The 56,637-nt window shown below is 73.2% G+C and carries 50 protein-coding genes and 1 tRNA gene (1 of these 51 only partly in view); 22 read left to right on the plus strand and 29 right to left on the minus strand.

Translation table 11 applies throughout. The features are described 5' to 3' along the window. Positions 1 to 433 precede the first annotated feature (433 nt). The 6 genes from rho to NOCJ54_RS0111470 all read right to left on the minus strand — a co-directional run bounded on the left by rho (position 434) and on the right by NOCJ54_RS0111470 (position 9,680). A complete protein-coding gene (gene rho / locus NOCJ54_RS0111445) occupies positions 434 to 2,191 on the minus strand; it encodes a transcription termination factor Rho (protein ID WP_084255095.1) in 1,758 nt (585 codons plus the stop codon). A gap of 315 nt (positions 2,192 to 2,506) precedes the next feature. Then, positions 2,507 to 3,418 carry a homoserine kinase gene (gene thrB, locus NOCJ54_RS0111450; protein ID WP_028655616.1) on the minus strand — a complete coding sequence of 304 codons (912 nt, stop codon included), beginning with the start codon at positions 3,416 to 3,418 and terminating at the stop codon, positions 2,507 to 2,509. 4 nt (positions 3,419 to 3,422) lie between these two features. Further along, on the minus strand, positions 3,423 to 4,508 hold the full coding sequence (gene thrC / locus NOCJ54_RS0111455; RefSeq protein ID WP_051485753.1) for a threonine synthase: 1,086 nt from the start codon (positions 4,506 to 4,508) through the stop codon (positions 3,423 to 3,425). Then, complete coding sequence (locus NOCJ54_RS0111460) at positions 4,505 to 5,815, minus strand: homoserine dehydrogenase (protein ID WP_028655618.1); 1,311 nt, start codon at positions 5,813 to 5,815, stop codon at positions 4,505 to 4,507. Before NOCJ54_RS0111460 ends, thrC begins: the two co-directional genes overlap by 4 nt. 89 nt (positions 5,816 to 5,904) lie before the next feature. Next, complete coding sequence (locus NOCJ54_RS25300) at positions 5,905 to 7,998, minus strand: Ig-like domain repeat protein (RefSeq protein ID WP_157514874.1); 2,094 nt, start codon at positions 7,996 to 7,998, stop codon at positions 5,905 to 5,907. Further along, a complete protein-coding gene (locus NOCJ54_RS0111470; RefSeq protein ID WP_028655619.1) occupies positions 7,995 to 9,680 on the minus strand; it encodes an Hsp70 family protein in 1,686 nt (561 codons plus the stop codon). Before NOCJ54_RS0111470 ends, NOCJ54_RS25300 begins: the two co-directional genes overlap by 4 nt. 47 nt (positions 9,681 to 9,727) lie before the next feature. Between NOCJ54_RS0111470 and NOCJ54_RS0111475 the strand changes: the two genes are divergently transcribed. Further along, a complete protein-coding gene (locus tag NOCJ54_RS0111475) occupies positions 9,728 to 10,198 on the plus strand; it encodes a nucleotide exchange factor GrpE (RefSeq protein ID WP_051485755.1) in 471 nt (156 codons plus the stop codon). Positions 10,199 to 10,217: 19 nt separating this feature from the next. Here the strand turns inward: NOCJ54_RS0111475 and NOCJ54_RS25305 are convergent, their stop codons facing one another. Together NOCJ54_RS25305 and NOCJ54_RS0111485 are read right to left on the minus strand one after the other, a co-directional pair. Beyond that, positions 10,218 to 11,570, minus strand: coding sequence for an MFS transporter (locus NOCJ54_RS25305; protein ID WP_051485756.1), 1,353 nt, complete (start codon positions 11,568 to 11,570; stop codon positions 10,218 to 10,220). After that, on the minus strand, positions 11,567 to 12,517 hold the full coding sequence (locus NOCJ54_RS0111485) for a zinc-binding dehydrogenase (RefSeq protein WP_028655621.1): 951 nt from the start codon (positions 12,515 to 12,517) through the stop codon (positions 11,567 to 11,569). The genes NOCJ54_RS25305 and NOCJ54_RS0111485 overlap by 4 nt, the downstream gene beginning before the upstream one ends. 36 nt (positions 12,518 to 12,553) lie before the next feature. On the opposite strand from NOCJ54_RS0111485, the gene soxR reads away from it, so the two are divergent. Continuing rightward, entirely contained in the window at positions 12,554 to 13,018 is a 465-nt protein-coding gene (gene soxR, locus NOCJ54_RS0111490; protein ID WP_036517636.1) for a redox-sensitive transcriptional activator SoxR, read from the plus strand. A 17-nt stretch (positions 13,019 to 13,035) separates the two neighbouring features. On the opposite strand, the gene lysA is transcribed toward soxR, so the two are convergent. Both lysA and argS read right to left on the minus strand, forming a co-directional pair. Continuing rightward, complete coding sequence (gene lysA, locus NOCJ54_RS0111495; protein ID WP_028655623.1) at positions 13,036 to 14,424, minus strand: diaminopimelate decarboxylase; 1,389 nt, start codon at positions 14,422 to 14,424, stop codon at positions 13,036 to 13,038. Next, a complete protein-coding gene (gene argS, locus NOCJ54_RS0111500; RefSeq protein ID WP_028655624.1) occupies positions 14,421 to 16,106 on the minus strand; it encodes an arginine--tRNA ligase in 1,686 nt (561 codons plus the stop codon). Before argS ends, lysA begins: the two co-directional genes overlap by 4 nt. 91 nt (positions 16,107 to 16,197) lie before the next feature. On the opposite strand from argS, the gene NOCJ54_RS0111505 reads away from it, so the two are divergent. Beyond that, positions 16,198 to 16,270: transfer RNA gene (locus NOCJ54_RS0111505), tRNA-Arg, on the plus strand. Positions 16,271 to 16,538: 268 nt separating this feature from the next. Here the strand turns inward: NOCJ54_RS0111505 and NOCJ54_RS30700 are convergent. The 4 genes from NOCJ54_RS30700 to NOCJ54_RS0111530 all read right to left on the minus strand — a co-directional run bounded on the left by NOCJ54_RS30700 (position 16,539) and on the right by NOCJ54_RS0111530 (position 20,705). Next, the gene (locus NOCJ54_RS30700) at positions 16,539 to 17,165 is read right to left on the minus strand and encodes an endonuclease/exonuclease/phosphatase family protein (protein WP_442937330.1); all 627 of its coding nucleotides are present in this window, start codon (positions 17,163 to 17,165) and stop codon (positions 16,539 to 16,541) included. A gap of 897 nt (positions 17,166 to 18,062) precedes the next feature. Then, positions 18,063 to 18,536, minus strand: coding sequence for a hypothetical protein (locus NOCJ54_RS0111520; RefSeq protein WP_028655626.1), 474 nt, complete (start codon positions 18,534 to 18,536; stop codon positions 18,063 to 18,065). 43 nt (positions 18,537 to 18,579) lie between these two features. Continuing rightward, complete coding sequence (locus NOCJ54_RS0111525; protein ID WP_157514875.1) at positions 18,580 to 19,188, minus strand: hypothetical protein; 609 nt, start codon at positions 19,186 to 19,188, stop codon at positions 18,580 to 18,582. Positions 19,189 to 19,235: 47 nt separating this feature from the next. Further along, positions 19,236 to 20,705, minus strand: coding sequence for a hypothetical protein (locus NOCJ54_RS0111530; protein ID WP_198020190.1), 1,470 nt, complete (start codon positions 20,703 to 20,705; stop codon positions 19,236 to 19,238). 181 nt (positions 20,706 to 20,886) lie between these two features. On the opposite strand from NOCJ54_RS0111530, the gene NOCJ54_RS0111535 reads away from it, so the two are divergent. Together NOCJ54_RS0111535 and rnhA are read left to right on the plus strand one after the other, a co-directional pair. Further along, a complete protein-coding gene (locus tag NOCJ54_RS0111535; RefSeq protein WP_198020191.1) occupies positions 20,887 to 24,204 on the plus strand; it encodes a BTAD domain-containing putative transcriptional regulator in 3,318 nt (1,105 codons plus the stop codon). Positions 24,205 to 24,340: 136 nt separating this feature from the next. Next, on the plus strand, positions 24,341 to 24,808 hold the full coding sequence (gene rnhA, locus NOCJ54_RS0111540) for a ribonuclease HI (protein WP_036517638.1): 468 nt from the start codon (positions 24,341 to 24,343) through the stop codon (positions 24,806 to 24,808). Here the strand turns inward: rnhA and NOCJ54_RS0111545 are convergent, their stop codons facing one another. Together NOCJ54_RS0111545 and NOCJ54_RS0111550 are read right to left on the minus strand one after the other, a co-directional pair. Next, on the minus strand, positions 24,809 to 25,708 hold the full coding sequence (locus NOCJ54_RS0111545) for an LCP family protein (protein ID WP_036517663.1): 900 nt from the start codon (positions 25,706 to 25,708) through the stop codon (positions 24,809 to 24,811). Further along, positions 25,708 to 26,325 (minus strand): hypothetical protein, encoded by a 618-nt coding sequence (locus tag NOCJ54_RS0111550; protein WP_145724215.1) that lies wholly within the window; start codon positions 26,323 to 26,325, stop codon positions 25,708 to 25,710. The genes NOCJ54_RS0111545 and NOCJ54_RS0111550 overlap by 1 nt, the downstream gene beginning before the upstream one ends. Positions 26,326 to 26,507: 182 nt before the next feature. Between NOCJ54_RS0111550 and NOCJ54_RS0111555 the strand changes: the two genes are divergently transcribed. Both NOCJ54_RS0111555 and NOCJ54_RS29885 read left to right on the plus strand, forming a co-directional pair. Beyond that, complete coding sequence (locus tag NOCJ54_RS0111555; RefSeq protein WP_028655633.1) at positions 26,508 to 30,251, plus strand: multifunctional oxoglutarate decarboxylase/oxoglutarate dehydrogenase thiamine pyrophosphate-binding subunit/dihydrolipoyllysine-residue succinyltransferase subunit; 3,744 nt, start codon at positions 26,508 to 26,510, stop codon at positions 30,249 to 30,251. A 19-nt stretch (positions 30,252 to 30,270) separates the two neighbouring features. Then, a complete protein-coding gene (locus NOCJ54_RS29885; RefSeq protein WP_179650634.1) occupies positions 30,271 to 30,447 on the plus strand; it encodes a DUF6104 family protein in 177 nt (58 codons plus the stop codon). Positions 30,448 to 30,542: 95 nt separating this feature from the next. Here NOCJ54_RS29885 and NOCJ54_RS0111565 read toward each other — a convergent pair whose 3' ends face one another. Beyond that, positions 30,543 to 32,681 (minus strand): MMPL family transporter, encoded by a 2,139-nt coding sequence (locus NOCJ54_RS0111565; protein ID WP_051485757.1) that lies wholly within the window; start codon positions 32,679 to 32,681, stop codon positions 30,543 to 30,545. An 88-nt stretch (positions 32,682 to 32,769) separates the two neighbouring features. Here NOCJ54_RS0111565 and NOCJ54_RS0111570 point away from each other — a divergent pair, with 88 nt between their 5' ends. The 3 genes from NOCJ54_RS0111570 to NOCJ54_RS28235 are packed head-to-tail and all read left to right on the plus strand — an operon-like array spanning position 32,770 to position 34,710. Continuing rightward, complete coding sequence (locus NOCJ54_RS0111570) at positions 32,770 to 33,414, plus strand: TetR/AcrR family transcriptional regulator (protein WP_028655635.1); 645 nt, start codon at positions 32,770 to 32,772, stop codon at positions 33,412 to 33,414. Positions 33,415 to 33,424: 10 nt separating this feature from the next. Beyond that, positions 33,425 to 34,108, plus strand: a complete 684-nt coding sequence (locus NOCJ54_RS0111575) for a hypothetical protein (RefSeq protein WP_028655636.1) — start codon at positions 33,425 to 33,427, stop codon at positions 34,106 to 34,108. Then, positions 34,105 to 34,710, plus strand: coding sequence for an acetoacetate decarboxylase family protein (locus tag NOCJ54_RS28235; RefSeq protein ID WP_051485758.1), 606 nt, complete (start codon positions 34,105 to 34,107; stop codon positions 34,708 to 34,710). The genes NOCJ54_RS0111575 and NOCJ54_RS28235 overlap by 4 nt, the downstream gene beginning before the upstream one ends. A gap of 6 nt (positions 34,711 to 34,716) precedes the next feature. On the opposite strand, the gene NOCJ54_RS0111585 is transcribed toward NOCJ54_RS28235, so the two are convergent. The 3 genes from NOCJ54_RS0111585 to NOCJ54_RS0111595 all read right to left on the minus strand — a co-directional run bounded on the left by NOCJ54_RS0111585 (position 34,717) and on the right by NOCJ54_RS0111595 (position 36,759). Beyond that, positions 34,717 to 34,977 (minus strand): HPr family phosphocarrier protein, encoded by a 261-nt coding sequence (locus NOCJ54_RS0111585; protein ID WP_028655637.1) that lies wholly within the window; start codon positions 34,975 to 34,977, stop codon positions 34,717 to 34,719. A gap of 64 nt (positions 34,978 to 35,041) precedes the next feature. After that, positions 35,042 to 35,995 (minus strand): 1-phosphofructokinase family hexose kinase, encoded by a 954-nt coding sequence (locus NOCJ54_RS0111590; protein WP_028655638.1) that lies wholly within the window; start codon positions 35,993 to 35,995, stop codon positions 35,042 to 35,044. Further along, positions 35,992 to 36,759: a DeoR/GlpR family DNA-binding transcription regulator gene (locus tag NOCJ54_RS0111595; RefSeq protein ID WP_028655639.1), complete on the minus strand. Its 768-nt coding sequence runs from the start codon at positions 36,757 to 36,759 to the stop codon at positions 35,992 to 35,994. The genes NOCJ54_RS0111590 and NOCJ54_RS0111595 overlap by 4 nt, the downstream gene beginning before the upstream one ends. 84 nt (positions 36,760 to 36,843) lie before the next feature. Here NOCJ54_RS0111595 and ptsP point away from each other — a divergent pair, with 84 nt between their 5' ends. Beyond that, the gene (ptsP, locus tag NOCJ54_RS0111600; RefSeq protein ID WP_036517668.1) at positions 36,844 to 38,514 is read left to right on the plus strand and encodes a phosphoenolpyruvate--protein phosphotransferase; all 1,671 of its coding nucleotides are present in this window, start codon (positions 36,844 to 36,846) and stop codon (positions 38,512 to 38,514) included. 277 nt (positions 38,515 to 38,791) lie between these two features. Here ptsP and NOCJ54_RS25315 read toward each other — a convergent pair whose 3' ends face one another. The 3 genes from NOCJ54_RS25315 to NOCJ54_RS0111615 all read right to left on the minus strand — a co-directional run bounded on the left by NOCJ54_RS25315 (position 38,792) and on the right by NOCJ54_RS0111615 (position 41,426). After that, positions 38,792 to 39,025 (minus strand): hypothetical protein, encoded by a 234-nt coding sequence (locus tag NOCJ54_RS25315; RefSeq protein ID WP_036517642.1) that lies wholly within the window; start codon positions 39,023 to 39,025, stop codon positions 38,792 to 38,794. A gap of 24 nt (positions 39,026 to 39,049) precedes the next feature. Next, positions 39,050 to 40,186 (minus strand): fatty acid desaturase family protein, encoded by a 1,137-nt coding sequence (locus tag NOCJ54_RS25320; protein ID WP_051485759.1) that lies wholly within the window; start codon positions 40,184 to 40,186, stop codon positions 39,050 to 39,052. A 79-nt stretch (positions 40,187 to 40,265) separates the two neighbouring features. Next, positions 40,266 to 41,426 carry a ferredoxin reductase gene (locus tag NOCJ54_RS0111615; protein WP_036517643.1) on the minus strand — a complete coding sequence of 387 codons (1,161 nt, stop codon included), beginning with the start codon at positions 41,424 to 41,426 and terminating at the stop codon, positions 40,266 to 40,268. 138 nt (positions 41,427 to 41,564) lie between these two features. On the opposite strand from NOCJ54_RS0111615, the gene NOCJ54_RS0111620 reads away from it, so the two are divergent. Beyond that, the gene (locus NOCJ54_RS0111620) at positions 41,565 to 42,188 is read left to right on the plus strand and encodes a TetR family transcriptional regulator (protein WP_051485760.1); all 624 of its coding nucleotides are present in this window, start codon (positions 41,565 to 41,567) and stop codon (positions 42,186 to 42,188) included. Between the two features lie 62 nt (positions 42,189 to 42,250). Beyond that, entirely contained in the window at positions 42,251 to 43,309 is a 1,059-nt protein-coding gene (locus NOCJ54_RS0111625) for an alpha/beta hydrolase (RefSeq protein ID WP_028655643.1), read from the plus strand. Between the two features lie 90 nt (positions 43,310 to 43,399). Here NOCJ54_RS0111625 and NOCJ54_RS25325 read toward each other — a convergent pair whose 3' ends face one another. The 4 genes from NOCJ54_RS25325 to sodX form a co-directional block, all read right to left on the minus strand. Next, positions 43,400 to 44,911 (minus strand): MDR family MFS transporter, encoded by a 1,512-nt coding sequence (locus NOCJ54_RS25325; RefSeq protein ID WP_084255083.1) that lies wholly within the window; start codon positions 44,909 to 44,911, stop codon positions 43,400 to 43,402. A gap of 350 nt (positions 44,912 to 45,261) precedes the next feature. Beyond that, positions 45,262 to 46,236, minus strand: a complete 975-nt coding sequence (locus tag NOCJ54_RS0111635; RefSeq protein WP_028655644.1) for a zinc-binding dehydrogenase — start codon at positions 46,234 to 46,236, stop codon at positions 45,262 to 45,264. 79 nt (positions 46,237 to 46,315) lie between these two features. Then, on the minus strand, positions 46,316 to 47,431 hold the full coding sequence (locus NOCJ54_RS0111640; protein ID WP_084255097.1) for an NAD(P)-dependent malic enzyme: 1,116 nt from the start codon (positions 47,429 to 47,431) through the stop codon (positions 46,316 to 46,318). A 131-nt stretch (positions 47,432 to 47,562) separates the two neighbouring features. Further along, entirely contained in the window at positions 47,563 to 47,910 is a 348-nt protein-coding gene (sodX, locus tag NOCJ54_RS25330; protein ID WP_036517673.1) for a nickel-type superoxide dismutase maturation protease, read from the minus strand. Between the two features lie 78 nt (positions 47,911 to 47,988). On the opposite strand from sodX, the gene sodN reads away from it, so the two are divergent. The 4 genes from sodN (at position 47,989) to NOCJ54_RS0111665 (ending at position 50,869) form a co-directional block, all read left to right on the plus strand. Continuing rightward, positions 47,989 to 48,399: a superoxide dismutase, Ni gene (gene sodN, locus NOCJ54_RS0111650; protein ID WP_028655646.1), complete on the plus strand. Its 411-nt coding sequence runs from the start codon at positions 47,989 to 47,991 to the stop codon at positions 48,397 to 48,399. Between the two features lie 328 nt (positions 48,400 to 48,727). Continuing rightward, positions 48,728 to 49,519: a hypothetical protein gene (locus NOCJ54_RS28240; protein WP_051485761.1), complete on the plus strand. Its 792-nt coding sequence runs from the start codon at positions 48,728 to 48,730 to the stop codon at positions 49,517 to 49,519. Between the two features lie 121 nt (positions 49,520 to 49,640). After that, on the plus strand, positions 49,641 to 50,063 hold the full coding sequence (locus NOCJ54_RS0111660; protein WP_028655647.1) for a hypothetical protein: 423 nt from the start codon (positions 49,641 to 49,643) through the stop codon (positions 50,061 to 50,063). Further along, positions 50,060 to 50,869 (plus strand): RNA polymerase sigma factor SigF, encoded by an 810-nt coding sequence (locus tag NOCJ54_RS0111665; protein WP_028655648.1) that lies wholly within the window; start codon positions 50,060 to 50,062, stop codon positions 50,867 to 50,869. The genes NOCJ54_RS0111660 and NOCJ54_RS0111665 overlap by 4 nt, the downstream gene beginning before the upstream one ends. Before the next feature lie 36 nt (positions 50,870 to 50,905). Here the strand turns inward: NOCJ54_RS0111665 and NOCJ54_RS28245 are convergent, their stop codons facing one another. Next, a complete protein-coding gene (locus tag NOCJ54_RS28245) occupies positions 50,906 to 51,271 on the minus strand; it encodes a hypothetical protein (protein ID WP_051485762.1) in 366 nt (121 codons plus the stop codon). Between the two features lie 332 nt (positions 51,272 to 51,603). On the opposite strand from NOCJ54_RS28245, the gene NOCJ54_RS0111675 reads away from it, so the two are divergent. Continuing rightward, complete coding sequence (locus NOCJ54_RS0111675; RefSeq protein WP_028655649.1) at positions 51,604 to 51,858, plus strand: WhiB family transcriptional regulator; 255 nt, start codon at positions 51,604 to 51,606, stop codon at positions 51,856 to 51,858. Between the two features lie 24 nt (positions 51,859 to 51,882). Here the strand turns inward: NOCJ54_RS0111675 and NOCJ54_RS0111680 are convergent, their stop codons facing one another. Next, positions 51,883 to 53,361 (minus strand): sensor histidine kinase, encoded by a 1,479-nt coding sequence (locus tag NOCJ54_RS0111680; RefSeq protein WP_028655650.1) that lies wholly within the window; start codon positions 53,359 to 53,361, stop codon positions 51,883 to 51,885. A 129-nt stretch (positions 53,362 to 53,490) separates the two neighbouring features. Between NOCJ54_RS0111680 and NOCJ54_RS0111685 the strand changes: the two genes are divergently transcribed. From NOCJ54_RS0111685 to NOCJ54_RS30705, 4 genes are all read left to right on the plus strand, one after another. Then, a complete protein-coding gene (locus NOCJ54_RS0111685) occupies positions 53,491 to 54,330 on the plus strand; it encodes a DUF2785 domain-containing protein (RefSeq protein ID WP_232221756.1) in 840 nt (279 codons plus the stop codon). A gap of 81 nt (positions 54,331 to 54,411) precedes the next feature. Continuing rightward, entirely contained in the window at positions 54,412 to 56,130 is a 1,719-nt protein-coding gene (locus tag NOCJ54_RS0111690) for an acetolactate synthase (protein WP_028655652.1), read from the plus strand. Positions 56,131 to 56,132: 2 nt separating this feature from the next. Continuing rightward, positions 56,133 to 56,513 (plus strand): thioesterase family protein, encoded by a 381-nt coding sequence (locus NOCJ54_RS0111695; protein WP_232221757.1) that lies wholly within the window; start codon positions 56,133 to 56,135, stop codon positions 56,511 to 56,513. Positions 56,514 to 56,606: 93 nt separating this feature from the next. Then, positions 56,607 to 56,637: the beginning of a 50S ribosomal protein bL37 gene (locus NOCJ54_RS30705; RefSeq protein WP_370249596.1), read on the plus strand. 44 nt of this gene lie beyond the right edge of the window; only the first 31 of its 75 coding nucleotides appear in the window; its start codon is at positions 56,607 to 56,609; its stop codon lies off the right edge, out of view.

Consider the following 56,637-nt stretch of genomic DNA (forward strand, 5'->3'; position numbering starts at 1 on the left):
CGAGCCTCCCGCCGGTGGTTGAGGTGCGAGGCGCCCCAGCGCCGAGCCTCGAAACCAGCGGCCCCGGTGCACCCGACGAGCCGGGCACAGCCCGCCACCAAGGCCCGGAGGTTTCGAGGCTCGGCCGCGGGCGGCCTCGCACCTCAACCACCGGAGTCCGGCGAAGCGACCTCAAGGCTTGCCGCCAGGCGGGGGCGGGACCCACGCAAGGCAACCGCGCGCGCGGCAGCGTGGCGCTCGCGCCGAAGGCGCGTCGAGGGCAAGTGCGGGCCGAGCGCAGCGAGCGCCTGCGCGCCGCCCTCGACAGGCGACGCGCTCGTTGCCGGTCGAGCAGGTGACCCCCGCCGAGCTGGTGAGCAGCACCGACGTCTTGGGCAACGCCCTGGTGGCTGCCCACCAGCGCGGGGCGCCCAACCGGTGTCGGGCGACGCGCTCAGCGCGAGAGACGCAGCAGCAGCTCGTCGTTGGACTTGCTGTTGCGGACCATGCCGAGGAGCTGCTCGAGCGCCTCGGCGCCGTCCTTGCCGGCGAGCTCGGCACGGAGCTTGGCCCGCACGGCCTGCTCCTCCTTCGTGAGCAGCAGGTCCTCGCGGCGGGTACCGGAGGCGTGCACGTCGACGGCCGGGGCCAGGCCCCGGTCGGCGAGCTCGCGGGAGAGGTGCAGGCGCAGGTTGTCGGTGCCGGTGAGCTCGTCGAGCACCGCGTCGTCGACGACCGAGCCGTTGGTCAGCGCGGTGGCCAGGATCGTCAGCGAGCCGCCGTTGTCGATCTTGCGGGCGGCGCCGAAGAGCCGCTTCGGCGGGTAGAGCGCGGCCGCGTCGACCCCACCGGGCAGGATCCGGCCGCTGGCCGGTGCGGTGAGGTTGAACGCGCGGCCGAGGCGGGTCAGGCCGTCGATGAGCACGACCACGTCGTGGCCGAGCTCCACGAGCCGCTTCGCCCGCTCGACGGCGAGCTCGGCGAGCGTGGTGTGGTCGCTGGCCGGGCGGTCGAAGGTGCTGGCGACGACCTCGCCGCGGACGGCGCGCTGGAAGTCGGTGACCTCCTCGGGCCGCTCGTCGATGAGCACGACCATGAGGTGGCACTCGGGGTTGTTGGTCGTGATCGCGTTGGCGACGGCCTGCACGGTCGCGGTCTTGCCGGCGTCGCTCGGGGCGAGCACCAGGCCGCGCTGGCCCTTGCCGACCGGGGTCACCAGGTCGATGACCCGGCCGGTGACGGCGTCCGGGCCGGTCTCGAGGCGCAGCCGCTCGGTCGGCGAGACCGGGGTGAGCTTCTCGAACTCGACGCGGTTCTTCGCCTGCTCCGGGTCGACGCCGTTGACGGTGTCGATGCGGACCATCGGGTTGAACTTCTCGCGGCGCTCGCCCTCGCGCGGCTGTCGCACCTGCCCGACCACGGCGTCGCCGCGGCGCAGGCCGTACTTCCGGACCATCGACAAGGAGAGGTAGACGTCGTCGGCGCCGGCGAGGTAGCCGCTGGTGCGCACGAAGGCGTAGTTGTCGAGCACGTCGAGGATGCCCGCCGCCGGGACGAGGACGTCGTCCTCGCGGACCTCGGTGTCGGGCTCGCGGCCGCGCGAGGCACGGTCGCGGTCGCGGCCACGGCGGCGACGGTTGCGCCGGCTGCCGCCCTCGCCGTCGTCGTCGTGGTCGTCGTCCGCCCGGTTGTCGCGGTTGTCACGGTTGTCGCGGTTGCCGTCGTCCTGCTTCGGCTGGGCCTTCTGCTGGCCGCCCTGGCCGCCCTGCTTGCCCTGACCCTGCTTCTGGTCGCCCTGCTTCTGGTCGCCGGACTTCTGCTGGTCGCCCTGCTTCTGGCCACCCTTGCCCTGGTCCGCCTTGCCCTGGTCGGCCTGCTTCTGGTCGGCCTGCTTCTGGTCGGCCTGCTTCTGGTCGGGCTGGCCGTCCTTCTGGCCGTCCCTCTGGCGGTCGTCGCGGTTGCGCTGGCGCTGGCGGCCCTGGCGCTCGCCCTTGTCCTCGGACCCGCCGGGCTGGCCGTCCTTCTGGCCGTCCCTCTGGCCGCCAGACTGCTCGGACTTCTGCTCGGACTTCTGCTCGGCGGGCGCCTCGGGGAGGCTGCCCTGGCCGGCCTGCGCGGCCTTGATGGCGTCGACGAGGGCAGCCTTCTTCATGCTCCCGGCGCCCTTGATGCCCATGCCACCGGCCATCGCCTTGAGGTCGGCGAGCAGCATGGAGTTGAGTCCACCGGCGCGCTTCCTCGGCGCCTTGGCCGGGGCGTCGTCGCCCCCGGGGGCCTCGCCGGCAGCGGCGGTGGAGTCGAGAGTCTCGGTCACGTGAGCCCTTCCCACGGATACACGCACGTCCCGGCGGTCAACGGCACGGAACGGCAACTGGTTGGATCCGGCACGGACGACCGAGCGGGAGGAACCCGCGGGACCGGCACCGCGCCGGAGAACTGGCACGTCCCGAGGGACGCGCGGGCGCCGGGAACTGCGGCGCGCCGCCAATGTACCACCGACGGGACCGGCCGCAGGCGAGCCCGGCGTTCAGTCCGCGCGCGTGGCGCCCGCACTGCTGACGGCGAGGGCCCGCGCCCTCCAGCCGGCCGGACACCGGCGCAGCAGCGCGTCGGACTCGGGGGTGCCGGGGCCGTCGGTGAACGCCAGCACGGTCGGACCGGCGCCGGACACGATGGTGGGCACGCCGTCGGCGCGCAGGGCCGCGACGAGGTCGAGTGAGTCGGGCATCGCCGGGCGGCGGTACTCCTGGTGCAGCCGGTCCTCGGTCGCCCGCAGCAGCTGCTCGGGCCGGCCCGAGAGCGCTGCGACCAGGAGCGCGGCGCGGCCGGCGTTGGCCGCCGCGTCGTCGTGGGGTACGACGTCGGGCAGCAGCCCGCGCGCTTGCTCTGTCTCGACCGGGGTCGGCGGGACGAAGACGACCACGCCGACCCGCGGGTCGACGCTGCCGGGGACCGCCCAGAACGAGTCGTCGGGGTCCTGGCCGGAGATCACGAACCCGCCGAGGAGCGCCGGTGCGACGTTGTCGGGGTGTCCCTCCATCTGCGCCGCGAGGTCGAGCAGGCCGTCGTCGTCGAGCAGCAGGCGGCCGCCCGCGACCAGCTCGCGGGCGATCCACACGCCGCCGACGATCGCCGCCGAGGACGACCCGAGGCCGCGGGCGTGCGGGATGGCGTTGGTGCAGGAGAGCCGCAGGCCGGTGGGCTGCTGGCCGAGCCGCTCGAAGGTCGCCCGCATCGCGCGGACCACGAGGTGCCGCTCGTCGAGCGGGACCTGGCCGTCGCCGTACCCGGACACCTCGACGACCAGGCCCTGGGGCAGGACCTCCGCCTCGAGGGTGTCGCGCAGCTCGAGCGCCATGCCGAGGGTGTCGAAGCCGGGCCCGAGGTTGGCCGAGGTCGCCGGCACGGTGACCCGGACCGGGCCCTCCACGAAGGCCACTGGATCAGAGACCTGCGGCCGCGGCGGCCGCGTCCACGTCCGCGTCGACGACCAGCTCGGGCAGCTCGAGGCCGTCCAGCGCGGTCGCGATGTCCTTGAGACCGTGCCCGGTGACGGTGATCGCCACGGTAGAGCCGGCGTAGGACTCCCCCGCCTCCAGCTCGGCGAGCAGGCCGGCGATCCCGGCGGCGGAGGCCGGCTCGACGAAGACGCCGTCCCGGGAGGCGAGCTGCTTCTGCGCGGCGAGGATCTGCGCGTCGGACACCGCTGCGAACCGGCCGCCGGACTCGTCACGCGCGGCCTCGGCGAGCTTCCACGAGGCGGGGTTGCCGATCCGGATCGCGGTGGCACGGGTCTCCGGGTCGGGGAACGGCTCGCCGGTCACCAGCGGGGCGGCGCCCTCGGCCTGGAAGCCGCGCATGACCGGCTTCTTCGTGGCCCGGCCGAGTGCGGCGTACTGCGTGTAGCCCAGCCAGTAGGCCGAGATGTTGCCCGCGTTGCCGACCGGCAGCAGGTGGAAGTCGGGGGCGTCGCCGAGGAAGTCGACGATCTCGAAGGCGGCGGTCTTCTGGCCCTCGAGGCGGTGCGGGTTGACCGAGTTGACCAGGGCGACGGGGTACTTCCACGCCATCTCGCGCGCGATGCGCAGGCAGTCGTCGAAGTTGCCGCGGACCTGGATGACCTGCGAGCCGTGCAGCACGGCCTGGGCCATCTTGCCCGCGGCGATCTTGCCCTCGGGCACCAGCACGACCGGGGTGACGCCGGCCTTGGCGGCGTAGGCCGCCATCGACGCGGACGTGTTGCCGGTCGAGGCGCACACGACGGCGCGGGCGCCCTCGTGGACGGCGACGGACAGCGCGGTCGTCATGCCGCGGTCCTTGAACGATCCGGTCGGGTTGTTGCCCTCGACCTTGAGCCACACCTCGGCGCCGGTCAGGCCGGAGAGCCAGCCGCTGTGCACCAGCGGGGTGCCGCCCTCGCGGAGGGTCACCGCGGGGGTGTCCTGCGGGATGTCGAGGAGGGAGCGGTACTCCTCGATCACCCCGCGCCACTGTCCGTTGGCGACGGTCGGGCTGGTGGTACCGGTCATTCCTCGGCTCCCTCGACGCGCATCACCGAGGTGACCTCACGCACGATCTCCATGTCCCGCAGCCGCTCGACGGTCGCGGACAGTGCCGCATCCGTCGCCTCGTGCGAGACCACGACGAGCTGGGCGTCGTTGCCCCGGCCCTCCTGGCGGACGGTCTGGATCGAGACGCCGTGCTCGGCGAACGCCTGCGCGACCGCGGCGAGCACGCCCGCGCGGTCGTCGACGTCGATCGCGACGTGGTAGCGGGTGCGGGTCTCCCCCATCGGCAGCACGGTGCGGTCGGCGTAGGCCGACTCACCGACGCCGCGGGTGCCCTGGCGGTGGTTGCGGGCGACGGTGACCAGGTCGCCGAGGACGGCGCTCGCGGTCGGCGAACCGCCCGCGCCGGGGCCGTAGAACATGAGCTGGCCGGCAGCCTCGGACTCGACGAAGACCGCGTTGTAGGCCTCGCGCACGCTGGCCAGCGGGTGCGACCGGGGGATCATCGCCGGGTGCACGCGCACGCTGACCCCGGCCTCCTCGCCGGCCTCGTCGGAGGGGACCAGCTCGGCGATGGCGAGCAGCTTGACGACGCTGCCCATCTCGCGGGCGGAGCGCACGTCACCCGCGGTGACGTCGGTGATGCCCTCGCGGTGCACGTCGGCTGCGGTGACCCGCGAGTGGAACGCGAGGCTGGCGAGGATCGCGGCCTTGGCGGCGGCGTCGAAGCCCTCGACGTCGGCGGTCGGGTCGGCCTCGGCGTACCCGAGCGCCTGGGCCTCCTCGAGGGCGTCGGCGAAGCCGCTGCCCTGGGTGTCCATCTTGTCGAGGATGAAGTTGGTGGTGCCGTTGACGATGCCGAGCACCCGGGTCACCTTGTCGCCGGCGAGCGACTCGCGCAGCGGGCGCAGGATCGGGATGGCGCCGGCGACGGCGGCCTCGTAGTAGAGGTCGCGGCCGGCCTTCTCGGCGGCCTCGAAGAGGGTCGGGCCGTCCTCGGCGAGCAGCGCCTTGTTGGCGGTGACGACGGAGGCGCCGTTCTCCAGCGCGGACAGGATGAGGGTCCGGGCCGGCTCGATGCCGCCGATCACCTCGATGACGACGTCGACGTCCTCGCGGGCGACCAGCGCCGCGGCGTCGGTGGTGAGCAGCTCGGCGGGCACGTCGACCTCGCGCGGGGCGTCGAGGCGGCGCACGGCAACGCCGGCGAGCTCGACCCGCGCACCCACCCGGGCAGCCAGGTCGTCGGCCTGCTCGCCGAGGAGACGCACCACCTGCGACCCGACGGAGCCACAGCCGAGGACGGCGACCTTGAGGGGACTGTTCACGGGCCAACCCTATCGGCGCCCGGCCCCGGCCGAGCACCCGATGGCAGAACGCGGACAGCCCGCCCGCTCCCCCGCGCTCACGGCCGCCCTCACGTCGGTCGGGAGTACACCTCGGGCGAGACGCCGTCGTCGCCGCGTGCAGAGACGGCGTACACGGGGACCTCGCCGGGCGGGGCGCCACCGTCCTCGATCCCCGTCGCCCGGGTGCGCCCGACGACCTGCCAGCGTCCGTCGGGGGCACGGCGGGAGACCTTGAACTCCACGCCGGCAGGACCACGCCAGCGCACGTGCACCGAGCCGTCGGCGCCGCGCGCGGCGACCACGTCGCTCACCATGTCGACCGGTGCCGGGGTGCTGGCCGCCGCCGGCGGTGCGACCGGGGTGGGCGACGGGGCCGGGCGGCCCGTCCGGGACTCGGCGGAGGTCCGGCCGGGCTGGACGGCGACCACGACGTAGTCCGGCACGTCGCGGCTGGCGGGGGCGCCGCCGTCCTCGATCCGGGTGGCGGCGGTGCGGCCGACGACGCTGGTGCGTCCCCCGGGCTCCACCCGGCTGACCTTGTACGACGCCCCGGCGGTCGGCGACGGCTGCCACTCGACCACGACCGCTCCGGAGGCGTCGCGGCGCGCGTGCACGCTCCCCGGCGGGCGCAGCGGCAGCGCGGCGAGGGCCGCCACCGCCCCCGGGTGCTGGGGCCACCGCTCGAGCACCGCGACCAGCGCGGCGACCGGGTCGGGAGCGCTGCGGGCAGCGGCGGTGCGGGCGTCGGCCTCGGCGACCTCGGCCCGGGCACGGGCCAGCTCGGCCGCTGCTGGCTGGAGGCCGGCGGGTGGCGGCAGGTCGGCCGCCACCCGGGCGAGGTGCTCGAGGTGCTCGACGGCCTCGGCGAAGCGGCGGGCCCCGAGGGCGGCGGCCGCGGCGCGCCACTGCAGCTCGGCCTCGCGGACGGCCTGCTCGACCTCGTCGGCGACGGCGCGCAGGGGCGTCGTGGCAGCGGGGTCGCCGCTCGCGGACACCTGGCCGACCAGCCGGCGGGCCTCGAGAAGGGCACCGCGGCGCAGGGCTGCGCGGGCGGCGCGCAGGCCGGCCTCCCACGGGCGTTCGGCCGGGCGCGACGGGGCCGGCGGGGTCGACGGGTCCGACGAGGCGGGAGCCGGGGGCGGGGCGGGCCGGGACGGGCGCCGCGCGGACACCGGCTCCACCTCGACGTCGAGCTCGGCGGCGAGGCCGGCGATCGCCTCCCGGGCCCGGGCGGGGTCGAGGCCGAGCGCGAGCGCCTCCTCGTAGAGGTGCTCGTGGTCCTCGGCCGTCAGCCGGTCCTCGACGAGCGCCGCGGCACGGACCCGCGGACGCAACCGCACCTGCACGTCGACGAGGACCGCGTCGAGGTAGGCGTCGCGCATGACCGGACCGCGCTCGAGCAGCTCGGCGACGTGCACCATCAGCTCGTCGGCGACGGCCCGGACCCGCAGCGGCGGCAGCTCGCGGCAGCGGGCCCGCCACGCCTCGGCGCGGAGGGCGACCTCCGCGTCGTCGGCGCCCGGGTCGAGGCCGAGCAGCGCCAGCAGGGTCGGCGGCGGGGGCTGCTCCTCAAGCCGGCCGAGCTCGTCGAGCAGGTCGCGGACCTGCTGGCGCCGGTGGTCGCTGACCAGCGGCGCCGCCGGCGGCGGGGTCGCCGGGGCGGCCGGTGCGGGGTCGACGACGCGGTGCCGGCGCAGGCGGAGCTCGACCTCGGCGCGGGTGAGCCCGCCGAGCGCACCGACCTCCACGAGTCCCTCGAGCTTGTCGCGCGGGATGCCGCCGTGGCGCTGCACGAGCCGGGAGACGGCCTCGTCGAGCGGCTGGAACCGGGCGGCGTCGCGGGCCTCGCGCTGCCGGCGCACCTGCTCGGCGGCCGCGGCACGCCGGGAGGGGTCGAGCAGGTCGGCGCTGTTCTCGTCGTGCGTCGCGACGAGCAGGCCGACGAGCGTGCCGTACTTCGGGTGGTCGCGTTGGCGCTGCCAGAACCCCCACACCTCACCGACCCGGGTCGCCACGTCCTCCTCGCTCCACCGGGTGACGTCGTCGACGGGCACGTCGTACAGCTCGAACGGGTCGGAGGCCTCGAGGCCGCCGCGGCGGTGGACGGCGGCCAGCACCCGCTTGCGGTAGTCGTTGCCGTCGAACGGCGCCCGCACGCTCACGCGTCGCGCCGCCGCGTGCGCTGGAGCTGCTCGCGCTCGCGGGCCACCTCGGCCTGGGACAGCGTCGCGCCGGTCTGGGCGGTGAGCCGGAGCGGGATCCCGGCGTCGACGTGGTGGGCCAGCACGGTCAGCAGCCCGTCGAAGCCCATCGTGAACCGGACCTGCACCTCGCTGCCGGCGTCGTAGCCGGGAGGGATGCCCTCGATCATCCCGGCGACGAGCAGCTTCACGTCCTGCACGCGCATCGACTCGGCCTGGCCCTGCTGCTCGACGATGCGGATGTTGATGGCGTCCTGGTCCGGGCGCACGGTCCCGAACGAGCGACCCACGTCGATCGGCAGGCGGTCGTTGCGGTGGACCAGCCAGACCGGCTCGAGCTCGCCGGTGAGCGGGTGCGCGGCGAGCACCCCGAAGCCGCGGGAGACCACGGTGTCGACGCGGACCTCGATCGCCCGGCGCACCTGGGACAGCGGCTGGCCCAGCGCGTCGGCGACCCGCCGGCAGGCAGCGTCGAGGTCGTCGGGCGCGGCGTCCTCGATCCGCTCGCCCGCCCGCAGCCGGCCGCGCGTGAGCAGGTCGCCCTCGACGAGGCGCTCGAGCTCCTTCTTGGCACCGTAGAGCGCGGCCCCCTTGGCGACGGCGAGGTCGGGGTCGTGCAGCTCCGGCTCGATGCCGAGCTCCGCGCGCAGCGCCCGGGCGACCATCGGCATCCGCGACGACCCGCCGACCATGAGCACCCGGCCGACCCGGCCGACGCCGCGGCGGGCCGCCGCCTCGAGGCAGGACCGGGTGAGGTCGACCGTGCGGCGCAGCAGCGCCGAGGTCATGTCCTCCAGCTCGGCGCGGGTGAGCGTGACGGTCGAACGGGCGCCGTCGTGGCTGACGACGACCTCGGTGACCTCGCGCTCGGAGAGGTCGTGCTTGGCGCGCTGCGCGGCGAGCACCAGCTCCTGGCTGCCGGCGGAGTCGTCGAGCGGGTCCTCGGCGTCCGGGTTCTCCGCGCAGAACTGCCGCGAAAGGTGCAGGCAGATCCGCTCGTCCCAGTCGGCGCCGCCGAGCTGGTGGTCACCGTCCACGGCCAGCACCGAGATCCGCCGGTCGGCGAGCTCGATCACCGTGGCGTCGAACGTCCCGCCGCCGAGGTCGTAGACCAGGACGGTCTCGTAGTCCTCCCCCTTGCCGAGGCCGAAGGAGCCGTCGAGCCGCCCGAAGCCGTACGACAGCGCAGCGGCGATCGGCTCGGAGAGCACGTCGACGACGTCGAGGCCGGCGTAGGTGCCTGCGAGGGTGGTCGCTCGCCGCTCCTCGTCGCCGAAGTACGCCGGCACCGTGATCACCGCGGACGTCACCGGCTCGCCGGAGCCGAAGGCGGCGTCCTCGCAGACCGACTTCAGCACCAGGGACGACACGGCGGCCGCGGACCAGGTGCGCCCGTGCGCGACGAAGCGCCACTCCGAGTCGCCCATCCGGCGCTTCACCAGCGCGCACACGTGCTCGGGGTCGAGGCGCGCCTGACGGCGGGCGCCCTCGCCGACGAGGTGCTCGCGCCCGGAGGCGAAGAGGACCACCGAGGGGACCGTCGGCTCGCCGGTCATGCCGACGAGCACCTCGGGCCGACCGCCCGCGTCCGTCCGCGCGATCGCCGAGCAGGTGGTGCCGAGGTCGATTCCGTGGACGGCCACGGCGGCGAGCCTATCTGCGGGGGGTGCACGCTGGCTACGATTCGCGGATGTCCGAACCGACGCTGCAGGACCTCGCCGACGCCGTGGTCGACGTCGGCCGGCTGGTGGCCCGGCAGGCCGCCAGCATCGACAAGCTGGTCGACGACGGCCGGGCGGCCGCGGCCCGGGCCCGGGCCGGGGCCGACGTCCCGCTCCTGGTGGACCTGCTCGCCCTGCACCGCGACGCCAGCGCCTGCGCCGCCACCGCGCGGTCGCGCCGCGAGCGCGAGGCCTTCACGGCCGTCGCCGGCGGGCTCGAGCGCCTGATCGAGGGCCGCGGTGGCCGGCTGGTCGCACCCTCCCCCGGCGCCGTCTTCGACGCCACGACGATGGAGGCGGTCGAGGTGGTCGCGACCGACGACACCGCCCGGGACCGCACGGTCGCGGAGCTGGTCGAGCCCGGCCTGGTCGTCACCGAGCTCGGGCGGGCGGTGCGCCCGGCGCGCGTCGCCGTGCACCGCGCGGGCCGACCGGCCTGACCGGCCTGGGCCGGCCCGCTCAGTCCCGCAGCCGCGCAGCAGGCACCAGCGCCAGGAACGCCACGACGGCGGCCGCCAGGACCAGTCCGGTCGCCGCGGGCGCGGGCGCGGACTCGGCGAACGCTGCGAAGACGACCCCGCCGACGGCGACCCCGACGCTGTTGGAGAGGTGGTCGGCGAGCTGCAGCGAGGACGACGTGCGACCGGCCTCCCCCTCCGCGGCGGTGGCGAGGGCGAGGACGGAGAGAGTCGAGAAGGCCATCCCGATGCCCAGCCCGGCGACGCCCCACGCGGCGACCACCACCGCCAGCGGTACGACGGGCAACGAGACCGTCGCGAGGCCGAGGATGCCGCTGCCGAGGAGCAGCGCGCCGGCCCGCACCCGCCCCGGCTGGTCCGCGAGGAGCCGCCACCGGGCGGCCAGCACGGCGCCGGTCGACCAGGTCACCGCGCCAGTGGTGAGCACCCAGCCTGCCTGGGCCAGGCTCAGCCCCCGCTCCAGCACGAGCAGGAGCGGCACGTAGACCTCGGCCGCGGCGAACGCGGTGCCGATGGCGGCCCGGGAGCCGATCACCGCGGGCAGGCCGGCGCCCAGGCGCCAGGCACCGGCCGGGAGCACCCGGCCTGCGCCGGCCACCACCGCGCCGAGGCCGACCGCGACCAGCAGCGGCCACCAGGCCACGACCTGCTGGCCGCCGAGGCTGACTGCCAGCACACCGGCCGCTGCGGTGAGCGCCCACCGCAGCCTGCCGCGATCGCGGGCGTCACGGTCGGCGGCCGGCCCGGGGCGCGACGGTGCGTCGGCCACCAGCAGCCACGCCGCGACCGCGACGGCCGGCACCCCGAGGAACACCCAGCGCCAGCCCACGAGCTCGGCGACCTGCGCGGCGAGCAGCGGACCGACCAGCGCCGGCAGCACCCACGCGGTCGTCAGCACCGCGAACACCCGCGGCCGCATCGCCTCCGGGTAGGCCTGCGCGATCACGACGTAGAGGGCGACGCCGATCAGCCCGCCGCCGTACCCGTGCACCAGCCGGCCGAGGACGAACAGCGGCATCGTGGGCGCCAGCCCGGCCACCGTGACGCCGGCGCAGAAAACCAGCAGGCCGCGGCGCAGCACCGGCGCGGGCCCGAGCCGGTCGACCTGCACGCCGCTGGCAGCGAGCGCCACGACGCCGGCGGCGAGCGGCGCGGCGAACGCGACGGCGTACCAGCTGAGCCCGTCGAGGTCGGCCGCCACGTCGGGCATCACCGTGGCCACGGCGAGCGCCTCGAAGGCGAAGAGGAAGGCCAGGGCGAAGACCCCGACCGTCGTGCGGGCGTAGCGGCCCCGCCACGGTGAGCCCACCGCGGCGTCGACGACCGCCGTCACCGGCCGACCACCAGGACGACCTTGCCGACCGCGCGGCCGGCCTCCAGCGCCTCGTGGGCGAGTGCGGCGTCGGCGAGCGGGTGGACCGTGCCGACGAACGGCACCCGGGACCCGTCGGCCGCGGCCTCGAGCGCGTCCTTCTCCAGCTCCGCCACCCGGCTGGTGATCGCCGGGCCGAGGACGTCGACGACCTCGCGGTCCGCCTCGTCGTAGCCCTCGCGGTCGCCGGAGAAGCGGACGGTCCGGCCGCCGGGCTCGAGCATCGCGTGCAGGGCGCGCGGCAGGTCGCCGCCGACGCCGTCGAGCAGGACGGTGAGCCGCGGCTCGGCGGCGCGCAGGACGTCCGGCCAGGCGGGGTCGCGGCGGTCGACCGCCGTGTGCGCGCCGAAGCGGCGCACCACCTCGAGCTTGTCGCCGCTGGCCAGGCCGACGACGCGGGCACCGGTGTTGCGGGCGCCCTGCAGGAGCAGGGTCCCGAGGCCGCCTGCGGCCGAGGTGACCACGACGACGTCGTCGGCGGTGATCCCGGCGAGGTCGAGGATGCCCGCGGCCGTGCGCCCGGTGCCGATCGCCGCCACGGCCGTCGCCGCGTCCATCCCCGCCGGGCGCTCGCGCACCCGGTCGACGTCGGCCAGCACCAGCTCGGCGTAGCCACCGCTGCCCTGCGGCCCGAGGTGTACGACGACCGGTCGGCCGAGCCACGCGGAGGTGACCCCGTCGCCGACCCGGTCCACGACGCCGGCCACCTCCCGGCCGGGCACCACCGGCAGGGCCGGTGCCGCCACGGTCGCCGGCCCCTTGCCCGCGCGCAGGTAGGTGTCGAGCAGGTGCACGCCGGCGACCTCGACCGCGACCCGGACCTGGCCGGGACCCGGCTGGGGGTCGGGCAGCTCCTCGAGCTGCAGGACGGACGGCGGGCCGTAGGCGTGCTGTCGGATCGCGTGCATGCAGCCATCCGACAACCTCAACTAATGTTGAGGTCAATGAGCGACGTCAACCAGGAGATCAGGACCCACGACCTGGCGCCCGGCGAGGTGGCCCGGCGCGCCGGGGTGGCGGTGTCGGCGCTGCACTTCTACGAGCGCGAGGGCCTCATCAGCAGCGTGCGCACGGCGGGCAACCAGCGTCGCTACCACCGCGACGTGCTGCGCCGGATCGCGTTCGTCCGGGTCTCGCAGGGCGTCGGCATCTCGCTGGCCGACATCCGGGCCGCGCTGGCGACCCTGCCCGAGGGCCGGACCCCGACCAAGGCCGACTGGACCCGGCTGTCGCGCTCGTGGCGCTCGGTGCTCGACGAGCGGATCGCCCGGCTTGAGCGGCTGCGCGACACCCTCGACGACTGCATCGGCTGCGGCTGCCTGTCGATGCGCTCGTGCCGGCTGGCGAACCCCGGGGACGCGCTCGCGGAGTCCGGCGACGGACCGGTCCGGTTGCTCGGCCGGGGCTGACGGCCCGACCGGCCGGGTCAGCCGATGTCGGTCGCGAGCAGGTCGTCCTCGGTCTCGCGACGCACGACCACGCGGGCCTGGCCGTCGCGGACCGCGACCACCGGCGGGCGCAGCGCGTGGTTGTAGTTCGACGCCATCGAGCGGCCGTAGGCGCCGGTGGCCGGCACCGCGACGAGGTCACCGGGGCCGATGTCGCCGGGCAGGAACTCGTCCTTGACCACGATGTCGCCCGACTCGCAGTGCTTGCCGACCACCCGGGCGAGCACGGGCGGGGCCGTGGACGCGCGGGACGCGAGCGTGCAGGAGTAGTCGGCGTCGTACAGGGCGGTGCGGATGTTGTCGCTCATGCCGCCGTCGACGCTGACGTAGGTGCGCGAGGCGCCCGCGTCGAGCTCGACCTCCTTGACCGTGCCGACCGTGTAGACGGTGCACATCGCGGGGCCGACGATCGCGCGCCCGGGCTCGATCGACAGGTGCGGCACGTCGATGCCGAGGGCGGCGCACTCGCCGGTGACGATCCGGGTGATCTGCTCGGCCAGCAGCGACGGCTCCGCCGGGTCGTCCTGGGTGGTGTAGGCGATGCCGAACCCGCCACCGAGGTCGAGCTCGGGCATCACGTGGCCCAGCTCGGAGGCGACGTGCGCGTGCAGCGCGAGCACGCGGCGGCCGGCGACCTCCCACCCGGAGGTGTCGAAGATCTGCGAGCCGATGTGGCTGTGCAGGCCGCGCAGGTCGAGGCTGTCGTGGGCGAGCACCATCTGCACGGCCTCGAGGGCCGCGCCGGACGAGATCGAGAAGCCGAACTTCTGGTCCTCGTGCGCGGTGGCGATGAACTCGTGGGTGTGCGCCTCGACGCCGGCGGTCACCCGGACCATGACGGCCTGGGTGGTGCCGAGCTGGCGGGCGACGTCGGCGAGGCGCTCGACCTCCTGGAAGGAGTCGACGATGATCCGCCCGACGCCGGCGTGCACCGCGCGGCGCAGCTCCATGGCCGTCTTGTTGTTGCCGTGGTAGCCGATCCGGGCCGGGTCGACGCCGGCACGCAGCGCGACGGTCAGCTCACCGTTGCTGCACACGTCGAGGCACAGCCCCTCCTCCGCGACCCAGCGGGCGACCGCGGTGCAGAGGAAGGCCTTGCCGGCGTAGTAGACGTCGTAGCCGCTGAACGCGTCGCGGAAGGCCTGCGCCCGGGCGCGGAACTCGCCCTCGTCGAGGACGAACGCCGGGGTGTTCACGTTGGCCACCAGGTCCGGCACCGAGACGCCGCCGACGTGCAGCACGCCGTCGTCGTCCTTGCTCGCCGACGCCGGCCACAGCGCGGGCACCAGCGCGTTGACGTCCTCGGGCTCGCGCAGCCACACCGGCGAGGTGCCGGTGAAGCCGCCGGGCGAGACGTGCCCGCTCACATCCGCTCCGGCGCGGAGACGCCCAGCAGGTCCAGGCCGTTGGCGATCACGGTGCGGGTGGCGACGGTGAGCACGAGGCGGGCCTCGTTGACCGGCTGGACCGGCTCGTCGCCCTGCGGCAGCATCCGGCACTCGCGGGTGTCGTACCACTTGTTGAACACCGAGGCGGTGTCCTCGAGGTAGCGGGCGACCCGGTGCGGCTCACGCAGCTCGGCAGCGCTGGCGACGACGCGGGGGTACTCCGCCAGGGCGCGCAGCAGCTCCCCGTCACGCTCGTGCGCGAGCAGCGAGGGGTCGAAGCCACCCTCGGCGCCGGTCAGGTCGGGCAGCGACATGCCGAGGTCGCGGGCGTTCTCGATCATCCGGCAGGTGCGCGCGTGGGCGTACTGCACGTAGTAGACCGGGTTGTCGTTGGACTGCTTGGTGATCTCGGCGACGTCGAGCACCAGCGGCGAGTCCGCCGGGTAGCGGGCCAGGGAGTAGCGCAGCGCGTCGACGCCGATCTCGTCGGCGAGCTCGTTGAGGGTCACGATCGTGCCGGCGCGCTTGGAGAGCTTGAGCTCCTCGCCGTCGCGCATGATCTTGACCAGCTGGCCGATCATCACGTCGAGCGTCTGGTCGGGGTCGTCGCCGACGCACGCCGCCATCGCCCGGAGCCGGCCCACGTAGCCGTGGTGGTCGGCACCGAGCAGGTAGAGGCAGTTGTCGAAGCCGCGCTCCCTCTTGTTGAGGTAGTAGGCCGTGTCCGAGGCGAAGTAGGTCAGCTCGCCGTCGGACTTGATGAGCACCCGGTCCTTGTCGTCGCCGAAGTCCGTGGTGCGCATCCACAGCGCGCCACCCTCCTCGTAGACGTGGCCGAGGTCCTTGAGCCGCTGCAGGGTCTCGGGCACCGAGCCGGAGTCGTGCAGGGACAGCTCGGAGAACCACACGTCGAAGTGGGTGTTGAAGCTCTCGAGCTGCTCCTGCTGCTCCTTGAGCTGCAGCTCGTAGCCCTTGGCCCGTACGGCGGCACGCCGCTCCTCGCCCTCGAGCTGGAAGATGCCGGGGCTGGCCGCCTCGACGGCCTTCGCGAGCTCGTCGATGTAGCCGCCGGCGTACCCGTCCTCGGGCTTGGGCTCGCCGAGCGCCGCGGCGATGATGGAGTCCGCGAAGTGGTTCATCTGCACGCCGCGGTCGTTGATGTAGAACTCCCGGGTCACCTCGGCGCCCGCGGCCGACAGCACCCGTCCGATGGCGTCACCGAGGACCGCCCAGCGGGTGTGGCCCAGGTGCAGCGGGCCGGTCGGGTTGGCGGAGATGAACTCGACGTTGACCTTCTGCCCGGCCAGCACTCGGGTGCGGCCGTACTCGCGGCCGGCGGCGACGACCTCGGCCGCCACCTTGCCCTGCGCACCGGCCTCGACGCTGATGTTGAGGAAGCCGGGTCCGGCCACCTCGACCGCGCTGATGCCCTCGGCCGCGCGCAGCCGCTCCGCGAGCAGCTCGCCGAGCGCGCGGGGGTTGGTGCCGGCCTTCTTGGCCAGCTGCAGCGCGACGTTGGTCGCGTAGTCGCCGTGCCCCTTCTGCCGGGGTCGCTCCACCGTGACCTCCGCCGGGACGCCGTCGGGGAGGGTCAGGGCACCCGCGTCGACGAGCGACGTGAGGGCCTCGACGATGGTCGTGGAGAGCTGGGCAGGAGTCACCGGCCCAGCCTATCGGCGGGTGCCGGTTGGCGACGCGGGAGTATCGCCCGGTAGTGTGCGGTCCGCGTCGCTGGACCCTGTCCGGCGACCTGCCTCCGTAGCTCAGGGGATAGAGCACTGGTTTCCGGTACCAGGTGTCGCAGGTTCGAATCCTGCCGGAGGCGCCCACAACGGCGTGTTTGCGAAAGTGGACCGCCACTGTTTGACGGACGAGGGTCAGGTCGTCGTAGAACTTCCTGGCCCTCGTTCATCCCCCGGGGTCGACGCCCGGCGTCCAGCCAAGTCCAGTAGCGCAGACCCGACCCGGCCCCCGTGCGCCAGCCATGTGCTCGTTCTACGATCTCGAGCGGGCAGTTCCGAGAGTTACGGGGCTGCTGCACGGATCAGTGTCGCGCAACGCCTGCGTCCACTCGCCGCGATGAGGCTGCACTCCTACGAGTTCGCCACGACATCCACGACGTACGCATCGTGGTCAGACAGGCGCGCCTCGGCTGCGAACGCCCTGTGACGAACCGCGCCAGCGACGCTCCAGGTTCGGCGGACTGCGATGTGGTCGATGCTGAGCAGACCGTTGATCTGATGCGGAAGCCGAGCAGTCGGCACCTGCAGGCCTACCGTTTCCAGGCTCGCGAGGATGTGTTCCCTGCCTGCCTTCGAGCCAGCCATCTCTCTGCCGGACATGGCATGGTTCCAGTCACCGCCCCAGATGTCGGGTCGAGCGAACTGGACCAACTCGACCGCAGCACGTGTCTTCTCTGCGGTCGTGGCCCCCACCCAGGGGCTACGGGTTCCACATGATCTCCACGGCAGAATCGACGAACAGACCCGCAATCCGCCAACACGAGCCATGGCCGAAGCGCCGTGAGGATCAGGCAGCGGCCTCAGAGGTTCGCGGGAGGCGACAGCGGCCCATCGACGTCTGGGCGCCGCGAGGTCCTCGCTGCGGTGGAGGTGGTATCCCGGGAGATCGACCCGATGAGAGACCTCCGTCAGCAGGAGAAGGTCGCCATCCATTGCGTCGAGCAGGCCCAGGTGCCGCTCGTCCCATCGAACAGCCATGTTCCAGGTCCCGATCCGCACACATGGGAGTCTCCCAGTCACAGATCCCGTCGTCCGGGGATTCAGGTCGGCAACCCCCTTCCGGCCACCTCCATCGGCTTCTCCCCCGATCTGTTGAACTGAGGAGGTTCAGACCTGTGGACCCCCCTGCCCTGAGCGTGTGGACCCTCCCCGTCTGAACCTTGTCGTCGCAGCTCAAAGGCATTTCGCAAACGCACCGCCCTCGCTCGCCAACTTTGGCGTGTCTGCGGAAGCGGACCGCACCTGCTTGCGCAAGGAGCGCCAGGCTCTCTGCTTGCGAAGCACCACCGGACCGCGCTTCGCGCGCTGTACCCCGGCCGTCCGGCGCCTGGCCCGGGAGGCGCCGTACCCCTGCCCTGCTGAGGGATCCCTCAGCGGGGCGCACCGGGGCGGCGCTGAACGCCGGGCGCTCGCGGCGGCCGTCCCCGGCCGGACTCCTCACGTTCCCCGGGCCGCGCCGTCTGGCGGTACCTCCGCCAGAGGTGCCCCGGGAGAGGACAGGCATGGATTGCATGCTGGGGAAGGGATCACATGCAGTCGACCTTGCGCACCCGCACACGATCTGCCGGTGGGGCAGCCCTGCTGCTGGCGCTGACCGGGATCGGCAGCGGCGCCGCCTCCGCAACCTCGAGCCCTGCGACACCATCGCCGTCCAGTGGTCCGGCTGCCGGCGGAACCGCAGTCACTATGACCCTCCCCGAGGCCCCTCGCCGGGTCCTGGGTGCTGCGCGCCGTACCTGACCGCTGGACCCACCCGGCCGTGCCGCGGGACCTCGATGTGCACCCCCACACGGAGCACGCCGTGGACCCCCAGTCCGGCCGCCAGCGACGAGCCGTCCGGCTGGCGGCCCGCACCTGGCGAGACGACAGGCGTTCTCAGCCCTCGACCGGCTCGACGTTGTAGTCCACCTGGATGCCGTAGTCGTACTTCTCGACGACGACGTTGGCGCGCACCTGCGGGCCCTCGGTGAACCAGACCTTGCGATGCCGACCGTCGAAGTCGTCGTTGACGTCGGTCTGACGGTGGCCGTAGGTGATGAGGGCCTCGACGAGCGTGTCGGCTCGGCCCATGTCGTCGACCATGAACATCAGGCTGTGCCCGTAGTCGCAGACGAACTCGCACTCGTACCTGTTCGCGGTGACGAACTCCCCCACCGGCATCGGGAGGTCGTCGGGGATCCAGTCGGGGAGCTGCGAGCGGTCCACCTCGGTGACCGGCACCTCGGCGGACTTCTCGGAGGCGGCCGACCCTCCCCCGCCGTCCGTCGAGCCGGAGTCCTCTCCGCACGCCGGCAGGGCGAGGGTGGCCAGCAGCAGGGCGGGCAGGACCCGTCGGGTGGTCGTCAACATGGTTCTCCTGGGGGGTCGGTGGTGGGGGCGCGGGGTTGAACGGTCAGCGGCGGGTGAGGCGCAACGTGCCGTCGGGAGTCGTGACGGTGGCCGTGTCGCCGGCGCACGTCAGCGCGGCCGAGGGCTGCTCGATCGGGGTCGCGGGCAGACTCATCGAGCCTCCGGCGGCCTTCATGGTCAGCGTCGAGCCGACCTTGCGGTCGGCGATCGAGATGTTCTGGCCCTCGACGCGGAAGACGCCCTCGTCGGTCCCGTTGCGCTGGAGCGTGCTGGACATGCCCTCGACGACGGCCGAGATGGTCCATCCGTCGTAGCGCGTGACCATGGAGCCGTCGGCACCGAACGTCAGGGTCACCTCGCCGGTGACCTCACGCACGTCGCCGAGCTTGCGGATCATCGAGAGCAGGAACTCGTTGTCGGCGCGCCACGTGCCCACCAGGCAGTCGGCGCCGCCGGCGCTGACGGCGTCCGGCGCCTCGGCGGTCTCCTCCGGGGCCGGGGCGGGCGCCGTGGTCGGCAAGGACGACGAGTCCGCAGCCTCGGTGCCGGCGGCGACACCGCCAGCGTTTCGGCCGTCGTCGGCGCACGCACCGAGGAGGGTCGCAGCGATCACGGCGCCGACCACCGCGAGCCGGCTGGTTGCACCATTCATGTCGTTCCTGTTCGAGCGAGGGGCGGGAGACGTGGAGCGGCGAGTGGTCACTTCTTGACGAGCACCTTGACTCGCGGGATCGAGGCGCCGCTGAACGTCGCCCAGTGGCGTGTGGACCTGCGCACCTGGGGTGCCTTGACCTGCAAGGTCAGCCGGCCCGTCGACCCGACGCTGCGTGTGACGCGCTGGCCGGCGAACGAGAGCGTGATCCGGCGACCGGGCACGAGTCCGGAGACCGTGACGCTCAACGTCCTGCCGGACCTGACCGTGCTCGGCACGCTGGCACGGATCGGCGCGGCCTGGATCGTCACGGAGGCCGAGTCCGCTGTCATCGGCTCGTAGGCGCCGTGGCGCGCGACGACGCGTGCGACGATCTTCTTGCCCGTGTCCACCGGACGCGGCGTGAAGCTCGCCGTGCGGGCGACGACCTTCCCGGAGACCCGCCACTCGACGTCGTACGACGTCGCGGGCTCGGCGAAGGTCGGCACCGCCGAGATGGCCTTGCCGACCTGCGGCGTGCGGCTCAGTGCCACCGATCCACCCGTGCGGGCCAGGCCTCGGATGGTCCCGAACGCGACGGTCGTGGTAAACGGCTCGTACCCGGAACGGACGACCCTCACGTCGACCGTCAGCTCTCGGCCACGGAGCTCGGTCGCCGTCCCGGACAGCCTGCGCTGGAACGGCGTACCCGCTGCGAACTCGACGCCGTCGGCCCGCCATGAGTACGTCACGGCCTGGTCGCGGGGGAAGTGGTCCTCCCAGACGGCGGCCACCTCGACGACCTCGCCCAGGCGCACCTCGCCCACGGGCGCGAACGTGGCCCGCACACGCCCCGGCACGACGTCCCAGCGCGCCGGGTGGGTGCTCGTCGACTGCCAGGTCGCCGTGGCCGACGTGAACGTCGTGACCCGGCGGACCCGCTGCCCGATCAGGGCGGGTCCCGGCACGAGCGCGAACCCGGTCTCCCCGGCCAGCGGCCGCCAGACCGCGCCCTCGCCCACCTGCCACTGGTAGCTCAGCGTCCCTCGCGACCCGAGGGTGTGTCGCGTGTAGGTGTCGATCATCGTGATGCGCGGCTCGATGCCGATCGCGCGGCCCACCTCCGCGACGCCGCTGCTCGCTCCGGGGACGTTCTCGTCGATGTCAGGGGTGCCGGCAAGCACGTCGTAGGTCGCCGAGGAGTACGTCTCCGGCGTCATCCCGGCCTTGGTGACGGACACGTCGAACGAGATTTCGGCGCCCCAGTCCGCCTCAGTCACCAGGTAGCTCGGCGCCTCCACGACCCGGCTCGGGGTGCCGTCGGAGAATGCGATGGTCCACGTGAACACCTTGGTGTCGGGCACCGGCGACACGACGACCCTGGGCCACAACGTGTCGCCGACGTGGACCGCGGGCAACTCCAGCTCCACGGCGCCCCACTGGAACGTCGACTGCGCCGAAGCCGGCCCAGCCAGCGTCAGCGCCGTCAGCGCCGTCAGCGTCAGCATCGCCACCACGGCGGCCCCGAGGCGTCTCATCCAGTGCATCGCTTCTCCAGATCGGTTCGACAGGCGAGACCAGCCAAGCGAACCCTCCTCACAAAACGCTCACACCGTCCACGCCTCCTCGCTAGCATCCCTTCCGCGCCCTGCGTGGAGGTGGATCCTGCTTGCTGTAGCCGTGCTCGGGGACCTGAGCGTCACTCGTGACGGGTCCGGTGTGCAGCTGACCGGCAAGCAGCGCGTGCTGCTCGCCCACCTGGTCGCGGCCGCCGGGGACGCCGTGCCTGTGCCCGCGCTCGTCGACGCGCTGGCGCTCGGCGCGAGCTCGGACCCGCGGCACGCGCTCGAGGCCCACGTGTCCCGGCTCCGCAGCCGCCTGGGCCGACCCGTCGCCCGCCGGTCCGCCGGGTACGCCCTGGTCCTCGACCAGGTGGAGTGCGACGCCTGGCTCTTCGACGAGCTCTGCAGCACCGCCCGAGCCGGGGCCGCCTCGGGCGATCTCGACTCGGCGAGCGCCGCCTGGACCGAGGCACTCGGGCTCTGGCGGGGGCGCGCTCATGCCGGGCTGGACGACCACCCCGCCCTCGCCCTGGAAGCCGCCCGACTGGAGTCCGCGTACGACGCCGCCGTCGCAGGGTGGGTCGACGTGCAGCTGTTGCTGGGCAACCATCGTGCCGCGGCCGACCGCCTCGAGGGGATGCTGGCCGAGCACCCGCTCCGCGAGCAGCACTGGGGCCGCCTGATCGCGGCACAGCACGCCGCCGGCCACCTGGGCGAGGCGCTCGCGACCTACGACCGCGCACGCAGGACCATCGGGGAGGCTCTCGGCATCCGACCGGGACGCCGGCTGAACACTCTGCACAACGCGGTCCTGCACGAGCGTCCGGTCGACCAGGTCGTGCGGCTGGCCGTGGACCCCGACCTGGCCCGCCGGTCCGTCCCCTCGTCGACATCCTCGTCGACATCCTCGTCGACACCGGCCCCGCCCCCACCGCCGCTCGTCGGTCGGGGCGACGAGATGGTCGCGCTGCTCGACGCGCTGACCGCGAGCCGCGACGGCTTCCAGTCCGTCACCGTCACCGGCGACGCCGGAATCGGCAAGACCGCGCTCGTGCGCGCGTTCGCGCACCGGGCGTCTGCCGCCTGCGTCGAGGTGCACGCCGGGCGCTGCTCCCCCGGCGGCCCGACGGGCTTCGACCCGATCCGCGAGGTGCTTCGCCGCGACCTCGAGCACGTCACGAGCGCCGTTCGGTTGCGCCGGCTCGGCCCGCGGGGCCGGCACCTGGTGCCGCTCGTCGCCGACCTGCTGCCGGGCGAGGACCTCGACGCCGAGGCCCGGCCCCACCAACGTCACGGTGACCTCGACGCCGGCCGGCTGCAGGTCTTCGAGGCCTTCGCCGCGTGGCTCGGCGAGCGCGCCCGCGCCGGCCAGGTGTGCCTCGTCGTGGAGGACCTGCACTGGGCCGACGAGGAGACCCTCGACCTGCTGGCCCACGTGAGCCGGACGGCTGGACCCGGCGTCCTGCTCGTCACGACATGGCGCGACCGCGAACCCGCCGACCAGACCCCGGACGAGCGCCGGGTTCCCCCGGAGCTCGGCGGGCGACGCGTCCGCCTGGGCAAACTGGACGCCGCTGCCTGCGAGGCGCTCCTGGACGCCGAGCTCGCCGCGTTGGTGCCGCCGCGCCCCCTGCCGCCCGACGTGCGGTCGACCATGCTCGACCGCTCCGGCGGGCACCCCCTCTACCTCGTCGAGCTGGCACGACACTGGCACGCTCACGGCACCCCCGACTTCCCCCCCAGCCTGCTCGCGACGGTCGCTCGCCGCCTGGGGGCCTTCCCGCCCGCCGTGCGTTCGGTGCTCCTCGACGCCGCAGCAGTCGGCTCGTCGTTCGACCGCGCGACGCTGGCAGCGGTCGCCGATGCCGAGAGTGTCCGTGAGGCGCTCGAGGTCGCCACCTACGCCCGGGTGGTGGAGTCCGTCCCCGGCCGCACCGACTGGTTCCGCTTCACCCACGAGCTGCTGCGGGTCGCGCTGACCCACGACCAGTCAGCCGACGACCTCGCGCGGCGCAGGGGAAGGATCGCCGCCGCGTGGGACGGCTGGCGCACCGCGGAGTCCGCGTTCGGCGTCGCCGAGGTCGGTCGCCACCTGGCGGCGTCGTTTCAGGGAGGGTCCGGGGCGCAGGCCGCGGACTACCTGGCCCAGGCCGGCGACCAGGCCATGCGCCAGCACGCCCCGTTCGTCGCCCTCGGCCTGTACCGCGAGGCGCTCTCAGCGCTCGGCGACGCAGCTCCGCCGGACCTGGCCTCGGACCTGCACCGCGGCCTGGGCCTGGCCCAGCTGCGGACCGGCGACCCGGCATTCCGCGAGACACTGCTGCACGCCGCGCGGCTCGCAGCGGCCGCCGACGACCTCGGGCTTCTCACTGCCGCCGTGGTGGCGAACAGCCGGGGCTGGTACTCCGACCTCGGCGGGGTCGACGCCGAGCGCCTGGCGATGACCGAGCAGGCCCTCGCGGCAGCCCCTTCCGAGCCCGCCAACCGCGCGCTGTTGCTGTCGTCGTGGGCCGTGGAGTCGGTGCGCGACCACGCCCGGGCGGCGGAGGTGCTCGCCCGTAGCGCCGAGGCGCTCGCGATCGGGGAGAGAGTCGGCGACGGCCACCTGCTCGCCGAGCTGCTGACGGCCCACTACACGGTCACCCACTCGCGATTCGCCGACCCGCGGGGCTGTGTGGACCTCAGCGACCGGCTGCTCCGGCTCGCCAACGAGCTCGACGACGCCGGGTGGCGGCTCAACGCGCTCGTGCAGCGGGTGCAGTCGCACTTCCAGACTGGCGCGCTCAGGATCGTCGACGAAGCGCTGCCCGCAGGCATCGCCCTCGCGATCGCGCTTCGCTCGCCGGCCCGCCACTGGATGCTGACCAGCTGGCAGGCCATGAGCAGCCTGCTGCACGGCAGGCTGGACGACGCCGAGGCCCAGCTGACCGAGGCGGTGGGCCTGGGGTCGACGACCGGGCAGCCCGACGCCATGGACTGGTTCCTGGGGCAGATGTTCCTGCTGCGGTGGATGGGCGGGCGCCTCGACGAGATCATCGCGGTGGTCGAGGACCAGGCCGACGAGCTCGCGGCCCGGCTGCCGGTGTGGCGGGCAGGCCTGGCGATGGCCCGCGCCGAGACCGGGGACGACGCGGGCGCGACCACACTGCTCGATGCCATGGTCGCCGATCCGGAGGACCTGCCGCGCGACATGCTGTGGCTCCCAGGACAGTGCTTCTGGGCCCGTGCAGCCGTTCTGAGCGCACATGCGCGCGCCGCCGCCGAGCTGTACCCGGCGCTCCTCCCCTACGCAGGGCTGATCGCTCACAACGGCACGGTCGACGCCGGACCGGTCGACGTGCACCTGGCTCACCTGGCCGACCTGCTCGGCGACCCGCAGGCCGCGGACGAGCACCGGTCGGCCGCCGCCCAGTGGTGTGCCGCTGAGGATGTCCCACTGTGGGCAGCTCGTTGCGACGACCCCCGCGGCCGCTGAAGCACTTCGACCTGGTGCTGGCAGGCGGGCGCCGGGGCCCCGGAGCCTCCCTCCCCCCTGCAGGTCAGGGCCACGTCGCGGGTGCGCCGCCCTTTCGTTTTCACCGTGGTGAGCCGCCGCCGTACCCTCTCCCCTCGTGCCGAGCGACTCCCCGACCCGCGTGACCATCCACACCGACGGGGCCTGCCTGGGCAACCCCGGGCCGGGCGGTTGGGGGGCGGTGCTGCGTTACGGCGAGCACGAGCTCGAGCTGTACGGCGGCGAGCCGGCCACGACGAACAACCGGATGGAGCTGATGGCGGCCATCCGGGCGCTCGAGACGCTGACCCGGCCCTCGGTCGTCGACCTCCACACCGACAGCAGCTACGTGCGCAACGGGATCATGTCGTGGGTCGCGAAGTGGAAGGCCAACGGCTGGCGCACCGCGGCGAAGGCGCCGGTCAAGAACGACGACCTCTGGAAGCGCCTGGACGCCGCAGCCGCGACGCACGACGTGACCTGGCACTGGGTCAAGGGCCACGCCGGGGACCCCGGCAACGAGCGCGCGGACGCGCTCGCCGGCAAGGGGGCCCGCGAGGCCCGCGACGGGGTCAGCACCTCCTGATCAGCACCGGTTGATCCGGGCGTCGCGGCGGGCGTCGTTGCCCCAGCGGCGGGCGGTGCCGGTGTCGGGCAGCACCACGCTGGCTCCGTTGATGCTCGCTCCCCTGCCGGGCAGCACGCACGCGGTCACCTTGCCCGGGTCGACCTGGGCGATCGCCTGGGCGAAGCGGAAGAGCTCGGCGGGCGAGAGGCCGCGGGTGTAGAGGTTGCGCATCACCTTGAGCACCTGGGACTCGATGAAGCCCGGCTCCCTGGCCCGCTCGACGACGCGGCGGTGGATGCCGCGCAGCACGCGCTGCTGGTTGGCGGAGCGGTCGAAGTCGCCGCGCGGCAGCTCCTTGCGGACCCGGGCGAACTCGACGGCCTTCATCCCGTTCAGCCGCACCTTGCCCCGGGGCCAGCCGCGGGGGTGCAGGGCGGCATCGCCGAAGCGGCGCGGGTTGTCGACGGTGATGCCGCCGATGCCGCGGACCAGCCGGGCCAGGCCGCCGAAGGTCGCGACCACGACGTAGTCGGGCTGGACGCCGACGAGGTTGCCGACGGTGCGGCCGAGCAGCTGCGGGCCGCCGTAGTAGAGGGCGGCGTTGACCCGGTTGGACCCGACGCCGGGGATGGGCACCCAGCTGTCGCGCGGGATGCCGATCGCGGTCGCGGCACCGGTGCGGGTGTTGATGCCGACGAGCTGGAGCGCGTCGGCGCGCACCCGCAGCGGGTCGTCGCCGGGCCGGGCGTCGGAGCCGGCGGCGAGCACCCACACCACGTCGGGGTCGACCGCGACGCCCTCGGCGCGGTCCACCTTGACGACGGTGATGTCCGCAGGCGCAGGGGTGCTGTCGGGGACGACGACGGCGATCACCCCGAGCAGGAGTGCCAGCAGCGTCGTGCGGGCGAAGGCGTGCATCACGATCCCTTCCCTTCCTCGGAGCGGCGGACGTCGAAGCCGAACACCCGCCACCCGTCGACGGTCGGCGTGACCAGCAGCCGCCCGTTGACGACCTCGCGGCGGTCGAGGTCGTCGCCGACCAGGTCGAGCACGATCCGGAACCGGGCGGTGGCCCCGGCGAGCCGGCCGCGCGGGGCGGCCACGTCGACGCGGACGGTACGACGCACGATGGTGACCGACTCGAGGTCGGCGCCGATGCCGGCGTTGGTCAGCACGCCGCGCCGCTTGCGGGCCAGGGCCCGGGCGTCGGGGGTGAACCGCTCGAAGGCACCGGTGTGGTCGGTGCGGGGGTACTCCCCGCCGTACGCCCGGTCGGACCACTCCTCGACCAGGCCGCTCACCGCGCGGGCGACCTTCACCCGGCCCTTGTGGTCGAGCCGGCCGCGCACCTTGCCGATCTTGCGCACGGTGGGCACCTTGGTGACCTCCGTCGCACCGCCCTCGGGGCGCCCCTCGTCGTCGGGTTCGTCGCCGCCTCCCGAGCAGCCGCCCACGACCAGGGCGAGCGCGACGAGCAGCGCTGCCGACCCCCTCGTGAGGGCCCGTGGACCGGGCCGTTGTGGTGCAGGTCTCATGGTGTTCACCTCCGTCCGGTACCCACCACCAGAACCTGCTTCGTGACGTTTGTGCAACACGGCGAGCCAAAGGGTGACCGGAGGCGGTGTTTTCTTCGCCGGGGGACTAGCCTTGACGGTCGACACCGCCCGCTACCGGCGGCGGGGGGCCAACGCGCTATTCGGAAGAGGCGAAGCACGTCGTGACGCAGTCGTCAGACCAGTCCCACGGATCACCCGAACCCGTCGACTTCGGGGCCAATGAATGGCTCGTGGAGGAGATGAAGGAGAGGTTCGAGGCCGACCCCAGCAGCGTCGACCCGGCGTGGGCCGCGTTCTTCAAGGGCGCGGGCTCGAACGGCACGACGCGCACGGCGACCGCGACCACCGCGACGAAGGCGACGGCCCCGGCGACGAGCCCGGCGAAGGGTCCCGCCAAGGCCCCGGCGCAGGCCCAGCAGGACGCCGCCAGGACCTCCGCCCCGACGCCGAAGGCGAAGCCGGCCCCGCAGGTCTCCCCCGCCTCGAGCACCACCCCGGCTCCGCCGAAGGCCGACGAGAAGCCGACGCCGAAGGACGCGCCCCGCCCGGCCCCGGTGAGCGCCAGCGACGAGCCCACCCTGACCGTGCTGCGCGGCATCCCGGCCGCGACCGCGAAGAACATGGACATCTCGCTGTCCGTGCCGACCGCGACCTCGGTGCGCAACATCCCGGTCAAGCTGCTGTGGGACAACCGCATCGTCATCAACAGCCACCTCAAGCGCGCCCGCGGCGGCAAGGTGTCGTTCACCCACCTCATCGGCTACGCCATCATCAAGGCGATCAAGGCCCAGCCGGCGATGAACAACACCTACGCCGAGGTCGACGGCAAGCCGACGATGGTCACCCCGGCCCACATCAACCTCGGCCTCGCGATCGACCAGGTGAAGAAGGACGGCTCGCGCCAGCTCGTCGCGCCCTCCATCAAGGCGTGCGAGTCGATGGACTTCGCCCAGTTCTGGACCGCGTACGAGGAGATCGTGCGCAAGGCCAAGGACAACAAGCTGACCATGGAGGACTACTCCGGCACGACGGTCAGCCTCACCAACGTCGGCGGCCTCGGCACCAACAACTCGGTACCCCGGCTGATGCAGGGCCAGGCCGCGATCATCGGCGTCGGCTCGATGGACTACCCGCCGGAGTTCCAGGGCGCGTCCGAGGAGACCATCGCGCGCAACGCGATCTCCCGGATCATGACGATGACCTCGACGTACGACCACCGCGTCATCCAGGGCGCGCAGTCGGGCGAGTTCCTCGGCCAGGTGCACCGCTACCTGCTCGGCGAGGAGGGCTTCTACGACGAGATCTTCCGCGCCCTGCGCATCCCCTACGAGCCGATCCGCTGGAACAACGACATCGCGACGTCGCACGACGACGAGATCGACAAGCAGGCCCGGATCCTCGAGCTGATCCACGCCTACCGCGTGCGCGGCCACCTGATGGCCGACACCGACCCGCTGGAGTACAAGCAGCGCAGCCACCCGGACCTGCGCATCGAGTCGCACGGCCTGACGCTGTGGGACCTCGACCGCGAGTTCCCGACCGGCTCCTTCGGCGGCGGTGACCGCCGCTTCATGAAGCTGCGCGACATCCTCGGGATCCTGCGCGACTCCTACTGCCGCACCACCGGCATCGAGTACATGCACATCATGGACCCGGAGCAGCGCCGCTGGATCCAGGAGCGCGTCGAGCAGCCGCACTCCAAGCCGCCCCGCGAGGAGCAGCTGCGGATCCTGCTGAAGCTCAACCAGGCCGAGGCGTTCGAGACCTTCCTGCAGACCAAGTTCGTGGGCCAGAAGCGCTTCTCCCTCGAGGGTGGCGAGACCACGATCCCGGTCGTCGACGAGATCGCCGAGGCGGCCGCGCAGGCCGGCCTCGACGAGGTCACCATCGGCATGGCCCACCGCGGCCGCCTCAACGTGCTGGCCAACATCGTCGGCAAGTCCTACAACCAGATCTTCCGCGAGTTCGAGGGCAACATCGACCCGCGCACGGTCCAGGGCTCGGGCGACGTGAAGTACCACCTCGGCGCGGAGGGCACCTTCGTCGCCGGCACCGGCGAGACCATCAAGGTCTCCGTCGCGGCGAACCCCTCGCACCTCGAGACGGTCGACCCGGTCCTCGAGGGCATCGCCCGCGCCAAGCAGGACGTGCTCGACCAGGGCGAGGCGTTCCCCGTGCTGCCGCTGCTGCTGCACGGCGACGCAGCCTTCGCCGGCCAGGGCGTGGTGGCGGAGACGCTCAACCTCTCCCAGCTGCGCGGCTACCGCACCGGCGGCACCGTCCACGTCGTCATCAACAACCAGGTCGGGTTCACCACCTCCCCCGGCTCGTCGCGCTCGACGCTCTACTGCACCGACGTGGCGCGCATGGTCCAGGCGCCGATCTTCCACGTGAACGGCGACGACCCGGAGGCCTGCATCCGCGTGGCGCGGCTGGCGTTCGAGTACCGCCAGACCTTCAACAGCGACGTGGTCATCGACCTGGTCTGCTACCGCCGCCGCGGCCACAACGAGGGCGACGACCCGTCGTACACGCAGCCGCTGATGTACGACCTGATCGAGCAGAAGCGCTCGGTGCGCAAGCTCTACACCGAGTCCCTCATCGGTCGTGGCGACATCACGATCGAGGAGGCCGAGCAGGTCCTGCGCGACTACCAGCAGCAGCTGGAGCGGGTGTTCACCGAGGTCCGCGAGGCCGACACCAAGCCCGACGCGTGGACGACGGTGCCGGACTACCCGGAGAAGCCGGTCGGCGAGACCGAGACCGCGGTGCCCTTCGAGGTGCTCAAGCGGGTCGCGGACGCCTACGTCACGCCGCCCGAGGGTTTCACCGTGCACCCGAAGGTGATGCCGCAGCTGCAGCGTCGCGCCGCCGCGATCACCGAGGGCCCGATCGACTGGGGCACCGGCGAGATCCTCGCCTTCGGCTCGCTGCTGATGGACGGCCGACCGGTCCGCCTGGCCGGCCAGGACTCGCGCCGCGGCACGTTCGTGCAGCGCTTCGCGACGATCATCGACCGCCACAACGCCGACGAGTGGACGCCGCTGGCCAACCTCACCGAGGACCAGGCCAAGTTCTTCGTCTACGACAGCCTGCTGTCGGAGTACGCCGCGCTCGGCTTCGAGTACGGCTACTCGGTCGCCCGCCCGGAGGCGCTCGTCCTGTGGGAGGCGCAGTTCGGTGACTTCGTCAACGGCGCGCAGTCGGTCATCGACGAGTACATCTCCGCCGGCAAGACCAAGTGGGGCCAGGACTCCGGCGTCGTGCTGCTGCTGCCGCACGGCTACGAGGGCCAGGGCGCGGACCACTCCTCCGCCCGCATCGAGCGCTTCCTGACGCTCTGCGCGGACGAGGCGATGGTCGTCGCCCAGCCGTCGACCCCGGCGTCGTACTTCCACCTGCTGCGGCGGCACTCGCTCGGCAACGAGCACAAGCCGCTCATCGTGTTCACGCCGAAGTCGATGCTCAAGCGCAAGGAGGCCGCCTCGCAGCCGGCCGACTTCACCTCCGGCGAGTTCCGCCCGGTCGTCAGCGACGACACCGTCGACCCCGCCAACGTGAAGACGGTGCTGCTGGTCTCCGGCCGGCTCACCTGGGACCTCGTGGTGGAGCGCAAGAAGCAGTCCCGCGAGGACGTCGCGATCCTGCGCGTGGAGCAGCTCTACCCGTGGCCGACCGAGCAGATCAGGGCCGAGCTCGCCAAGTACCCGAACGCGAAGGTCAAGTGGGTCCAGGACGAGCCCTTCAACCAGGGCCCGTGGCCGTCGTACCACCTCAACGTGGTGCCCTTCCTCGACCGGGAGATCGAGCCGGTCACCCGCCCGGCGTCGTCGACCACTGCGGTCGGCACCGCCAAGCGGCACCTCGAGGAGGCCAAGGTCCTCATCGGCAAGGCGTTCGAGTGACCGAGCTGGTGGGTCGCTGATGTACTTCACCGACCGCGGGATCGAGGAGCTCGAGCAGCGGCGGGGTGACGAGGAGGTCACCCTGGCCTGGCTCGGCGAGCGGCTGCAGGAGTTCGTCGACACCCACCCGGAGTTCGAGGTGGCGGTCGAGCGCTTCGCCACCTGGCTGGCGCGGCTCGACGACCCCGAGGACTGACCACCCGGCCGCGCCGCGCCGGACGCAGACAGGGAAGGGCCCCGCGGAGACCAGGTCTTCGCGGGGCCCTTCGTCGTGCCGGCGGCCGTGGGAGGTCAGCCGACCGGCGCCGGCTCGCGGGCCGGCTGTTCGGCGACGGACTCCGAGAGCCCGAACCGGCGGTGCACCGCGCGCAGCGGGGCCGGCGCCCACCAGGCCCGCTCCCCCAGCAGCCGGATGCTCGCCGGGAGCAGCACGCCGCGGATGAGGGTGGCGTCGATGAGGATCGCCAGCCCGGTGCCCAGCCCGAAGAACTGGATGAAGCTGACGGAGCTCACCAGGAACGCGAAGAAGCTGATCGCGATCAGGGCGGCGGCGGTGCTGACGATCCGGCCGGTGTGGGCCAGGCCGTGGACCAGCGCCTGCTCGTTGTCGAAGCCGTGGTCGCGCATCTCCTTGACCCGGCCCATCACGAAGACCTCGTAGTCCATCGAGAGGCCGAAGGCGACGCAGAACAGCAGGACCATCATGCTGCTGTCCATCGGCTGCGGGGTGAACCCGAGGACGTCGGCCAGGTGGCCGTCCTGGAAGACCCACACCATCGCGCCGAGCGTCGCGCCGAGGCCGAGCGCGTTGAGCAGCAGGGCCCGCAGCGGCTGCACGACGCTGCCGGTGAACAGGAACAGGATCACCATCGTCGTCAGCACCAGCCAGCCGAGCACGACCGGCAACCGGTCGCCGATGCCGGTCATCTGGTCGTGCAGCTCCGCGCTGGCGCCGCCCACGAGCGCCTCGACGCCGGCCGGGCCGGGCACCGAGCGGACCTCGTCGACGAGCTCGCGGGCCGCCGACGAGCGCGGGTCGAGGTCGGTCACGACCGACACCAGGTGCGCGCCGTCGCCGGGGCGGTCCTCGACGCGCACCACGCCGTCGAGACCGGCGAGCTCCTCGCCGTACGCCGCGACGTCGGCCGGCGTCACGGACCCGTCGAGCACCACCTGGACCGGGTGGGTGCCGTCGCCCCGGAACTCCGAGCGCAGCGCGTCACCCGCCTGCCGGCTCGACGCGCTCGTCGGCAGCACGCGGTCGTCGGGGGTGCCGAGCTCGATCCCGGCCAGCGGGACCGCCGCGACCAGGAGCACCGCGACCACCGGCAGCGCACCGACCAGCGGGCGCCGGGTGACGAACCGGGCCAGGCGCGCCCACGCCGGGGCCTCCTCGCCCCGGATGCCGCGCACCTTCGGCAGCCGCCACGCGTCGATGCGGTCGCCGAGCACGGCGAGCCCGGCCGGCAGCACGACGACCGCGCTGAACGCGGTGATCAGCATGACTCCGATGCCGGCGTAGGCGAACGAGCGCAGGAAGTACATCGGGAACACCAGCAGCGAGGCCAGCGCCACGGCCACGGTGGTCGCGCTGAACGCGATCGTGCGACCCGCGGTCTCGACCGCGCGTCGTACGGCGGCGTCGTGGGTCCGGCCCCCGGCGCGCTCCTCGCGCACCCGCGCCACCATCAGCAGGCCGTAGTCGACGGCCAGGCCGAGCCCCAGCCCGGTGGTCAGGTTGATGGCGTAGATCGACACGTCCGTGGTCGAGCCGAGGATCGACAGCTCCGCGAAGGTGCCGAGGATCGCGACCATGCCGACGCCGAGAGTGACCAGCGCGCCGACGACGTTGCCGAAGGCGAGCACGAGCAGCACGAGGATGAGCGGGATCGCGATGCTCTCGGCCAGGCCGAGGTCCTTGCCGATCTGGCCGCCGATCTCCTCACCGACGACCTCCCCTCCGCCGACGTGCACGGTGAGCGGTCCGGCGTCGGTGGCGTAGTCGCCGAGCACCGCGGCAGGGTCGGCCTCGGCGCCAGCGGCGACCGAGGCGGTCACCAGGGCGTGGCTGCCGTCGGTCGAGCGCATCGGGCCCGCGCGGGTGTCGAAGTACGACGTCACGTCGGCCAGGTCGGGGTCGGCGGTGAGGCGGTCCGTGAGCTCGCGACCGGCTGCGGCCGAGGCGGGTGAGTCGACGTCGCCGTCGGCCGCCTCGACGACGAAGACGTAGTCGGAGCCACCGGCGAAGCGCTCCTCCAGCAGGGCCGCGGCGCGGCTGCTGTCGGAGGCGGGGTCGTCGAAGCCCTCCGTCTCCAGCTTGCCGAACGCGCCGACCCCGACGACGGCGGCGGCGACGACGGCGATGGCGCCGAGCGCGAGCACCCAGCGCGAGCGGCGGGTGACCAGCTCCCCGATCCAGTGGAACAACATGGCGTCCTCCCGATGAGCAATGTGTGCGGGCGTAAACTTTATGGGTGTCAACATTGCACGAGATGTGTATGGGTGTCAACATGTAGCCGTGACGACCACCGGACGCGACCGCTACCACCACGGCGACCTGCGCAACGCCCTCGCCCGTGCGGCCACCGAGCTCGCCGCGTCCGGCGGGCCGGACGCCGTGACCATCCGGGGCGCTGCCCGCGAGGTCGGCGTCACCCCCACCGCGGCCTACCGCCACTTCGGCAACCAGACCGACCTGCTCGAGGCCGCCCGCTCCCTGGCCATGGACGGCATGGTCGCGGCGATGGCGGAGTTCCTCCAGGCGGTCCCCGAGGGCGGCGACCCCGTGGAGCGCGCGTTGCAGCGGCTGCTCTCGACCGGTCGCGGCTATATCCGGTTCGCGATGCAGGAGCCGGGGATCTTCCAGACCTGCTTCACCGGGCGGTTGCGCTACCCCACCGAGCCGATGCCGGCGGACGCGGCGCCCTACGCGCTGCTCGGCGAGATGCTCGACGAGCTCGTCCAGGTCGGCTACCTGGCCCCCGAGGACCGGCCCGGCGCCGAGGCCGGGCCGTGGGCGGCCGTGCACGGCCTCGCCCTGCTGCTGACCGACGGCCCGCTCAAGGACCTGCCGGCCGCCGAGCGGGAGGCAGCCATCGACCGCACCCTGCAGATGACGGCGCGCGGCCTCGCCACCGGCCCGAAGGCGGTCGCCGCCCGCTAGTGTCGCCCGCGTGGACGAGGACCTGGTCGACTACGCGCGGTGGGGCGAGCGCTTCTTCGCGACGGCCGTGACCGTCGACCGGGTGCTGCGCGGCGTCAACGTCCTGGCCGGCCGACCGATCGACGTGGGCCCGCTCGGCGTCGGGCCGGGCCGGATCGCGAAGGTGACCGCCCGCGGCGTGATCGGCACCGCCACCGGCCAGCGGGTCGGCGCCGACCCCGTCGCCTTCCACGTCGACCTGCCGGTCACCCTGCAGTTCAGCATCGACCTCGGCGTGGACCAGCAGCACTTCGACGCCGACATCACCGTCCCGCTCGTCATCACCGCGCGCGCCCGCGCCGACCTGGCCATCGTCCTCGACCTGACACCGCCGCAGACCGGCCAGGTCGTCGTACGACTGCGGGCACAGGGACTGCGCGCCTCGCTGACCAGCCGGGCGGCCAACGTCGAGGGCGAGCTGCGCCGCTTCGTGGCGCGCTACGTCGCGAAGGAGCTGGAGAAGCCCTACGTCCGCGATGCGACCGTCATCGACGTGGCGGGCGCGGTCGAGCGCGCCGCCGCCGGGCTCGGCCCGCGCGAGGAGAGCCCGATGGCCGCCGGGCTGACCGGGGACCTCCCGGCCGCCATGGAGGCCGGGATCGAGCACACCGCCCAGGTGCTCCTGGAAGCCGACGGAGAGGAACCGCCTGCATGAAGCCCTATCCCCCGCCGCCGTGGAACATGCACGGCTCGCTCTGGCTGTCGGCCTTCCGGCTCCGCGAGGCGGCCGACGAGCGCCACCCGGCGGGCACGTACGGCGTGGCCCTGGTGTCCTACGAGGACCCCAGCCCGCTGACCTACCACGAGCTGCTGGTCGCGCGGACGACGAAGAACCGCGCCGGCAAGGGCGCGGTGACGATCACCGACATCTGGGTGGACTCCGAGGCGTCGCAGGCCGGCGGGCGCGAGCTGTGGGCGATCCCCAAGCAGCTGTGCGACTTCGACATGGAGAGCAGCTTCCGCGGCCCGGTCACCTCGACCGACTGGACGGCCACCCTCGAGCGCCGACCGATCGTGTCGGCGCACTTCACCGACGTCTCCCGCGCGGCGGTCCGGGTGCCGTTCACCGGCCTGGTCGAGCAGCCGGGCATCGAGGAGCACCCGGACGTCGCCGATGTGGAGATGAAGGGCAGCGCCCGGGCCCTGCCCTGCCGCTCGCGGTGGGACTTCGCCGCCGACGGTCCGCTCGGCTTCCTGCGCGGGGCCCGCCGGCTGGGCTCGTTCCGGATGGCGGGCTTCCGGCTCTCCTTCACCTGACGCCGGCTACTCCGCGTCGAGGTCCTGCTCCACGAGCGCGGCGATCTTCGCGACGTCGGCCTCGTCCTCGCCCGAGACCTCGACCTGGTCGCCGTGGCCGGCGCCGAGGGTCATGATCAGCAGCGCCGAGCTCGCGTCGACGCCCTCCCCGCCCGGGGTGGCGATGAGCACCTCGGAGTCGAGCTCGCCGGCGGCCTCGGAGATGATCGCGGCGGGCCGGGCGTGCAGGCCGACGGCGGAGCCGACGGTGACGGTGACGGTGTGCATGGTGCTTCCTCTCGGTGGGGGTGGCGGTCAGGCCATGGGATCAGGCAGTGCGGTCAGGCAGGGGTCAGGCGGTCGGTTCGAGCGAGCGGACGGCGACGTCGCCCGCCCGCACGTCGTCCGGGGTGGGCACGGTGGTGCCGGGCAGGCCGGCGGCCGCGCTGCCCCAGGCCACGGCGCTGGCGAGCCGCTCCGGCGCGGGTGCGCCCCGCAGGTCGGCGGCGAGGTAGCCGAACAGGCTGCAGTCGCCGGCGCCGACGGTGCTGATGACGCGGGTCGGCGGCGGCGTGGCGTGCCAGGCGCCGGTGGCGTCCACCAGCACGGCCCCGGCGCCGCCGAGGGTGGCGAGCACCGTCCCGACGCCGCGCTCGACGAGGGTGCGCGCTGCGAGCGCGACCTGCCCCGGGTCGCGCTCGAGGCGGTCCGGGTCGGCGTCGACGACGGCGGCGAGCTCCTCGGCGTTCGGCTTCAGCAGGCTGGGTGCGGTGCCGGGGGCGAGGGTGGCCACGACGGCGTCCAGGGCGGCGTCACTGGTGTCGACCGCGACGCGACGACCGGTCGCGCGCAGCCGGGCCGAGACGCCGGCGTACCAGTCCTGCGGGGCGCCCGGCGGCAGCGAGCCGGCGAGGACGACCCAGGCGTCGGCGGGCAGCTCGAGCACCCGGTCGACGAGGGCGTCGAGGTCGGCCGCGGTGACGCTCGCGCCGGCGGCGTTGAGCTTGGTGGTGGTGCCGTCGGGCTCGGTCACGGTCAGGTTGACCCGGACCGGTCCGGCCGGCGGCACCGGTGCGCTGGGGACGCCGAGGTGGTCGAGCTCGTGGACGAACGGGTCGTCCGGCTCCGCCGGGAGCACGGCGCAGGTGGCCACGCCCGCGGCGACGCACGCGCGGGAGATGTTCACGCCCTTGCCCCCGGGCTGGTCGAGGGACTCGGCCACGCGGTGCACGCCGCCGCGAACCAGCGCCGACGGCAGCACCACGGTGCGGTCGATGCTGGGGTTGGGGGTGACGGTGACGATCACGCGGTCACGACCTCCACCCCGGCGGCCTCGAAGGATGCCCGGTCCGCAGCCGTCAGGGCGTCGTCGGTGACCAGGGCGTCCACCTCCTCGAGGGAGGCGAAGCGGACGGCCGTCTCCACGCCCACCTTGGAGGAGTCCACCAGTGCGACGACCCGCTCCGCCGCCGTCACGAAGGAACGCTTCGTCGCGGCCTCCTCGCTGTCGGGGGTCGAGAGCCCGTGGGCGGCGGAGAGGCCGTTGGCGCCGAGGTAGGCCGCGTCGACCCGCAGCGCGCCGACCGCCGCGACGGTGGTCGCGCCGACGGCCGCGTGGGTGTTGGTCCGGACCCGGCCCGGCAGCAGGTGCAGCTCGATGCCGGCGTTGCCGGCCAGTCGCGCGGCGATCGAGACGCTGTGGGTGTAGACCACGAGCCGGTGGTTGCCCGGCAGGGCGTCGGCGAAGCGGGCGGTGGTGCTGCCCGCGTCGATGAGCACCGACGCCCCGGCGGGCGGCAGCTGGTCGAGCGCCGCCCGGGCGATCTGCGTCTTGGCCTCGGTGTTGGCCGCGTCGCGCTCCAGCAGGCCGGGCTCGATCGTGGAGAGCGCCGAGGTCGGCACGGCGCCGCCGTGCACGCGGCGCAGCGCGCCGAGCCCCTCCAGCGCGGTGAGGTCGCGGCGGACCGTCTCGGTCGTGACGTCGAAGAGCGCGGCGATCTCGGCGACCGACATCCGACCGTGCGTCGCGACCTGGCGGGCGATGGCCTGCTGGCGCTCCTCCGCGTACATGTCACCTCCCTCACCGATCTGCGTTTGTGTTGTTCTATGCCCGTTTGTGTTGAAAGTCAAGGAGATCCGGCTTAGCGTGTGACCATGGTCACCTCGATCCACGGCACCCCGGTCGTTCCCGGCCTGGCCTTCGGGCCGGCCCTGGTCACGGTCACCGACGTCTCCCCCGCGGCCGTCGAGAAGTACGGCGACGGCGGGTTCACCGACCCCGACGACGCCCTTGCCGCCTACGACGCGGCCGTCGAGGCGGTCGCCGAGGGCTTCCGCCGCAAGGCGTCCGCGGCCGACGGCGCCACTGCCGGCGTGCTCACCGCCAGCGCCGGGCTCGCCACCGACCGCGGCCTGCGCGCGGCGGTCCGCAAGAACCTGCGGGCCGGCGAGCCGGTGCTCACCGCCGTCGACCACGCGGTCGAGCAGTTCGTCACCGTGTTCACCGGCATGGGCGGGCTGATGGCCGAGCGGGTCACCGACCTGCGCGACATCCGCAGCCGCGTGGTCGCCCGCCTCGTCGGTGAGCCCGAACCGGGCGTGACGCTGCCCGACGGGCCGGTCGTCCTGGTCGCCACCGACCTCGCCCCGGCCGACACCGCCGGCCTCGACCCCGCGCTGGTCCTGGCCCTGGTCACCGAGCGCGGCGGCCCGACCAGCCACACCGCGATCATCGCCCGCCAGCTCGGCATCCCATGTGTCGTGGGTGCCACGGGGGTCGTCGCGGCGGCCTCGGGGCACACGCTGCTCGTCGACGGGGCCGCCGGCACGGTCGAGGTCGACCCCGACCCCGCCACCGCCCGCGAGCGCGTGGACCGCGACACCGAGGCGCGGGCCGAGCTCGCCCACTGGGAGGGCCCCGGCCGCACCGCCGACGGCCACCCGGTGAAGCTGATGGCCAACGTCGCCGACGCCGCGTCCGCGCAGGCCGCAGCCGACGGCCCGGTCGCCGGGGTCGGCCTGTTCCGCACCGAGCTCTGCTTCCTCGACCGCGACACCGAGCCCACCGTCGAGGAGCAGGCCGCGGTGTACGCCGACGTGCTCGCCCCGTTCGGCAAGGACCGCAACGTCGTCGTGCGCACCCTCGACGCCGGCTCCGACAAGCCGATCGCCTTCGCCACCCACCCGGACGAGGAGAACCCCGCCCTCGGCGTGCGCGGCCTGCGCCTGTCGTTCACCGACCACGGCCTGCTGGAGCGCCAGCTCGACGCGGTCGCGGCGGCGGCCGAGAAGACCGGCGCCGACACGTGGGTGATGGCGCCGATGGTGGCGACCGTCGACGAGGCCCGTGACTTCGCCACCGCCGCGCGCGAGCGCGGCCTGGTGCCGGGCGTGATGGTGGAGGTCCCCAGCGCCGCGCTGCTGGCCGACCGGGTCCTGGCCGAGGTCGACTTCCTCTCGATCGGCACCAACGACCTGACGCAGTACACGATGGCCGCCGACCGGCTCTGCAGCGACCTGGCCCACCTCACCGACCCGTGGCAGCCGGCCGTCCTGCAGCTGGTCGAGATGACCGCCGCCGCGGGCCGGCGCGCCGGCAAGCCGATCGGCGTCTGCGGCGAGGCCGCCGCCGACCCGCTCCTCGCCTGCGTCCTCGTCGGCCTCGGCGTCACCTCGCTCTCGATGGCCGCGGCCGCCGTCCGTCCCGTCGGCGCCCGCCTCGGCACCGTCACCCTCGAGCAGTGCCGCGCCATGTCCCGCGTCGCCCTGGCCGCCCCCCACCCCGCCGCCGCCCGCGACGCCGCCCGCGCCCTCCTCCCCTCCTGACCCCACCCCCACCACCGCGAGGTGTGAGGCTTCGCACCGCGAGGTGTGGGTTGTGGCTGCGCGAGGTGCGGGTCGTGGCGGTGCGAGGTGCGGGTCGTGGCGGTGCGAGGTGCCGGTCGTGGCGGTGCGAGGTGCCGGTCGTGGCGGTGCGAGGTGCCGGTCGTGGCGGTGCGAGCGCCGCGCCGTCGTACGACGTGACGCGCCCGCCTGACAGACGACTCGACCCTCCGCGCGGGCGCGGAGGGTCGGTCGGTGGTGGTGCTGCTGGCCCGGCGGGTCAGACCTGCTGGTCGTCGGGGTCGTCGGGGTCCTGGTCGGCCAGCGCCCGGCGGGAGGAGTCGCGGATCTCGAAGATCTCGGTGGCGAGCCCGCCCACCGCGGCCGCGACGTCACCGACGGCGCGGGTCACGATGGTGGCGACCTCGCCGACAGTGTGGGCCGCGGCCTCGGCGCCGGCCTGCAGCGCGTCCTTGGCGATCTCGGCCCGGCTCAGCTGGTCACGTCCGCTCATGGACCCAGTCTCGCGCGAGCTCGGTCAGGCTGCCAACGAGTCGTCGGTCACGGAGTCGGGGCCGGGCACCGGGGAGACCTTCGCCGTGCCGCCGGGCAGCGAGTAGCGCACGATCTTGCGGAAGACGCTGAACAGCTGCTTGCCGAGGCGGCCGGTGTTGTAGGGCAGGCCGTAGCGCTCGCAGATCTCGCGCACCTCCTCGGCGATCTCCGGGTAGCGGCGCGCCGGGAGGTCCGGGAAGAGGTGGTGCTCGATCTGGTGCGACAGGTTGCCGCTCATCAGGTGCATCAGCTTGCTGCCGGTGATGTTGGCCGAGCCGAGCATCTGGCGCAGGTACCAGTGGCCCCGGGTCTCGTCCGCCGTCTCCTCCTCGGAGAACGACGCGACGCCGGCCGGGAAGTGGCCGCAGAAGATGATGTTGAACGCCCAGATGTTGCGGATCAGGTTGGCCGTCGCGTTGCCCGCGAAGGTGAGCGGGAACAGCGGGCCGGTGAGCGCCGGGAACAGCACGTAGTCCTTGAGCGCCTGGCGCTTGACCTTCTTCATCAGGCCCGGGTAGAGCGGCTTGTTGTCCTCGAGGCTGCGCTTGCCCGCCACGATGTTCTCGACCTCGAGGTCGTGCATCGCGACGCCCCACTCGAAGAGCACCATCAGCAGGAACGCGTAGACCGGGTTGCCCAGGTAGTACGGGTGCCACTTCTGGTCGGGGTCCATCCGCAGGATCCCGTAGCCCACGTCGCGGTCCTTGCCGACGATGTTGGTGAACGTGTGGTGGATGTAGTTGTGGGAGTACTTCCACTGCTCGCCGGGGCACACGGTGTCCCAGTCGAACATGCGGGAGTTGAAGGCCGGGTCGCCCAGGAAGTCGTACTGACCGTGCATGACGTTGTGCCCGATCTCCATGTTGTCGAGGATCTTGGAGATGCTGAGGCAGGCGACGGCCGGCACCCAGCCGATCACGGGCAGGTAGAACAGCGCGCGGCCGGCGACCTCCATGCTGCGCTGGGTCTTGACGACCTTGCGGAGGTACTCCGCGTCGGCCTCGCCGAGGTCGGCGATGATGCGCTGCCGGAGGGCGTCGAGCTCCTCGCCGAGCTTCTCGATCTGCTCGGCCGTCAGGCCGTGGTACCGCTCGTCCTTCTCGGGTGCGGTGGTGGTCATGTCAGCTCCTTCGTACGACGGTGCGTCGGTCAGGGACGTGCTGGGGATGTCGGGGCGGGGATGGCGTCAGCGCCGGGCGTCACAGGTCGACGTGGCAGTCGCCGGCGGCGCTGGTGACGCAGATCCGGATCTCCTCGTCGGGCAGGGAGGACTCCTCGCCGGTGAGGACGTTGCGCGTGGTGCCGGAGGTCTTGGTGCGGGTGCAGGTGAAGCAGATGCCCATCCGGCAGCCGTACTCCGGGCTCAGGCCGGCCGCCTCGGCCTGCTCGAGCAGGCTGGCTCCGTCGGCGGCGACGGTCGTGCCGGACCGGGTGAAGGACACCTCGCCCTCGACGGCCTCGCCGGGCTGGGCGGCGCGGGCGACGGCCGGCTTGAAGAACTCCATCCGCAGCCGCGGGGAGAGCTCACCGTCGGGGCCGGTGTAGGCGTCGCGGACGAGGTCGACCAGGCCGGCGGGCCCGCACAGCCACGTGTCGGTGTGGCGGAAGTCGGGCACCAGGCGGCGCAGCTCGAGCTCGTTGAAGACCTGGTCGCCGTGGCGCAGGTGCACGGTGACGTCGTTGTCGGCCTCGGCGATCGCGGCCAGCTCGTCGGCGAAGATCTGGTCCTCGGGGCTGCGGGCGTAGTGCAGGAAGGTCACCTTGCGGCCCGCCTTCCCGTCGTACCCGTCGCGCAGGAGGGTGCGCACCATCGACATGGCCGGCGTGATGCCGGAGCCGCCGGTGATGAACAGCAGGTGGTTGCTGGTCGGGGTCGCCGGGCTCTCGTCGAGGGTGAACTCCCCCTGCGCCTGCGAGAGGTGGACGATCGTGCCGGGCTGCGCCTCGCGGACGAGGTACTTCGACACCTGGCCGTCGTCGTTGGCGCGGACGGTGAGCGTGATCTGCTCACCCGGGACCGAGGCCGCCGAGGAGATCGAGAACGCCCGGGTCAGCCGGCGCGCGGAGCCTGGGAGCTCGACGCCGACGAGCACGTGCTGGCCGGCGCGGTGGCCGCGCCAGGTGCTGGTCGGCTCCAGGGTGATCGTGGCGACCGGTGCGGTGTCGCGACCGGCGGTCTCGCGGTGGACGGAGACCACGCGGGCGCGGACCTCGTGGGCGGCCCACATCGGGTTGAACCGCTCGAGGTACCGGTCGACGCCGTGCGGCGTGGTGAGCGCGGCGACCAGCCGCGAGCGCAGGAGCCGCCCGACCGGGCCGGCCGGGGTGGGCCCCGTCGGCGTGGTGATGAGCGCGGACATCGCGCCTCCTTCGGAACGGGTGCGGGAAGATTTGAGTGCACGTCTGTACACCCAAAACCTTGTCAACCTCGCCGGCGAGGGTCAACGGGTCCACGGCGTGACAGTGCACACATGTTCACCGAAGGTAGGATCGGGTACATGAGTGGGACTCGGCTCGAGCAGAAGGAGCGCACCCGCCGCGCGATCCTCGACGCGGCGCTGGCGCTCTCGGCCGAGTCGACCCTCGTGGCCCTCTCGCTGCGCCAGGTCGCCAAGGAGGTCGGCATCGTGCCGACCGCCTTCTACCGCCACTTCCCCTCGCTGGAGGACCTCGGCCTCGCGCTCGTCGAGGAGTCCCTCGATACCCTCCGCGCCCTGCTGCGCGAGCTGCGGCGCTCGGCCGGCGACGACTTCCGCTCGATCATCGACGGCTCCGTCGGCGTCCTGGTGGCCCAGGTGCGGGGCAACCACGCCCACTTCGGCTTCATCGCCCGCGAGCGGTTCGCCGGCCCGGCGCCGGTGCGCGCGGCGATCAACCGCGGCATCGAGATCGCCGAGCGCGAGCTCGCCGTCGACCTCGCCCACCTGCCCGGCACCTCGGAGTGGTCGGAGGAGGACCTGCGCACCCTCTCCTCGCTCATCGTCGGCGCGATGGTCACCACGGCGGAGCGGCTGATCACCGCCGGCCCGGGCTCGCCGGAGGAGAAGCAGATCACCGACTCCGCCCGCACCCAGCTGCGGATGCTCGTGGTCGGCGCGATCAACTGGCGGTCCCGCCCCTGAGGCGCGCGTCAGGCTCGTCACGTTCGGTGGACTCTCCCCCGCCCGCCGACCACCATGGCGCGGTGCCCTCCGCAGTCGACACCCTGACCACCGCCGCCCGCCACGCCTGGGCGCTGTCCCCGATCGGCCCCGGCATCGAGCAGTACGACGGCCTGCCGGCCACCGTGCTCTCCGACGAGCCGCACCGCCGACTGGTCCGCTACGACCGCGCCACGCCAGCCACGGCCCAACGGCCGGTCCTCCTCGTCCCGCCGCTGGCCGTCTCCGCCCGCTGCTTCGACCTGCGACCGGGCCAGAGCCTGGCCGCGCACCTGGTCGAGGCCGGCCGGGCGACGTACCTCCTCGACTACGGGCGGATCACCTTCGCCGACCGGGCGATGGGCTTCGAGGCCTGGATCGACGACATCCTGCCCACCGCGATCCACGCCGTGCTGGCCGACCACGCCGAGGCCGGTGACCCTGTCGACGGGGTCGACCTCGTCGGGTGGTCGCTCGGCGGCACGATCAGCCTGCTGACCGCCGCCGCGCACCCGGACCTGCCGATCTCGTCGCTCACGGCGTTCGGGACGCCGATCGACTACTCGAAGGTCGCCGCCGTCCAGCCCCTCATCGCGGCCGACCGGCTGCTCGGCTCGCGGGCGGTCACCGCACCGACGGCCCTGCTGGGGGGTGTGCCGAAGCACCTGGTCCGCGCCAGCTACCGGGCGATGGCGCCGCGCCGCGAGCTCACCAAGGCGCTGCACCTGACCCGCAACATCCTCGACGTCGAGACCCTCGCCCGCACCGAGGCCGTCGACGCCTTCATCGCCGAGATGCCGGGCTACCCCGGCCGCGCGTACCACCAGATCCACACCCGGCTGATGGCGCGCAACGAGCTCGCGTCCGGCACCGTCCACCTCAGCCGCAAGCGGGCCGTCCACCTCGCCGACGTCCGGACGCGGGTCCTCCTCGTCGGCAGCGAGACCGACAACATCGCCGACGGCCCCGCCGTCCGCGCGGGTGTGGGCGTCGTGCCCGGCGCGCGGTACGTCGCCGCCGACGGGCTCAGCCACCTCGGCCTGGTCGCCGGGCCGCGGGCCGCCGAGGTCAGCTGGCCGGCGCTGGACGCCTTCCTCGGCTGACCGGCTCCCCGGCTGCCCGGCCCGGAAATGACCGCTGCCGGCGGGACCCTCGCGGGTCCGGCCGGCAGCGCCGTCTCCGGGCGTGGTGCGTCAGTGTGCGGCCGGCGCACCCTCCGGCGCGGCGACCTTCGACGGCAGCAGCAGCGCCATCGCGATCACGACCAGGCCGATCGCCGCACCCGCGGCGAACGCCCACTGCAGGCCGCCGACGAACGCGTCGGCAGAGCTGGCGCCGTCCTCGGCGAGCTGCTCGGTGCGGTTGGTCATGATCACGACCAGCAGCGCGGTGCCGATCGCGCCGGCGACCTGCTGCAGCGTGCCCAGCAGCGAGCTGCCGTGGGAGTACAGCTGCGGCGCCAGGTCGCCCAGGCCGATGGTGAACACCGGCGTGAACACGGTGGCCAGGCTCGCCATCAGCGCGACGTGCAGGGCCAGGATGACGGCGTACGGCGTGTCCGTGCCGATCCGGCTGAGCGCGAACAGCAGCGCCACCATCGCGACCGAGCCGGGGATCACCAGCGGCCGCGAGCCGATCCGGTCGTAGACCTTGCCGACCTGCGGGCCGAGCAGGCCCATCGCCAGGCCACCGGGCATCACCAGCAGGCCGGTCTGCAGCTCGGACAGGCCGCGCAGGTTCTGCAGGTAGAGCGGCAGCAGCAGCATCGAGCCGAGGAAGGCCATGAAGCCGGCCGACATGAGCACCAGCGAGACCGCGAAGTTGCGGTGCTTGAGGGTGCGCAGGTCCATCAGGGGGCGCTCCGAGCGCTGCAGCACGAGCTGGTAGACCGCGAACGCCGCGATCAGCACGACCCCGCCACCGATGAGCAGCGCGGGCTCGGTCCACTCACCCTCGCCGACCTTGCTGAGGCCGTAGACGAAGGAGCTGAAGCCGCCCGCGGCCAGCACGACGCTGAGCCAGCTGATCGGGCTCTTGCGCGCCTCGCCGACGTTCTCGAGCTGGCGGAACCCGAAGAACCCGACCAGCACGGCGATCGGCAGCACCACGGCGAAGATCAGGCGCCACGAGCCGAAGTGCAGCAGCACGCCGGACACGGCCGGGCCGAGCGCCGGGGCGCACGACATCGCGAGCGTCACCTGGCCCATCACCCGGCCGCGGTCCTCGGCGGCGACCACGGTCATCAGCGTGGTCATCAGCAGCGGCATCATCACCGCCGTACCGCCCGCCTGGACGACGCGGCCGACCAGCAGGACGTCGAAGGTCGGCGCGAGCGCGGCGACGAGCGTGCCGGCGGTGAACGTGGTCATCGCCGTCGCGTACGCCGAGCGCGTGCTCACCCGCTGCAGGAACCACCCGGTCACCGGGATCACCGCAGCCATCGTCAGCATGAAGACGGTCAGCGACCACTGCGCGGTGCTCTCGCTGATGCCGAAGTCGGTCATCAGCCGCGGCACGGCGTTGACGAGGGTGGTCTCGTTGAGGATCACGACGAAGGTCGCGGCGACGAGGAGCTTGATCACCAGCGGCGTGCGGCCGGCGGGAGCCGCGGCCCCCGGGGTCGTGGGGGCGCTGAACTCCTGCTCGAACGCGGCGAGGTCCTCGGCGTCGTCGCCGATCGCGTGGGGCCCGGTGGGCGCAGTCATGACGGGTCCAATCGGTAGGGAGGCATGGTCCAGCGGTGGCCGACCAACGGTGTTGCCGGACGATCCGGCCCTCGCTTCACCTACTCCACGAACGGGCCGGCACCTTTTCGACATCAGCGACGGGGAAAACTCATCGCTCTCCCCGGTGGCGACGTCAGGAGTCAATCGTCGGGCACGGGGATTGATTCCCGCCAGCGGTTTTCGCGCGGGGGTGGGGGCGCTCGGCGGGCGTGGTTTCACCACCTAGGTGGTGAAACTGCGGGACTGGGCACACGAAACTTGCCGATCTGGCCCTGATTTCGTGTGCCAGGCCGGGGTTTCACCACCTAGGTGGTGAAACCCCCTCCCCCTCAGCGGGTGAACACGACCTTCCCGAAGACCTCCCCGCCGGCCATGGCGGCGAACCCGTCCCGGGCGTCGGTCATCGGCAGCACCCGGTCGATGACCGGGCGGACGCCGGTGGCGTCGAGCATGGTGACCAGGCTGGCCAGCTCGTCGCGGGTGCCCATCGTGGAGCCGATGACGCTCAGCTGCAGGAAGAAGATCCGGGTCAGCTCGGCGTCGTCGAGCTTCGGGCCGGACGTGGTGCCGGAGATGACGATCTTGCCGCCGGGGCGCAGCGAGCGGATCGAGTGCGACCAGGTCGCGCGGCCGACGGTCTCCATGACGGCGTCGACCTTGACCGGCAGGCGCTCGTTGGACCCGAACACCTCGTGGGCGCCGAGCTCGAGCGCCTTGGCGCGCTTGGCCTCGTCGCGGCTGGTGGCGAGCACGCGCAGGCCGCCGGCGCGGGCGAGCGCGATGAGGGCGGTGGCGACGCCGCCGCCGGCGCCCTGCACCAGCACGGTGTCACCGGCCTTGAGGTTCCCCTGGGTGAAGAGCATGCGGTACGCCGTGAGCCACGCCGTCGGCAGGCACGCGGCCTCCTCGAAGGACATCGACGCGGGCTTCGGCACGACGTTGCGGCGCGGCACGATGACCTTGTCCGCGAACGTGCCCTGGTGCCGCTCGGAGAGCAGCGAGCGGCGCGGGTCGAAGGTCTCGTCGCCGGTCCACGACGGGTCGGAGACGACGGCGTGGACGACGACCTCGTTGCCGTCCTCGTCGTACCCCGCGGCGTCGCAGCCGAGGATCATCGGCAGCGCCTCCTGCTTGAGGCCCACGCCGCGCAGCGACCACAGGTCGTGGTGGTTGAGCGAGGCGGCCTTGACGGTGACCGTGGTCCAGCCGTCGGGGGCGACCGGGTCGGGGCGCTCGCCGACCACGAGGCCGGTCAGCGGGTCGTCGGCGGAGCTGGCGAAGGAGTCTGCGTAGACGGCGAACACGGGCTCAACCTACCGAGACGACGAAGCCGCCCACGCCCCCGTTCGGGGACTGGGCGGCTCCGGGATGGTCCGGGAAAGGTCAGGCGCGGGCGACGCCGTCGCGCCGGGCCGCCTCGGCGACCGCGGCCGCGACCGCCGGGCCGACCCGCGGGTCGAACGGCGAGGGGATGACCAGGTCCTCGGACAGGTCGTCACCGACGAGCGCGGCCAGTGCATCGGCGGCGGCGACCTTCATGCCCTCGGTGATCGCGCTCGCGTGCACGTCGAACGCACCGCGGAAGATCCCGGGGAAGGCCAGCACGTTGTTGATCTGGTTCGGGAAGTCCGAGCGGCCGGTGGCCACGACCCGCGCGTGCCGGTGGGCGACGTCGGGGTGGACCTCGGGGTTCGGGTTCGCCATCGCGAAGATGATCGCGTCGTCGGCCATCGTCGCGACGACCTCCTCCGGCACGGTGCCGCCGGAGACGCCGATGTAGACGTCGGCGCCGTCGAACGCCTCGGCGAGGGTGCCACGGCGACCGCTCTTGTCGGCGGTGAGCTCGGCGAGCGCCTTCTTCGCGGGGGTGAGGTCGTGGCGGTCGGAGCTGACCACGCCCTTGCGGTCGGTGACCGCGATGTCGCGGATGCCGGCGGCGAGCAGGATCTTGGCGATCGCGACGCCCGCGGCGCCGGCGCCGGAGATCACGACGCGGGTCGACTCCGGGGTGCGGCCGGTGAGCTTGAGCGCGTTCACCAGCGCGGCCAGGGTCACCACGGCGGTGCCGTGCTGGTCGTCGTGGAAGACGGGGATGTCGAGGGCCTCCTTGAGGCGGTCCTCGATCTCGAAGCAGCGCGGGGCGGAGATGTCCTCGAGGTTGATGCCGCCGAAGCTCGGCGCGAGCCGGACGACGGTCTCGATGATCTCCTCGACGTCGGTCGTCGCCAGGCAGATCGGGACGCCGTCGACGCCGCCGAACTGCTTGAACAGCACGGCCTTGCCCTCCATCACGGGCATCGCGGCGGCCGGACCGATGTCGCCCAGTCCGAGCACGGCGGTGCCGTCGGTGACGATGGCGACGGTGTTGGGCACCCACGTGTAGTGCCGGGTCAGCTCGGGGTCCTCCGCGATCGCGGTGCAGACCTCGGCGACACCGGGGGTGTAGGCGAGCGAGAGCTCGTCCTTGTTGCTGACGTCAGCGGTGGGTACGGTCGCCATCTTCCCGCCGAGGTGGAGGTCGAACACCGGGTCGCCCGCGCGCGGGTGGGGGGAAGGAACGTCAGCAGCCACGAAGAGCAATCCTCCCACACCCGCCCTCCCGGGAGGGCGCCCCGTCCGGATGACGAGGGTCACAGCAGGCGCGGCCGCGGCCAGACCCTGGCCCGGGCAACCGCCCACACGTCGTCGTCCGCGACGGCCCCGCGGTGGCGCGAGTCGACACCGGCGGCGGGGTTGTCACCGCGCAGCCACCAGCCGCCGTCGCGCCGCTCGACGGCGCGCTTGACGACGACCGTGCCGTCGGCGAACCGGGCGACCACCACGCGACCGGGGCGGACCCGCGCTCCCCACGCCACGAGCAGGCGGTCGCCGGGGGCGAGGGTGGGCCGCATCGAGTCCCCGCGTACGACGGCGAGGCCGACCTTGCGTCGTACCGGAGCGTGTCCCGAGTCGCGACCGTCCGTTGCCCCGCCTGCCATGCCGAGTAGTGTCGCAGTCAGCAGTTCGCACCGCGTCGATGACGTGGTGCCCACGTCGATCTCCCAGAGAGGACCCACATGTTCTCCCGTCTCACCCGCAAGTTCGTCGCCCCGACCATCGAGGTCTCCGCGCACTGCGACCTCCCCTGCGGCGTCTACGACCCGGCCCAGGCCCGCATCGAGGCCGAGTCGATCAAGGCCCTCATCGCCAAGGTCGCCGACAACGACGACCCGGACTTCCGCACCCGCGCGGTCCTGATCAAGGAGCAGCGCTCTGAGCTGGTCAAGCACCACCTGTGGGTGCTGTGGACCGACTACTTCAAGCCCCCGCACTTCGAGAAGTACCCGCAGCTGCACACCCTGGTGAACGAGGCCACCAAGCTCGCCGGCGCCACCGGCACCAAGGGCAGCCTCGACGCCGAGGTCGCCGACCAGCTGCTCGCGAAGATCGACGAGATCGCCGAGATCTTCTGGGAGACGAAGAAGTGAGCCACAGCCCACGAGCCCGGTCGCGCGACCTCGGTCGCGCTGACCGACCCGGGCTCGTGGGCTGGCGGCGAACGCCTGAGTCGCGCGAGCGCCAGCGAGCGCAGGCGAAGAAGGCCTGAGCCGGTCTCCACTGCAGGAGCCGCGCACCCTCCGGGGTGCGCGGCTCCTGTCGTTCTCCGCCGGGTCACCACCCGGGCCGGCACCCGCTTCGCAGGACTCCGCCACCATTTCGACAGGATTTCCTGTCATTCCTGCTCGACCTGCCGATGCATCCCTCGCGTACCCGGGCTGAACCTGCCCGGACCCAACCGGAGGGAGACCCCACGCGATGCATCGCGTCCTGATCAAGATCGTCCTCGCCCTGGCTGTCAGCCTGGGCCTGACCCTGACCGTCACCGGCGCGCCCGCCACCGCAGCCGCGCCCGCCCCGGTCGCCGCCGCCGGCACCGCGCAGGCCGCGACCGCCAACTGCTCGACGCAGGCCGCCGCCTTCAACCAGGCGAGCAACAAGGCCTCCGCCAAGCAGGCTGCCGCCACGAAGGCGAAGAAGGCCGTCGCCAAGGCCAAGAAGAAGGTCACCAAGGCCACCAAGGCCGTCAAGAAGGCCAAGGGCAAGGCCAAGAAGGCCAAGGCGAAGAAGGTCCTCGTCAAGGCCAAGAAGGTCCTGAAGAAGGCGAAGAAGAAGGCCGCCAACACCAAGGCCGCCGCCCGTTCCGCCGCGACGGTCAAGTCCTCGCGCCGGGTCCAGCTCGAGCAGTGCAAGTCGGCCGTGTCCGCCGGCGGTGCCACCGCCAGCCCGATCCAGTTCCTCTGCGACGCCGGCGTGCCGCAGGAGATCTGCGACGGCCTCGTCTCGCTGATCCCCGGTGGCGGCTCGCTCGCCAACCCGCTGCAGCTGCTGTGCGACCAGGTCCCGCAGGCGGCTCCGCTCTGCGGCGCGTTCGGTGGCGGCTCCGTCATCCCCGGCGCCGACATGCTGAGCAACATCCTCGGCGAGATCCTCGAGACCACCGGCCTCAGCTGGCTGCTCGACCAGGTCCTCTCGACCCTCGGCGTGGACAAGCTGCTCGACGACCTCGGTCTCGGCATCCTGCTCGACCTGCTGGGCATCCGCCCCTGACCCGGATCCGCCTGGTTCCGGTCGGCTGACCGACGCGCGCGGCCGCGCCCCCGTCCGGGGGCGCGGCCGTTCGCGTAGGCTCGGGGCCGGTCCAGGTCCCATTCCCACTCGGAGGAGCGGCATGTCCGAGACGAGCGTCCCCGCTGCTGAGCACTCAGCCCCGACCGGCGAGCCGGCAGAGGTCGAGCTGAGGCTGCCCGCCGACGGCGCCTACGCCTCCGTGCTGCGCACCCTCACCGCGGGCCTCGCCGCCCGCCTCGACTTCACGATGGACGACATCGAGGACCTGCGCATCGCCGTCTCGGAGGCTGCCGCGATAGTGCTCGACGAGGCCGACCCCGGCACCGTCCTCGACTGCGTCTTCCGCCTCGAGCCCGCCTCGCTCGGCATCTCCGTCAGCGCCACCTCCTCCGCTCCCTCCGAGCCCGACTACGAGAGCTTCGGCTGGCAGGTGCTCGCCACCCTGGCCGCCGAGGCCTCCATCGACACCACCGCCGACACCTATGCAGTCCGGCTGACGGTGCGGTCCTCGCTCGCCTCATGACCGCCGACCTGTCTCGGGACGACCGGCGGTCGATGTCCGTCGAGGAGACCCGCCGCCGCAGCGCCGACCTGTTCGCCGTGCTGCACGACGAGGGCGCGTCCGCCGCCGAGCGCGACACCGCGCGCGACCGCCTCGTGCACCTCCACCTGCCGCTGGTGGAGCACTGCGCCCGCCGCTTCCGCAACCGTGGCGAACCCTACGAGGACCTCGTGCAGGTCGGCACGATCGGGCTGATCAAGTCCGTCGACCGCTTCGACACCGACCGTGGCGTGGAGTTCTCCACCTACGCGACGCCGACCATCATCGGTGAGATCAAGCGCTACTTCCGCGACAAGGGCTGGGCCATCCGCGTGCCGCGCCGGCTGCAGGAGCTGCGCATGCAGATCAGCGCCTCCACCGCCGAGCTCACCCAGACCCTGGGCCGCTCCCCCACCCCGCGCGAGCTCGCCGACGCCATCGGCTGCTCCGTCGAGGAGATCGTCGAGGGCCTGGAGTCGAGCAACGCCTACTCCACGCTCTCCCTCGACGCCACCGACGACGACTCCGACGGCGGCGCCGGCCAGAGCATGCTCGACGCGATGGGCGTCGACGACGGCGCGCTCGAGCACGTCGAGATCCGCGAGTCGGTCAAGCCGCTGCTGGAGAACCTCCCCGCCCGCGAGAAGCGGATCCTGCTGCTGCGCTTCTTCAAGAACATGACGCAGTCGCAGATCGCCGAGGAGATCGGCGTCTCCCAGATGCACGTCTCGCGGCTGCTGAGCCGCACCCTCGAGCAGCTGCGGCACTCGCTCGAGGCGGACGGCTAGGCCGTACGCCGCGGCGCCAGCCCCGGCCGACGCGGATCAGGCGTCGTCGGCCTCGTCGCCCGCCGTCGGGTCGCGGTCCAGCACCGCGATCGTGTCCGGGTGCAGCATCCCGGCGAGCACGATCGCCGCACACACGACCAGCCCGATCGCCGCCACCGGGTGCTCGCGCTCGTTCCACGCCAGCCCGAGCACGATCAGCTGGGTGATCAGCGCCGGTCCCCGGGCCCAGCCGGAGCGGCGGTGCAGCGCCCACGCCGCGGCGAGCAGCACGACGCCGTACGCCGCGAAGAAGATCGCCGTCGAGAGTCCCATCGATCGCCGGTCGTCGGCCAGGTTCGCCGACTCCAGCACGGCCAGCACCAGCAGCACCACCGCCTGGACCCCGACCAGCGAGGCGGCCACGGTCAAAGGGGGCGGGTTGGACGACGATCCCCGGGTACTTCCACCCGGTGGCGTCCCGTCCGGCGTGCTGGCAGGTCCCTCGGTCACGGTCCCCGACCCTAGCCCGTGGCCACGGCAGCGAGCCCGCCGACGACGTCAGCGGCATGGTCACCGGCATTGACAGCGGCATGGTCAGTGCATTTGTGATCCACGGAACGGGACTTATCCCTTGATTCGGACCCGATTCCTTGGAACTGTAGTCAGAGCGATCGTGAAGCCGTTCACTTTTGCGGTTTCACGTGTGCCCTGACACCGGGCCCCCTTGTACGTATCGAAAGCGAGCATTCCCACCCATGGATTGGCGACACCGTTCCGCATGCCTCGACGAGGATCCGGAGCTGTTCTTCCCGATCGGCAACACCGGCCCGGCCATCCTCCAGATCGAGGAGGCCAAGGCGGTCTGCCGGCGCTGCGACGTGCGCGAGCAGTGCCTCGCGTGGGCGCTCGAGGCGGGGCAGGACCACGGTGTCTGGGGTGGACTCAGCGAGGACGAGCGCCGCGCGCTCAAGCGCCGCAACGCCCGCGCCCGCGTCCGTCAGCCCGTCTGACCCTGCCGCATCCCGCTCCCCCGGTCATTCGATCGGGAGGGTGAAGCCTGCCCTCGTGCCGCCGTCCGGGACGTGGCCCAGCGTGAGGTGGCCGCCGAGCTCGGACTCCACGAGGGTGCGCACGATCGACAGGCCCAGGCTGGTCGCGCCGTCGATGTCGAAGCCCTCGGGCAGGCCCTTGCCGTCGTCCTCGACCGCGACCTCCAGCACCGCGCCGTGCCGCTCGGCCCGCAGCACGATCTCCCCGGTCCCGCCGTCGGCGTAGCCGTGCTCGGCGGCGTTCTGCATCAGCTCCATCACCACCATGGCCAGAGGCGTCGCGACCTCCGAGGACAGCACCCCGAAGCTGCCCTCGCGGCGCACCGCGACCTGTGCGGTCGTCGAGCCGACGTCGGTGACCAGCCGCGCGAGCCGGTCGGCGATGTCGTCGAAGGCGACCGTCTCCTCGACCGCCTGGCTGAGGATCTCGTGCACAATCGCGATCGACCCGACCCGGCGTACCGCCTCCTCCAGCGCGGACACCGCCTCCTCGGAGCCGATCCGGCGGGCCTGCAGGCGCAGCAGCGCGGCGACGGTCTGCAGGTTGTTCTTCACCCGGTGGTGGATCTCGCGGATGGTCGCGTCCTTGGTGACCAGCTCGCGGTCGCGGCGGCGCAGGTCGGTGACGTCACGCAGCAGGATCATCGCGCCGATGTGCTCGCCCTTGGGCCGCAGCGGGATGGAGCGGGCGATGACCGACACCCCGTCGCCCGGCCCGCCGGCCGAGCCGAGCTCGGTGTCCCGGTGCGCGCGGCCGCCGAGGACGGCGCTGAGCGTCTCCTCGTCCGGGCGCTTCTTCGACGGCACCAGCTCCCGGGTCAGGTCGGTGAGGCGGTGGCCGGTGAGGTCGCCGGTCAGCCCGAGCTTGCGGTAGACCGAGAGCCCGTTGGGGCTGGCGTAGACGACCCGGCCCTCCGCGTCGACACGCAGGAAGCCGTCGCCCACCCGCGGCGAGTCCGCGTGGTCGGAGCGCTGGGCGGTGCTCGGGAAGAGCCCGCCGGCGATCATGTTCGCGAGGTCGGAGGCGGCCTGGAGGTAGTTGATCTCCAGCAGCGACGGCGTGCGCACGCCGAGCAGGTTGGTGTTGCGGCTGACGACGGCGATCACCCTGCCGTCGTGGCGCACCGGGATCGCCTCGACGCGCACCGGCACGTCGTCGCGCCACTCCGGGTCGCCCTCGCGCGCGATCCGGCCGAGCTCGTAGGCGGCGTCCACCAGGCTGCGCCGCCCGAGCGGGAGGAAGGTGCCCACGATGTCGTCGACGAAGGCCGTCGGGCCGGTCGTCGGCCGCATCTGGTCGCCCGCCCAGAAGCCGCCCCCCTCGCGGTCGGGCAGCCACAGCACGAGGTCGGCGAAGGACAGGTCGGCGATGACCTGCCAGTCGGCCTGGAGCAGCTGCAGCCACGCGATGTCACCGGGCGCCAGCTCGGTGTGGCGGCGGGCGATCGCGGACAGGGAGGGCACGACGGCAAACGTAACGGACCGGACACCCGGACGCTTCACCCCTTTTGGCACAATGCACCGGAAGCCTGTCAGCAGGCATGGGGGATCAAGGTCGGGCTGGTCCGTGAGGGGTATTTCTGAATGGCGTCGGTGGACTGGGCACGCCTGCAGCAGGGGCTCCGCAACGGTGAACGGACCCCGCCCGCAGAGCACCGGCTCTCCGACCTCACCGCCGACCTGACCCGGATGCTGGGCGACCCCGACCCGCACGTCCGTGACGGCCTCGCCTACCCGTTCCTGGCCACCTGGACCGAGCACGGCGTGTACGACGACCTGCTGGCCGGGCTCGGCGACGGGATGTGCGCCGGCCTGGAGGTCGGGCTGGGCGAGTCCGGCACCGACACCGTCTTCCGCCGCAGCTTCTCCGCGCTGGTGCTGGCCGAGTGCATCGACCGCGACACCCGGGTGCGCCGCCAGCCGCCGAGCCGGATCATGCAGTGGGGCGACCGGCTCATGGCGTGGTACGTCCGCGAGCGCGACTTGCGTGGCTGGGTGGACGGCAAGGGCTGGGCGCACGCCGCCGCCCACGGCGCCGACGCGCTCGGGGCACTCGCCCGCTCGCCGTACTTCGGCGCCACCGAGCTCACCGTCGTCCTCGACGTCATCGCCGACCGCGTCCTCCAGGCGGACACGCCGCTGCTCGTGCACGGCGAGCCGGACCGCATCGCGCACGCCGTCATGGAGGTGCTGCGCCGCGACCGGGTGCCGCTCAACGTCGTCGAGCCGTGGGTGCGCCGCCTCGAGGCCGGCGCCCGGGCGCGGGTGCGCACCGGGCGGGACCCGGCGCTTGTGACCGGGAACGCCCAGGCCGTGCTGCGCTCGCTCTACCTCCAGCTGACCGTCTCGCCGCACCACCCGGCCATCCGCCCGGACCTGCTGCTGTCGCTGGTCGCGTCGCTGCGCCGGGTGCACCCCGAGTTCCTCACCTGACCCCGGCCCCCGCGCTCCGGCTCCTGGCTCCTGGCTCACGGGCTCCTCGGCTTGCGGGCTCGCGGTCGCTACTGTGCGGACGTGACCACGACCACTCCCCCGGACGACCCGACCACCCCGCAGACCGGCGCGGAGCTCGACGGCCACGCCGGCGAGCTCGCCGTCGCCGTCGCCCGCGCCCACGGCGTCGAGACGATGTTCACCCTCTCCGGCGCCCACGTCTTCCCGATGTACGACGGCGCGGTCAGGAGCCAGCAGGAGGAGGGCCCCGACGCCGGCACGCCGGTGCGCCTGGTCGACGTGCGCCACGAGCAGACCGCGGCCTTCGCCGCCGAGGCCACCGGCAAGCTCACCCGCGTGCCCGGCCTCGCCGTGCTGACCGCCGGTCCCGGCGTGACCAACGGCGTCAGCGCGCTGGCCCAGGCGACCTTCGCCGGATCGCCGATGGTCGTCGTCGGGGGCCGCGCCCCCAACAACCGGTGGGGCAGCGGCGCCCTCCAGGAGATCGACCACCTGCCGATCGTCGCCCCGGTCACCAAGCACGCCGCGACGCTCATGACCGCCGACGACGTCACCGCCGGCATCGACACCGCGTTCCGGCTGGCTCGCTCCTCGCACCGCGGCCCGACCTACGTCGACGTGCCGATGGACGAGTTCTTCAACGTCGGCACCGGCCGCCTGCCGGTCGTCGGCGAGCCCCGGGGCGAGGTCCCCGACACCGACGCGATCGACCGCATCGCCGGGCTCCTCGCCCGCGCCGAGCGACCTGTCCTCGTGCTCGGCACCGACGTGTGGGCCGACCGCGCCGAGGTCGCCGCGTTGCGCCTGGTGGAGGAGATGCGGCTGCCCGCGATCACCAACGGCATGGGCCGGGGCATCGTCCCCGGCGGGCACCCGCTGCTGGTCACCAAGGCCCGCGGGGCCGCGCTCGGTGGGGCGGACCTGGTCGTGGTCGTCGGCACGCCGCTCGACTTCCGCCTCGGCTTCGGCGTGTTCGGCGGCAAGGACGGAGCGGACCCGGCGGCCGTCGTACACGTCGCGGACTCGGCCGACCAGGTCTCCCACCACGCCCCGCTCGCCGACCACGTCTCCGGCGACCTCACCGCCGTCCTTGACGGGCTGCTCGAGGCGCTCGCAGGCAGGCCGCGCGCCGACTCCAGCGCGTGGGTCGCCTCGCTGCAGGAGACCGCCGCCGCGGCGGCCGCCCGCGACGCCGAGCTGCTCGGCGCCGAGGCCGACCCGATCCACCCGGCCCGGATCTACGGAGAGCTCGTGCCGCGGCTGGCCGACGACGCGGTCGTGATCGGCGACGGAGGCGACTTCGTCTCCTTCGCCGGCAAGTTCGTCGAGCCGAGGCGACCGGGCTGCTGGCTCGACCCCGGCCCCTACGGCTGCCTCGGCGCCGGGCTCGGCGCCGCGATCGCCGCCCGCATCGCCCGGCCGTCGTCGCAGGTCGTGCTGCTGCTCGGCGACGGCGCCGCCGGCTTCTCGCTGATGGACGTCGACACCCTCGTGCGCCACGACCTGCCCGTGGTCATGGTGATGGGCAACAACTCCGCGTGGGGCCTGGAGAAGGGCCCGATGAAGATGCTCTACGGGTACGACGTCGCCGCGGACCTCGCTCCGCGCACGTCGTACGACCAGGTGGTCTCCGCCCTCGGCGGGGCGGGCGAGCAGGTCACCGACCCGCGGCAGATCGGTCCCGCGCTCGACCGGGCGTTCGCGGCGGACGTGCCCTACCTGGTCAACGTCATCACCGACGTCGACGCGCCGTACCCGCGCAACACCTTCGGGATCTGAGCGTGGGCAGCGCGACCCTGTCCTTCACCGTCACCGACGCCGACACGGCGATCGCGGTCGGCTCCGGGAGCCTGCCGGTGCTCGGCACGCCGCGGTTGCTCGCCTGGTGCGAGGCCGCGACCTGCACCGCCGTCGAGGACGACCTCCTCGACGGCGAGACCAGCGTCGGCACCCGGGTCGAGATCGAGCACCTCGCCGCCACCCCCGTCGGCGGCCGGGTCGAGGTGACCGCGCGCCAGGTGCACGTCGACGGCCGGCTGCGCCGCTTCGCCGTCGCCGTCCGCAACGTCGCTCCGGACGGCTCCCCCGGCAAGCTGGTCGGCTCCGGCGAGGTCACCCGCGTCGTGGTCGACGCCGAGCGCTTCCTGTCCCGGCTGCGCTGACCCCGGCTGTCCGCGCCCGACCGGCCTGCGGGCCGATTTCCGCACCGCCCCGCGCACCTGAGACACTGGGGCGATCTGACTCGAGGAGGAACCATGGGCAAGACCGGCCGCAAGCGCCGCGCGC

The organism is Nocardioides sp. J54 (genome assembly GCF_000519005.1).
Lineage (GTDB): Bacteria > Actinomycetota > Actinomycetes > Propionibacteriales > Nocardioidaceae > Nocardioides.

Excerpts from the sequence above, each read along its gene's own strand:
- rho (WP_084255095.1), bottom strand. The coding sequence starts at position 2,191 with ATGCTGCTCGCCGACCTCAAGGCGATGGCCGGTGGCATGGGCATCAAG.
- thrC (WP_051485753.1), bottom strand. The coding sequence starts at position 4,508 with ATGACCGGTACCACCAGCCCGACCGTCGCCAACGGACAGTGGCGCGGG.
- NOCJ54_RS0111475 (WP_051485755.1), top strand. The coding sequence starts at position 9,728 with ATGTCCGAACCGACGCTGCAGGACCTCGCCGACGCCGTGGTCGACGTC.
- NOCJ54_RS0111485 (WP_028655621.1), bottom strand. The coding sequence starts at position 12,517 with ATGCACGCGATCCGACAGCACGCCTACGGCCCGCCGTCCGTCCTGCAG.
- soxR (WP_036517636.1), top strand. The coding sequence starts at position 12,554 with ATGAGCGACGTCAACCAGGAGATCAGGACCCACGACCTGGCGCCCGGC.
- NOCJ54_RS30700 (WP_442937330.1), bottom strand. The coding sequence starts at position 17,165 with ATGGCTGTTCGATGGGACGAGCGGCACCTGGGCCTGCTCGACGCAATG.
- NOCJ54_RS0111520 (WP_028655626.1), bottom strand. The coding sequence starts at position 18,536 with ATGTTGACGACCACCCGACGGGTCCTGCCCGCCCTGCTGCTGGCCACC.
- NOCJ54_RS0111525 (WP_157514875.1), bottom strand. The coding sequence starts at position 19,188 with ATGAATGGTGCAACCAGCCGGCTCGCGGTGGTCGGCGCCGTGATCGCT.
- NOCJ54_RS0111530 (WP_198020190.1), bottom strand. The coding sequence starts at position 20,705 with ATGAGACGCCTCGGGGCCGCCGTGGTGGCGATGCTGACGCTGACGGCG.
- NOCJ54_RS0111545 (WP_036517663.1), bottom strand. The coding sequence starts at position 25,708 with ATGCACGCCTTCGCCCGCACGACGCTGCTGGCACTCCTGCTCGGGGTG.
- NOCJ54_RS0111550 (WP_145724215.1), bottom strand. The coding sequence starts at position 26,325 with ATGAGACCTGCACCACAACGGCCCGGTCCACGGGCCCTCACGAGGGGG.
- NOCJ54_RS29885 (WP_179650634.1), top strand. The coding sequence starts at position 30,271 with ATGTACTTCACCGACCGCGGGATCGAGGAGCTCGAGCAGCGGCGGGGT.
- NOCJ54_RS0111565 (WP_051485757.1), bottom strand. The coding sequence starts at position 32,681 with ATGTTGTTCCACTGGATCGGGGAGCTGGTCACCCGCCGCTCGCGCTGG.
- NOCJ54_RS28235 (WP_051485758.1), top strand. The coding sequence starts at position 34,105 with ATGAAGCCCTATCCCCCGCCGCCGTGGAACATGCACGGCTCGCTCTGG.
- NOCJ54_RS0111585 (WP_028655637.1), bottom strand. The coding sequence starts at position 34,977 with ATGCACACCGTCACCGTCACCGTCGGCTCCGCCGTCGGCCTGCACGCC.
- NOCJ54_RS0111595 (WP_028655639.1), bottom strand. The coding sequence starts at position 36,759 with ATGTACGCGGAGGAGCGCCAGCAGGCCATCGCCCGCCAGGTCGCGACG.
- ptsP (WP_036517668.1), top strand. The coding sequence starts at position 36,844 with ATGGTCACCTCGATCCACGGCACCCCGGTCGTTCCCGGCCTGGCCTTC.
- NOCJ54_RS25315 (WP_036517642.1), bottom strand. The coding sequence starts at position 39,025 with ATGAGCGGACGTGACCAGCTGAGCCGGGCCGAGATCGCCAAGGACGCG.
- NOCJ54_RS25320 (WP_051485759.1), bottom strand. The coding sequence starts at position 40,186 with ATGACCACCACCGCACCCGAGAAGGACGAGCGGTACCACGGCCTGACG.
- NOCJ54_RS0111615 (WP_036517643.1), bottom strand. The coding sequence starts at position 41,426 with ATGTCCGCGCTCATCACCACGCCGACGGGGCCCACCCCGGCCGGCCCG.
- NOCJ54_RS0111620 (WP_051485760.1), top strand. The coding sequence starts at position 41,565 with ATGAGTGGGACTCGGCTCGAGCAGAAGGAGCGCACCCGCCGCGCGATC.
- NOCJ54_RS25325 (WP_084255083.1), bottom strand. The coding sequence starts at position 44,911 with ATGACTGCGCCCACCGGGCCCCACGCGATCGGCGACGACGCCGAGGAC.
- NOCJ54_RS0111640 (WP_084255097.1), bottom strand. The coding sequence starts at position 47,431 with ATGGCGACCGTACCCACCGCTGACGTCAGCAACAAGGACGAGCTCTCG.
- sodX (WP_036517673.1), bottom strand. The coding sequence starts at position 47,910 with ATGGCAGGCGGGGCAACGGACGGTCGCGACTCGGGACACGCTCCGGTA.
- sodN (WP_028655646.1), top strand. The coding sequence starts at position 47,989 with ATGTTCTCCCGTCTCACCCGCAAGTTCGTCGCCCCGACCATCGAGGTC.
- NOCJ54_RS28240 (WP_051485761.1), top strand. The coding sequence starts at position 48,728 with ATGCATCGCGTCCTGATCAAGATCGTCCTCGCCCTGGCTGTCAGCCTG.
- NOCJ54_RS0111660 (WP_028655647.1), top strand. The coding sequence starts at position 49,641 with ATGTCCGAGACGAGCGTCCCCGCTGCTGAGCACTCAGCCCCGACCGGC.
- NOCJ54_RS0111665 (WP_028655648.1), top strand. The coding sequence starts at position 50,060 with ATGACCGCCGACCTGTCTCGGGACGACCGGCGGTCGATGTCCGTCGAG.
- NOCJ54_RS0111675 (WP_028655649.1), top strand. The coding sequence starts at position 51,604 with ATGGATTGGCGACACCGTTCCGCATGCCTCGACGAGGATCCGGAGCTG.